Origin of the sequence: Nocardia aobensis NBRC 100429, from assembly GCF_000308375.1 — a bacterium.
GTDB lineage: Bacteria > Actinomycetota > Actinomycetes > Mycobacteriales > Mycobacteriaceae > Nocardia > Nocardia aobensis.
In genome coordinates this window covers 1-47,740 of record NZ_BAFQ01000124.1, presented here as the reverse complement: position 1 = coordinate 47,740, position 47,740 = coordinate 1, and the positions used below count along the sequence as shown (strand labels likewise).

Below are 47,740 nucleotides of genomic sequence, written 5' to 3'. Positions count from 1 at the left end.
GTACGCCGAGACTCCCGGTTACGCCGATGCCTACGCCGAGGAGCCCGCCGGAACGCCCGGCTACGCGGACGGTTCCGCCTATGCCGGTGCGGAGGCGTACGCCGAGGACGACGGCTACGACGCCGAACCCCTCGATCACGGCGCCGACGAGTACCACGCCGACTACTCCGATGCCGACTACTCCGATGCTGACTACTCCGACTACGACGACGAGTACGACGCCGACGACTATGACGACGAGGACGGCCAGACCGAGGATTCCGCGCCGCGGACCGGCCCCTTCGATTATGAAGAGGTGTCCGAGATCCTCGCCGAGATCTCCGATCAGCATCTCGATCTGGGTTCGGTGCTGCTCCCGGTCCCCGACGGCGGTCAGTTGCAGGTGGAGATGACGCCGGACGGCACGCCGCAGGCGGTCCATCTGGCGACCCCGCACGGACGTCTCACCGTGGCCGCCTACGCGGCACCGAAGTCGCCGGGGCAGTGGCGAACCGTCGCCGCGGATCTGGCGGAATCGCTGCGGGCCGACGGCGCGCAGGTCTCGGTGCAGACCGGGCCGTGGGGCCGCGAACTGCACGCGGTGACCGAGGGCGCCGATCTGCGTTTCATCGGCGTCGACGGCTATCGCTGGATGGTCCGGCTGGTGGCGGCGGGGCCGTCGGGCGCCGCCGACGAGGGCGGCCCGCTGGTCGAGGCGGCCCGCGCGATCCTCGCCGAAACCGTCGTGCGTCGCGGCGACGAGCCGATGCCGGTGCGGGAACCGCTGCCGGTGGTGCTGCCGCAGGAACTCGCCGACCAGTTGATCGCCGCGCATCAGCAGCAGGTCGAGGCGCAGCAGCAGGCGCTGGCCGCGCAGGCGGCCGCGGCCGAGGCGGCCGCGACGGGCACCTTCCCCGTGGTCACCGCCGAACAGCAGGGACCGCGCCGCGGCGCCGAAGGTTCGGCGATGCAGCAACTCGGTCGCAACTGATCGGCGCCGGGCGCCCGCGGTAGTGCGGGTGCCCGGCGGCCGTCACGCCTGCTGTCGGGGCGCGATCAGGCCGGGGATGCCCCGGGCACCGAGAATCCCCGGATCGGCGCCGAGTTCGTCGAGGGTGATGTGGTGGATGCGCGCCTGCGGGATCAGCTCGTACCACTGTTCGGCGACGGTCAGCGGATGCACCGGATCATCGATCGCGCCCACGATCGCGGTCGGAACCCGCAGTGCCGCAAGCAGTTTAGTGTCCGGCCAGGTATAGGTGGCGGCCTCTTCCAGTGCCCACGGCAGATCGGGCCAGTGGGTGCGCCACGACTGGGTCAGCGCCCGTCCCAGCCAGGCCGGGCTGCCCGCCCGCATCCGTTCGATCACCGGCTCCAGGCCGTCGGCGCGCAGCTGAGCCGCCGTGGTCGCCGCGCTCAGGGCCGCCGGGCACCCGGTGATGTCGGAGCCGGTCCACGCCGGCAGGGCCGCGACCACACCGACCGCCGATTCCGGGTGGGCGGCGGCCCATTCCACCGCGATCGCGGCGCCCAGCGAGATCCCCGCGGCGAGCACCGGCCCGGTGCGGGCCGCCTCGTCGAGCGCCGCCCGGCAGCTCGCGACCACGGCCCGCGGATCCGGTTCCACCGCGACGAACGGCAGATCGATTGCGGCACAGGCGGGTTCGAACGCGCGCCGGGCGAAGTCGGCGTCGGATCCGGTCCCCGGCAGGGCGACGACGACAGCCGGGCGCGGGCCGCCGGAACGGGGTAGCTCTGACACGGGCCGCAGCCTAGCCGGTAAGCCGGCCGAGCCCGCCTCGCGAGGCTCGGAAAACGTGTTCTCGACCACTCGAATCCGAGGGTTCGCGCGCGGATCGGCGGGGAACCCAGCAAACGGTGCGGTCAGCGCCGTCTCGGTGGTACCGGGCTCTTGTAGCGAGGGTGTCCGGGTGCATCTACAGTGGCGGTGTACGGCCCATCAGCCGGTCGTGTGGGAAACCGACGACGTGTGACCCACGCCGTCTGTAGTGCAGGAAGTGTTGCAAGATGCCTTTCACAGGCGGAAACAAGGCGGGTTCCGGTGCCACGGGCAAGGTGGGACCCGACAGCGGTTATTTCCGGCGTCTGGGGCGTCGTCTGACGGCCGATCTCGACGTCCTCGATGCGGAGGAGCTGGCGGAGACCTCCGAAGCGTCGGGCGCGTGCAGGGCGGCGGAATGCCGACGTGGCGAAGAGGTCACCATGCTGGGGCGATTGCGCAGTGTGGAGGCGTGTCCGAAGTCGGCCAGCGCTTCGGTGGAGGCCGAATTCTTCGACGGCACGGATGCGGTGACACTGGTGTGGATCGGCAGGCGCCGCATACCCGGTGTCGAATCGGGACGCCGTATCCTGGTCCGTGGTCGCATCGGTGAACGCGATGGCGACAAGGTGATGTACAACCCCTACTACGAACTCCGCGAGAATTCCTGACGTATGCCGATACCCCACAACGACGAGGGCGCCGACCCGGCCGCCGTGGCCGGACTCCGCGCGAACCCCGTTGCGGGGCGCGGCCGTCACCGCCTGCGTGAGTCCGACGGCGAATCCCCGGCCCGGCATCCGGCCGCCGGCGAGGACGGCCATGCCTACACCGGCGAGGACCGCGAGGAAGAGATCCAGCAGACGCTGCTCGAGCAACTCGGCGGTATCAGCGGACTGATCTATTCCACGCTGCCGGTGGTGGTGTTCGTCCCCGCGAACACGCTGTGGGGTCTGACGGCCGCCATCTGGACGGCGCTGGCCACCGCCGCCGGTGTCCTGGTCTGGCGGCTGATCCGCCGGTCGCCGATCCAGCCCGCGATCTCCGGATTCATCGGGGTCGCGGTCTGTGCCTTCATCGCCCACCGCACCGGCGCGGCGAAGGGATACTTCCTCTTCGGTATCTGGGCGAGCCTGGTCTACGCCGGAGTCTTCCTGGTGTCGCTGCTGGTGCGCTGGCCGCTGGCCGGGGTGATCTGGGGAGTGCTCAACGGCCACGGCCACAGCTGGCGTTCGGATCGGCGCGCGATGCGACTCTACGAGCTGGCCACGGTGGTGTGGGTGGTCGTCTTCGGCGCCCGCTATCTGGTGCAGAACCACTTCTACGACACCGACAGCACCGGCTGGCTGGCCGCCGCCCGCATCGCGATGGGCTGGCCCTTGACCGCGGTCGCCCTGCTGGTCACGGTGTGGGCGGTGCGCCGCGCCGGCCATATGCCGGTCTCCTCGGCCACCGAGTAACGCGCCGGACGTTCGACCGGCGGACCGAACCGACTCGAAGTCGGCTTGTGCCCCCGATTCTGGGGGCATACAACGATGGGGTGGGGTGAACCCACCCCTGGGGTATCTATTCCACGAACCGGATTCGGCGCACGATCGTGTTTGTCAGTAGCGATCGGCGAGAGGATCCCCGGTGGATACCGAGAACAACACGGTGACGGCACTCGGTCCGGCTAAGGGTGCGGGGGTGCGGTCACCGAGATCGGCGCCCGTGGGTTCCGACAGCCGCCGCGCCGCCGCCGAACTGGACCGCCTGATCGGGCCGGCCGCCGCGGGCGATCAGCGCGCGGTCACCGAGATCATCCGCATCGTGCATCCGCTGGTACGCCGCTATTGCGCCGCGCGCGTCGGAAGCAGTAACAATCCGCACGTCACCGCCGACGACATCGCGCAGGAGATCTGCATCGCGACCGTCACCGCGATTCCTCGCTACCGCGATCAGGGAAAGTCGTTTCTGGCCTTCGTCTACGGCATCTCCGCGAACAAGGTGGCCGACGCGTTCCGCCGCGCCCAGCAGCACCCGTCCTATCCGGTGGCCGAATTCCCCGACAGCGCCTCCACCGCACCGGGACCCGAGGAGCTGGCGCTCAATCTGGAGCGCCGCCAGGCCACGCGCGAGCTGATGAAGATCCTCGCGCCCGCCCATCGCGAGGTGCTGGTGATGCGGATCGTGCTCGGCTGGACGGCCGCGCAGACCGCCGAGGCGATCGGCACGAGTCCCGGCGTGGTCCGGGTGATGCAGCATCGCGCGCTGACCAAACTGCGCGCGCAACTCGTCCCCGAAAGCGCTTGAGCGAAGCTCAGATCGAGGTGTGCGGCTGCGCGCCGGTGGGCGCCGCGCCCGCCGGTTCCGTGGCCAGGCTGCGGCGCAGTTCGTCCTCGGCCTCCACCGTGGACACGAACAGCAGCTCGTCCTCGCCCTCCAGCGGATCGTCGGGCTGCGGGACGATCACCCGGCCGCCGCGCAGGATCGTCACCAGGGCGACGTCGCGGGGCAGCGAGAGCGTGCGGACCGCGCGACCGGCCAGCGCGGTATCGGTGGGCAGGGTGATCTCGACCAGATTCGCCTGGCCCTGACGCAGCGTCATCAGCCGGACCAGGTCGCCGACCGAGACCGCCTCCTCGGCCAGCGAGGCCAGCAGCCGCGGTGTCGAGACGGCGACGTCCACACCCCAGGAACCGTCGAACAGCCATTCGTTGCGCGGATCGTTGACGCGCGCGACCACCCGGCGCACCCCGAATTCGGTCTTGGCGAGCAGGCTGAACACGAGATTCGCCTTGTCGTCGCCGGTGGCCGCGATCACCACCTCGTAGTCCTGCAGGCCCGCTTCCTCGAGCAGTTCGAGTTCGCACGCGTCGCCGTGCATCCAGGTGGCCGAGGGCGCGACCGTCGGGTCGATATGGTCGAGCCGCCGCTCGAGCAGGGTCACCCGATGCCCGCCCCGCAGCAATTCCTGGGCGATGGAGCGGCCGACAGCGCCTGCTCCCGCGATCACTACGTTCACGACTTGTCCTCGCTCGACGGTGCGGTGGCGGCGACGGCGACGGCGACGCCGACCTTGTCGGAGACGGCGGCGATGTAGACCGCGTCGTCGGCCTGCAGCACCGTTTTGCTGGTGGGCAGCAGTGCCTGCCCGAAGCGGACCAGGAAGGCCACCCGCACCGGCACCGCATCCTCCAGATCACGCACGGTACGCCCGTACCAGTCCTCGTGCAGGACGAGTTCGGTGACCGAGCCGGTGCCGGTGGGATCGCGCCAGGTGGCGGTGGTTTCGTCGCCGGTGAGTGTGCGCAGGAACCGGTCGGTGGTCCACGGCACGGTGGCGATGGTCGGGATGCCGAGCCGCTCGTAGACCGCCGCGCGTTTGGCGTCGTAGATGCGGGCCACCACCCGTTCCACGCCGAAGGTCTCGCGGGCGACGCGCGCGGAGATGATGTTGGAGTTGTCGCCGTTGGACACCGCGGCGAACGCCCCGGCGCGCTCGATGCCCGCGCGGGTCAGCACTCCACGATCGAAGCCGACGCCGGTGACCCGCTCACCGGGAAAATCCTTGCCCAGGCGCAGGAATGCGCCCGGATCCCGGTCGATCACGGCTACCTCGTGGCCGATCCGGACCAGGGCGCGCGCCAATGCGGAGCCGACTCGGCCGCACCCCATGATCACTACGTACACCGTGTCAACCCCAATTCCGCCGAAAACCGTGGTGTGCGGTCTGGTTCCCTCTCGGGGGAACCGTACCCGTTGACGGTTCCCCGCAGCACGTTCCCCCATTCGCCGGCACCGAAACGCGAGTGAACCGCCCGCTATGCCCCTCGAGGCCGTGCCCTTATGCTGTGCCGAGTGTCCAAGTTGACGACGGCCGTCAAGCGTATGGTGGTCGGCCGCCCTTTCCGTAGCGATTCCCTGGGACATACCCTGCTGCCCAAGCGGATCGCGCTGCCCGTCTTCGCCTCCGACGCCCTGTCGTCGGTGGCGTACGCGCCCGAGGAGATCTTCCTCGTGCTCTCCACGGCCGGCCTGTCCGCCTACGTCTATACGCCGTGGATCGGGCTGGCGGTGGCGGCCGTGATGGCGGTCGTGGTCGCCAGTTATCGCCAGAACGTGCACGCCTATCCGTCCGGTGGCGGCGACTACGAGGTCGCCACCGTCAATCTCGGCCCGATGGCCGGGCTCACCGTGGGCAGCGCGCTGCTCGTCGACTATGTGCTCACCGTCGCGGTCTCCATTTCCTCGGCCGCGTCGAACATCGGTTCCGCCGTGCCGTTCGTGGCCACCCACAAGGTGCTGTTCGCGGTGGCGGCGATCGTGCTGCTGACCGCGGTGAATCTGCGCGGCGTGCGGGAATCGGGCACCGCGTTCTCGATTCCCACCTACGGCTTCATGATCGGTGTCTTCCTGATGCTGGCCTGGGGCGTGGTGCGGATCGTCGTCTTCGGCGACGATCTGCATGCCGAATCGTCCGGATTCAGCCTCAACGGCAACGAGTCGCATCTGCAGGGCATCGCCTTCGCCTTCCTGATAGCGCGGGCGTTCTCCTCCGGATGTGCGGCGCTGACCGGTGTGGAGGCGATCAGCAACGGCGTGCCGGCCTTCCGCAAACCGAAATCCCGCAACGCCGCCACCACACTGCTGATGCTCGGCGCCATCGCGATCACCCTCCTGATGGGGATCATCCTCATGGCGCGCAAACTGGGCGTCGTCTTCGCCGCGGACAAGGCGGATCTGGTGGGCGCGCCACCGGGCTACGAGCAGAAGACGCTCATCGCGCAGCTCGCCGACTCGATCTTCTCCGGCTTTCCGGCCGGCTTCTTCTACATCACCATCGTCACCGCGCTGATCCTGGTGCTGGCCGCGAACACCGCGTTCAACGGCTTCCCGGTGCTCGGCTCGATTCTCGCGCAGGACCGGTTCCTGCCCCGGCAGTTGCACACCCGCGGCGACCGGCTGGCGTTCAGCAACGGCATCCTGTTCCTGTCCGGCGCCGCGATCGCGTTCGTGGTGCTGTTCGGCGCCGAGGTGACCCGGCTGATCCAGCTCTACATCGTCGGCGTGTTCGTCTCGTTCGTGCTGAGCCAGACCGGCATGCTGCGGCACTGGACGCGGCTGCTGCGCACCGAAACCGATCCGGCGGTGCGCCGGCGGATGCTGCGCTCGCGGGTGATCAACGCGATCGGCCTGACCATGACCGGCGCCGTGCTGATCATCGTGCTCATCACGAAGTTCCTCGCCGGCGCCTGGATCGCGATCGTCACCATGGCCGCGATCTTCGGCCTGATGCGGCTGATCCGCCGCCACTACGACACGGTCGGGCGCGAACTCGAGGAACAGGAGTTCACCGGGGTGCTGCCCAGCCGCACCCATTCGATCGTGCTGGTGTCGAAACTGCATCTGCCGACGCGCCGCGCGCTCGCCTATGCCCGGGCCACCCGGCCGGACACGTTGGAGGCGGTCACCGTCAACGTCGACGAACCCGACACCCGGGCGCTGGTGCGGGAGTGGGCCGACAGCGATATTCCGGTGCCGCTCAAGGTGATCGAATCGCCCTACCGTGAAATCACCAAGCCCGTGGTGGATTACGTCAAGCGGGTGCGCAAGGATTCGCCGCGCGACGTGGTGACGGTGTTCATCCCCGAATACGTGGTCGGCCATTGGTGGGAGCAGTTGCTGCACAACCAGAGTGCGCTGCGGCTCAAGGGCCGGCTGCTGTTCGAGCCGGGTGTGATGGTGACGAGTGTGCCGTGGCAGTTGAGTTCGTCGGCCAAGGCGCGCCGTCCCGAAGTGGTCAACGCACCCGGCGCGGTTCGCCGCGGCTACGAGGATCGTTCGTGAGTGCCGGGCCGGACTGGTCCGCACGCACACTGCAGGTGCGGCTGGGGCCACCCGGCCACGGTGGTTTCTGTGTCGCCCGGCACGAGGGCCGGGTGCTGTTCGTCCGTCACGGTCTGCCCGGTGAGCTGGTGCGAGCCCGGGTGACCGAGGACCGCGGCGGCTCGTTCTGCCGCGCCGAGGCCATCGAGATCCTGGAGCCTTCCCCGGACCGTGTGGCGCCGAACTGCCCGGTCTCCGGTCCCGGCGGCGCCGGCTGCTGCGATTTCGCCTTCGCCACCCCCGAAGCCCAGCGTGGACTGAAGGCGGCGGTGGTGCGCGAGCAGTTGCAGCGCCTCGCCCACTGGGACACCGACATCGTGGTGGAACCGCTGCCGCTCGGCCTCGGCGACGAGACGCCCACGGGGGGAGCGGCTCCCGAGCGATCCGGTGAAGTGCCCGAAACCGGGTGGCGGACCCGCGTCCGGTTGGTGGTGGACGTCGAAGGCCGGGCGGGTGTGCATCGTTATCGCAGTAGTGACGTGATCGCGGATCTGCGCTGCCCGCAACCGGTTTCGGGTGCGGTGGACGGCATCGCCGAGAGCAGATGGACGCCCGGTGCGGAACTGGTGATCGCGGTGGACGCCGACGGTATGCGGCATGTGGTGGAACTCGCCCCGCCGGCCACGCCGCCGCGCCGAGGGGGCGACCGTCGTGCCACCGCCGCCCGCCGTGCCGCGGCTCATGCCCGCCGCCGCGAGCGGGTGATGTCCGGCAGCGGACGGGCCGTCCAATACGTGGCGGGCCGCCGTTGGGACGTCTCGGCGACCGGGTTCTGGCAGCCGCATCGCGATGCGGCGCAACGTTATTCCGATGTGGTGGCCGACTGGGCGGATCTCGATCCCGGCTCCACTGCCTGGGACTTGTATTGCGGCGTAGGGGTTTTCGCGGCCCGGCTGGCCGAGCAGGCGGGACCACGCGGATCGGTGTTCGGCGTCGAATCCGCCCGCTCGGCGGTCGCGGACGGCGCCGCCGCGCTGCGCGATCTCCCCGCCGTCGATCTGCATGCCGATCGGGTGGAACGCTGGATCGCCACCCAGGACCGCGCCCCGCAGGTCGTCGTCCTCGACCCGCCCCGTGCGGGCGCCGGAAAACAGGTCGTCACCCCGCTCACTGCCGCCGCGCCCGCGCGCATCGTTCATATCGGTTGCGACCCAGCCGCTTTCGCCCGCGACGTGGGTCTCTACCGCGAGGCGGGGTACCGGGTGCGTGAACTGCGCGCGTTCGACGCCTTTCCCGCAACACACCATGTGGAGTGTCTGGCGCTGCTCGAACGGGCGTAACGGCGACGTCGCTGCTCTAGGCCAAGTGCCAGGTGGCCCGCAGGTCGGCTGTGACCTCGTGTTCGCCGTATTCGACGGGGACCGGGGCGCCGGGGGCGGCCGAACGAGCGGCCACGAATCGGATGTCGCCGCGGGGTTCCGGTGTGCCCGCGGCGTTTTCGGTGATCTCGAGGACAGATCCGAGGCTGCGGCCGGCGCGTGCGGCGTAGCGGCGGGCGCGGTCGAGGGCGTCGTCCCATGCCGCCTCGCGGGCTCGGATCAGCAGGTCGGCGCGGTCGGCGACAGCCAGGTTCAACCCGCCCAGTCGCACGTCGTCGCCCCCGGCCTCGACGGCACGGGCGATGACGGCGGCGGGATCGGCCGGTGCGGTCGCATCGGGACGGGCCGTGGTACCGAGGTCGGCTGTAGACGCGGTGGGAGCGCCGGGGATGCGCAGGCTGACCGTCAGCGACGTGGTCGCGACGTAACCGGTGATCCGCGTGCCCTCGTTCTCGGTCCAGGTCGTCTCGGTCCGTACGGACAAGCCGGTGGTGGCGATATCGCTCGTTGCCACCCCGTCGGCGCGCAGTGCGCCGGTGACCGCGGCGGTGCGTTCGCCTGCCCGGCCGTAGGCGACGGCCACCGCCTCGGCGCGCGTCTCGATCGAGATCGATACCTGCATCCGGTCGGGCGTCGCGGTCGCCACACCGTGACCGAATGTGGTCACGGTGGCGTGTCGCTGCCGCGCCGAAGAGTCGGCTCGTTGCTGCTCGACGGTCATATCGTCCTTCCTGCGGGCGGGACGGGCAGTCACCCACTGTAATGCGGTTGATCTATGTCGAGCCTCACACCGAGATCGGATGTCGCAGCTCGCCGGTCGTTCCCGTCGTCGGGCCCGGATGCGGCTCCGTAGACTGTTCCAGACAGACGAGCCACGGAGAGGGAGCGAGAACGGTGGGAGTTCTTTCCCGGGTCGATACGCCCGAGGACCTGCGCCGGCTGACGGTGCCGCAGCTGCGCGAACTGGCCGAGGAGATTCGGGAGTTCCTGGTCCGCAAAGTAGCGGTCACCGGCGGCCATCTGGGTCCGAACCTGGGGGTGGTGGAATTGACCATCGCCCTGCACCGGGTCTTCGACTCCCCGGCCGATCCGATCATCTTCGACACCGGGCACCAGGCCTACGTGCACAAGATCCTCACCGGCCGCAAGGACGGATTCGATCGGCTGCGCAAACACGGCGGGCTGTCCGGATATCCGAGCCGCGCCGAGAGCGAGCACGACTGGGTGGAGTCCTCCCACGCCTCGGCCTCGCTGTCGTATGCCGACGGTCTGGCCAAGGCCTTCGCGCTGACCGGGCAGGATCGCCATGTGGTCGCCGTCGTCGGTGACGGTGCGCTCACCGGCGGTATGTGCTGGGAGGCGTTGAACAATATCGCCGCCGGTCAGGATCGGTCCCTGATCGTCGTGGTGAACGACAACGGCCGCTCGTATTCGCCGACCATCGGCGGGTTGGCCGACCGGCTGACCGCGCTGCGCATGCAACCGGCCTACGAACAGGCGCTCGACGCCACCAAACGGTTCGTCCAGGGCATTCCGCGCGTCGGCAGCTCGGCGTATTCGATGCTGCACGCGCTCAAGGCCGGCATCAAGGACGCGGTCGCTCCGCAGGAGCTGTTCAGCGATCTGGGACTCAAATACGTCGGCCCGGTGGACGGGCACGATCCGGTGGCGCTCGAGGCCGCGTTGCGGCGCGCCAAGGATTTCGGCGGTCCGGTCGTGGTGCACGCGGTGACGCTCAAGGGCCGCGGATATCAGCCCGCGGTCGACCACGTCGCCGACCAGATGCATTCCATCGGCGCCATCGACCCCGAGACCGGACAGCCGACCGGCGGCAAGACCGTCGGGTGGACGTCGGTGTTCTCCGAGGAACTGATCCGGCACGGTGAACAGCGCGACGATATCGTCGCCCTCACCGCCGCCATGTCGGGTCCGACGGGGCTGGCGCCGTTCGGTGAGCGCTTCCCCGACCGATTGTTCGATGTGGGTATCGCCGAACAGCATGCGATGACCTCCGCCGCCGGATTGGCGCTGGGCGGCCTGCATCCGGTGGTCGCGATCTATTCGACCTTCCTCAACCGCGCCTTCGATCAACTGCTGATGGATGTGGCGCTGCTGAAACTGCCGGTGACACTGGTGCTCGACCGCGCCGGTATCACCGGTGACGACGGCGCCAGCCACAACGGCATGTGGGATCTGTCGGTGCTGGGCATCGTGCCCGGTATTCGCGTCGCCGCTCCGCGCGATGCGGTGACCCTGCGCGAGGAACTGGCCGAGGCGCTGGCCGTCGCCGACGGGCCGACCGCGCTGCGTTTTCCGAAAGGCCCTGTCGTCGAGGAGGTTTCGGCGCTGGAACGGCTCGACGGCGTCGACGTGCTGCGGAGGCCGGAAGGGTCCTCGGCGCAGGCGGTGCGCGGTGACGTCCTGCTCGTGGCGGTCGGGGCGCTCGGCGCCACCGCGGTCGCCGCGGCGGATCTGCTGGCGGACCGAGGAATTTCGGTGACGGTGGTGGACCCGCGCTGGGTGCTGCCGGTCTCCGACACCGTCGTCAAACTGGCCGAGAACTATCGCATGGTGGTCACCGTGGAGGACGGTGGCCTGCACGGCGGTATCGGCTGCACCGTCTCGGCACGGCTGCGTGATTCCGGACTCGACGTGCCGACCCGCGAACTCGGCGTGCCGCAGCAGTTCCTCGAGCACAGCTCGCGTGCCCAGATCCATCAGGAGCTGGGCCTGACGGCCGAGAACATCGCCGAGCGCGTTACCCGGTGGCTGACCGGTGGCGCGGTGTAGATTCTGAAACCGGTTACAGTTTTCGTCGCCGGTAGGAGTCCGCATGTCGTTCGTGCTCGTCGAGAAGCCTCGCCCGCAGATCGCGCTGGTCACCCTGAACCGGCCCGAACGCATGAACGCCATGGCGTTCGATGTGATGATCCCGCTGCGGGAAACGCTCGAATCGGTGGCCGCCGACAACGACGTCCGCGTCGTCGTGCTCACCGGAGCGGGTCACGGCTTCTGCTCCGGCGCCGATCTGCAAGGCGCCGGCCGGGTGCCGAATATCGAGGGCCTCACCCGCACCACCGTGGCGCGGCGTTCGATGGACCTGCTCGACAACGTGATGACCACGCTGCGGCGCATGCATCAGCCGGTGATCGCGGCGATCAACGGGGCCGCGATCGGCGGTGGATTCTGCTTGAGCATGGCCACCGATATCCGCATCGCGTCGGAGCAGGCCTATTTCCGCGCCGCCGGCATCAACAACGGCCTGACCTCGGCCGAACTCGGCATCAGTTATCTGTTGCCGCGCGCGATCGGCGCCTCCCGGGCCTTTGAGATCATGCTGTCGGGCCGCGATATCGACGCCGCCGAGGCCGAGCGGATCGGTCTGGTCTCCCGCACGGTCGCCGCCGACAAACTCCTCGACACGTGTTACGAACTGGCCGAACGCATCATCGGCTACAGCCGGGTGGGCACCGAGCTCACCAAGCGCATGCTGTGGAGCGGGATGGAGGCCGGCAGCCTGGAATCACATATGCAGCACGAAGGTACGGCGCAACTGTATGTGCGGCTGACCACCGAGAACTTCGACGAGGCCATCCGCGCCCGCCGCGACCGGCGCACCCCGGTCTACGAGGACTGATCCGAGCCCGGGAACAACGCCGCGGTCAGCTCGGGAACCGCCAGTTCACGCTGCCAGGCCCGGGCGCCGCCGGCTTCGAGATATTTACCGATCGCCGCCGCCGGGTCCGACGGCGTTGTGCCGGTACGGAATTCGGGCAGGCCGTCCCAGCAGAGCCGGCGCAGCAGATCCGGGGTCAGCAGATTCTCCACCGGCACCGCGTGTCGTTCCGACAGCCCGTTCATCGCGGCCCGGGCAGCGGCCAGACGGGCGGCCGCGACCGGATCGCGGCGCTCCCAGCGATTGACCGGTGGCGGGCCGTCGAACGGTTGTGACATCGGCGGCAACTGTGAATCCGGTAGCGCGCGAGCACGTTCCACCGCGTTGAGCCATTCCCGCGAATATCGCCGCTGCCGCGGTCCGCCGAACACCGGCAGCGTGCGCAACTGCGGAACGGTCTTCGGATCCGCCTGCGCCGCGGCGATGATCGCCGAATCCGGCAGGATCCGCGCCGGCGCCACATCGCGATGGCGCGCGATACCGTCACGGGCCGTCCACAATTCGCGCACGGTCGCGAGCTGTCGCGCCCGCCGCAGTGTGTGGATGCCCGAGGTGCGCCGCCAGCGATCCGGCTTCGGCGGGGCGGGACGTGCGGTGCGCACATGGTCGAATTCCTGTGCGGCCCAGTCGGTTTTACCCTGTTCGGACAGCACGGCCGCGACCTCGTCGCGCAATTCGACCAGCAGTTCCACGTCCAGGGCCGCGTAGTTGAGCCAGTCCTGCGGCAGCGGCCGGGTCGACCAGTCGGCGGCGCCGTGCCCCTTGCGCAGTTCCCGGCCCAGCAACCGCGCCACCATGGCGGCCAAGCCGACCCGCTCGAATCCGGCCAACCGGCCACCCAGTTCGGTGTCGAACAGCCGGGCCGGTCGCAGCCCCAGTTCGGCCAGACACGGCAGGTCCTGGTCGGCGGAATGCAGCACCCATTCCAGGTCGTTGATCACCGCCGCCAACGCGTCCACCGCGGCCGGATCCGGAATCGGATCGATGAGGAAGGTTCCGCTGCCGCGCCGGCGCAACTGGATCAGATAGGCCCGGTTGGAGTAGCGGAATCCGGAGGCGCGTTCGGCGTCGACGGCCAGCGGGCCGGAACCGGCGGCCAGCGCGGCGGCCGCGTCGGCGATCTCGCGGGCGGAATCGAGAACCGGGGGGATGCCGTCGGCCGGGGCGAGCAGAGGAACCGCGCTGTCCGCGTCGTGCTGCGTGGGCTGCTGCGGTGGCTGTGATGTCCTCGCGAGGGTGTCGGACTCGTCGGCTTCGGGCATAGCCCGAACTCTACGTGTCGCTCAGAACTGGTCGTCGGCAATCTGCGGATGCGGCCGCAAATGGGTGATACCGGCCGGGGGCAGGCCCGCGGCGTAGGCGAGCACCTCACAGAACGCCTCGACGTGCGGGGCCAGCTGGGGCGAACCGACCGTCCACGAGGCACGCAACTCCAGTTGATAGGCGCGCGGAGGTCCGGCGATATCGCCGTAGCGGACCGAACTCGTCGAGGTCACCGTGCCACCCAGGGCCGTGAACTCCTCGCCGCGCGATTCCAGGGCGTCGACCAGCCAGCTCCAGGCCACCTCGGGCAGCAGCGGATCGCCGGCCAGCGCGGCATCGATATCGGCCTGGATGTAGGCCACCAACCGGAAGACCCCGTGCCAGGCCTCGTGCCCGTTCGGGTCGTGCAGCAGGATCAGGCGGCCGAAGGCGTCGTCGTCGGAATCGACCGGGATGACATTGGTGTCGGGATGTTTGACCTCGGCTCCGATGGCGTACGAATAGGGTGCCAGGCGTTGTGGGGGCCGGATCGGTGCGAGCTCGATCCGAGGATGGACGGATGCGGTGCCCATCGCATCGACCGCGGCGCGAAACTGGGCTGGTTCGCTGTCAGGGCCCGGGGTCGGTGCGGCGCCGTCGCGGAAGTCGAGCGGTGTCACGACTGTGAACGGTAGACCTCTCCGGTGTCCGGCACGCGGAGGCGCGCCGCTACGGGCGCCGTGACCGGGCGGGGACGGCCGCGCGGGTAGGCGCTCGGCGGCGGCATACGATAGCGGGGATGAGCACACCAACCCGCCGCCGCTTGCCCGATGCGCCGTTCCTCGCCGCCGCCACCGGCGCCGGACCCGGCCGCCGTCCTGTCTGGTTCATGCGGCAGGCAGGCCGGTCGCTGCCCGAGTACCGCGAACTGCGCGCGGGCATCGGGATGCTGGAGTCGTGCTTCGACCCCGAGCTGGTGTGCGAGATCACCATGCAGCCGGTCCGCCGTCACGGTGTGGACGCGGCAATCCTGTTCTCCGACATCGTCGTTCCGCTCAAGGCGGCCGGCATCGATCTCGATATCGTGCCCGGCGTGGGCCCGGTCATCGCGAATCCGGTGCGTTCGGTCGACGATGTGCGTGCGCTGCCGCGACTGCGGCGCGAGGAGGTCGGCGCGGTCACCGACGGCGTGCGCCTGTTGCTCGATGAACTCGGCGAGACACCGCTCATCGGATTCGCCGGTGCCCCTTTCACTCTCGCGTCCTATCTGGTGGAGGGCGGCCCGAGCCGCCACCACGAGCGGACCAAGGCGCTCATGCTCGGCGATCCGCAGACCTGGCACGCGCTGCTCGGTGTGCTCACCGATATCACCGTGGAATTCCTGCGCGCCCAGATCACGGCCGGCGTGGACGCGGTGCAATTGTTCGACTCGTGGGCGGGCGCGTTGTCGCTGGCGCAGTATCGGGAATTCGTTCTGCCGCATTCGGAACGGGTCTTCGCCGAGATCGGGCAAGCCGGTGTGCCGCGCATCCATTTCGGAGTCGGCACCGGTGAACTGCTGGGCGTGATGGGGGAGGCCGGAGCCGATGTCGTCGGCGTCGACTGGCGAGTGCCGCTGACCGCCGCGGCGCGCCGGGTCGGACCCGGAAAAGCGTTGCAGGGCAATCTCGATCCGGCCGTTCTGTTCGCCGGCAGCGAGGTCGTCGAACGGGAGATCCGCCGCATCGCCCACGAGGCCGACGAGGCGATCACCCTCGGTGCCACCGGCCACATCTTCAACCTGGGCCACGGCGTGCTGCCCGACACCGACCCCGGCGCGATCACCGCGGCGGTCGAGCTGATCCACAACCTGCCCACGCCGCTGTAACCGAACAAGATCGGTTCGGCGAGGTCCGGTACCACCGTGGCGGGCCGCGCCGGCCGGTGGTGAACCGCTGCCGACGTCGGGTGACGCGAGACGTGGCCGGCCGCGGTACCGCATGAGGCGGTGACCGGGCGCTCGTCTCCGGGCGGGTACCTTGCAGAGGCGCGGGCGCGGTGCGGCGCCGACGCGCTCGACGAGTGAGGAGCAGGCTATGCGGGTCGTGGTGGTCGGGGGCGGGATCAGTGGTCTCGTCGCGGCGTATCGGCTGCGGGTGGCCCTCGGCTCGGAGCTCGAACTGGTGGTGGTGGAGCGACGCGATCGGATCGGCGGCATTCTGCACACCGGTGAGCTGGCAGGCGAGCCGGTGGATCTGGGAGCGGAGGCGTTCGTGGGCCGCCGACCCGAAATCCCGGCGCTGCTAGCGGAATTGGGACTGTCCGACCAGTTGGTGCACCCGGCCGGGCGGCGTCCGTTGATCTGGTCCGGCGGCACCGCCCACCCCTTGCCGGAAGGCACGCTGATGGGCATTCCCGCCGGGCCGGATGCCGTGGCGGGCCTCGTCGACGCCGACACCCTGGAGCACATCACCACCGAGCCTGCCCGGCCGCTGCGCTGGGAACGCGGCGGTGACGTCTCGGTCGCCGAGCTGGTGGGGGATCGCTTCGGCGCGCAGGTGGTCCGGCGCAGTGTCGATCCGCTGCTGGGCGGGGTGTATGCCGGTCGTGCGGAGTCGATCGGTGTGCGAGCGGCGCTGCCGACCCTGGCCGCCGCCCTCGACGCCGGCGCCCCGAATCTCACCCGCGCCGTCGCCGCCGCCCTGCCGCCGCCGTCCACGGCCCCGGTCTTCGGCGGCCTGCGCGACGGATATCGGGTACTCCTGGACACCCTGCGCGAGGCCGCCGCGCCGAAGGTCGAAATGGACACGGCCGCAACCGGTCTGACGCGTACGGCCACGGGCTGGCGGGTCGATCCGGTCGGTGAGGCCGATGCGGTGATCCTCGCCACCCCGGCCCCTGTCACCGCGACCTTGCTGCGCGAAGTCGCTCCGGACGCCGCCGGGGTCGCCGCCACCATCGAACTGTCCTCGTCGGCGGTAGTGGCGCTGGGCCTGCCGGCCGACACCCCGCTGCCCGACAATTCCGGGATCCTGGTCGCCACCGGAGAACCGTTGCGCGCCAAAGCCTTCACGCTGTCCAGCCGCAAATGGCCGCATCTTGCGGAGCGTGATGTGGCGCTGGTGCGCGCGTCCTTCGGTCGCTTCGGTGACGACACCCCGCTGAACTGGTCGGACGAGGATCTCGTAGCGGCCGCGGTGGCCGATCTGTCCACCGTCACCGGACTGCCGATCCGCCCGGAAACCGCCCTGGTGCAGCGCTGGCGCGGCGGCCTACCGCAGTACGCGCCAGGCCACACCACTCGCATCGCGGAACTGGAGACGGCGGTCGCGGCACTGCCCGGCCTGGCGATCGCCGGTGCCTACCTGCACGGCGTCGGCGTCCCTGCCTGCGCTGCCTCGGGAACCGCTGCGGCGCAACGCGTTCTGTCGCACTGAAGGATGGCGTGCCCGCACCCTGTGGACGGGCTGTCGGGTGGCCGGTTCTGCTCGGCGGCGGATCACAACCTCGGAGCCCGGCGACGGAAGATCGGGCCCCCGCAGAAGACTCCAGGGGCTCGAACGGACGACACCGCAAGTCTTTGAGCGCGAGGTCCAGCGCTGCTCGCCGGTCGGTCGGTCGCCGACGAGTCCGGCGGGGTGGCCCTGGGGTGGTCCGTGCGACCTGACCGGGGACCCCACGACCGTTGTCGTGCCGCAGAACACGGGATGCGGCCGTTCTGCCGCACAGCGCCCAGTGGCACGATGGAGGCTATGGCGCGACTCGATTACCAAGCTCTCAATTCGACCATCCGGTATCTGATGTTCTCGGTGTTCCAGGTCAAACCCGGAGTGCTGGGCGATCAGCGCGACACCGTGGTCAAGCAGGCGCGGGAGTTCTTCGACTCGCTCGAGGAACGTGACGTCGTGGTCCGCGGCCTGTACGACGTGGCCGGCCTGCGCGCCGACGCCGATTTCATGATCTGGTGGCATGCCGAGCGGATCGAGGATCTGCAGGCCGCCTACGCCGACTTCCGCCGCACCACCGATCTGGGCCGTGCCAGCACGCCGGTGTGGAGCAACGCCGCACTGCACCGCCCCGCGGAGTTCAACAAGAGCCACATCCCGGCCTTCCTGGCCGGTGAGGAACCGGGCAACTACATCTGCGTCTACCCGTTCGTGCGCTCCTACGACTGGTACCTGCTGCCCGACGAGGAGCGTCGCCGCATGCTCGCCGACCATGGCAAGCAGGCCCGCTCCTATCCGGACGTGCGGGCCAATACGGTGGCCTCGTTCGCCCTCGGCGACTACGAGTGGATCCTCGCCTTCGAGGCGCCGGAGCTGCACCGCATCGTCGACTTGATGCGCGATCTGCGTGCCACCGACGCCCGCAACCATGTGCGCGAGGAGATTCCGTTCTTCAGCGGCCCGCGCGTGGACGTCGAACAGCTGGTCAACGCCCTGCCCTGAGCCGCGAGTCCGCCGGTGCCCCCGGAATTCGGGGCGTGCCGGAATGCGGCCGGGCCCGTAAGGTCTTCCCGTCAGCTCGGTCGCGCGCCTGCTCGGCGCGCGATCCGCAGCGGCCGGCGGATCGCATCCGGCACTCGGGCGGCGGGGTCGAACTCCAGTGCGCTCGAACCCGCGCCGTGTCGCGATCAGCCCGCCGCGTCGTCCGAGGGGTGCAGGCGCAGCGCGATCGAGTTGATGCAGTACCGCTTGTCGGTCGGGGTCGGATAACCCTCGCCCTCGAAGACGTGCCCGAGATGGCTGTGGCAGTTGGCGCACAGCACCTCGACCCGGCGCATCCCCAGCGAGTCGTCGGCCCGCAGGATCACCGCATCGGAATCGGCCGGATCGAAGAACGACGGCCACCCGCAGTGCGAATGGAACTTCTCGGTGCTGCGGAACAATTCGGCGCCGCAGGCCCGGCAGGTGTAGACGCCGGTGGTTTCGGTGTCGGTGTATTCACCGGTGAAGGCGCGTTCGGTGCCCGCTTCGCGCAGCACCGCGTACTCCTGCGGGGTCAGCCGCGTCCGCCACTGCTGCGGACTCAGCTCGATCTTGGGTGCCGGAAGCGATGAGGTCGCGGGCGAACCATCCTGTGAGCTCATGACGCGAGTCTAGTGGCGCCGCCCGACCACTACCGGGCCGCGCAGGATCATCGCAGGTCAGCGCAGTGCGCCGGCCTCGGATTGCGCAGTCGGATCCAGCGTCTCGTCGTCGGGCACCGGTTCGTGACGCTCGATGCGCGGCGCCGGCTCGGCAGGAGCGGCGGGCGTCGTGGTTGCCTCCGGCAGCAGGAACGCCGGCTCGATGCCGGAATCCAGCCGGCCCTCGCGCCGTGCCGCCAGGTACCGGTCGCCGAGGACACAGAACGTCACGATCAGCAGCAGCGCCCAGCCGAAGGTGACCCGCAGGTACTCGAGCGCCCGCCCGGTGCTCTGCCAGTGGTCCAGCAGCCATTTGTCGTAGGTCATGAACCCGAAGATCGCCAGCCAGGCAGGCCAGTTGCGCAACACCGAATTACGCAGCACCACGGTCATCAGGAACGGGAACAGCATCATCGAGTAGTACTGCTGTCCCAGACCCGACAGCAGCCAGGAGGCGATGAGGATGATGCCGGCGGTGGTGCAGACGAAGAACAGCTCGTCGTCGCGGCAGTACCGGTACAGCAGCCACAGCGAGACCAGCACCAGCACACCCAGCACGATGCGCATACCCCAGGTGAGCCACATCGGCAGGCCGTAGTACTCGGCGTTGCCCACGATCGCGCTGTTGAAGTAGTCGCGCGATTTGAGCAGATACGGCAGCGTGCGGTGGACGAAGTCCATCGGATCCTTGGTCAGCGGCCATGCGACCGCCATCAGCACCACCGGCACGCCGATCGCGGTGATGAAGACCTGCCACTGGCGACGCGCCAGCGGTATCAGCAGCATCGGCGCCAGCGTCGGTTTGACCGCGATCGTGAGTCCCATGACCAGTCCGGCCAGCAGATCGCGCCGCTGCAGCAGCAGGTAGATGAACAGCACCTCGGCCAGTAGCAGGCAGCCGTTGACATTGCCGAAACCCAGTGTGTTGATGACGGTTTCGGAGGCGAACATCAGTAACAGCAGCAGCGGCGCGGCCACCGATTTCGTCGAGTACTTGAACAGCCGCAGCAGCAGATACCAGGCCAGGATGATCGCCACCGCGTTGAGCGCGATGAAGCACCAGCGCGATTTCTCCGGGTCGATCAGCGCCAGCGGCGCGATCAGCAGGGTGCCGCTGGGCGGGTACAGGTAGTGCGGGTCGACCAGGTCGAAGTTCTCGCCGTAGATGGCGCGTCCGTTGAGGAAGGCCAGCGATGCCTTGTAGACGGGCGCGAAATCGTCGGTGATGGAGAAGTTGGTCCCTTTGACGATGACCTGATGCAGCACTGTGAGGATCGCAAACGGCCACAAAGCGAAGTTGAACACTTCGGCGGTGGTGCGAGCGGTGCGCGGCTCGAGCTGACGAAGGAACACTGGGGCACGGTACACCGGAAACCTGGGCGACGGTTGCGCGGACCCGCCGTCGGGCGCGCCGGGGACCGCTTTTGCCGGGTGTGTGCCGCGCCACTTCGTGCGCACCCGCACGATCACCTCAGGCCGGGCAGGCGGTGCCGTCGGCGGGCAGCGTGCCGTCGTTCAGGTAGCCGATGATGTTCTGCTGTGCGCAGCCCGAATGGGTGAACACCGGATGCCCCCAGCCCTGCCACTGCACGGTGGAGGTGCGCGCACCGGCGGCGCCCAGCGCGCCGGTGATCGAGGATCGCCCGTCGCCGCCGACGACGGGATCGGCGGTCGTGCCCAACACCAGCACCGGCAGGGTGAACTTGTCCGGCAGTCGCGGCGCCTGCGCCACCGGCCACGCCGAACATTCCATCAGTCCGGTCGCCGCCGTCTTACCGAAGGCGGGATATTTGGCAGCCCAGTCGATTTCGAGCTGCTTGGCACGGTCGGGGGTGGCGGGCTGCTGGTCATCGCTGCACCGGGAGACGAACTGCCCGTCGGCTCCCACCGCCGCCGCCTCCCTTGTGACCAGAGTCTGCAAAGCCCCCTGATCGCCGCGTCCGGCCGCCGACAGCGCATCGGCGAGTTCGGTGGTGTGTGCGGCCTGATCCGCGCGCGGATCGCCGAGGAACGCGGTGATCGTGGTGGTCAGCGCCGAGGCCGAGAGTGTGCCGAGCTGTCCCGCTCCCGCCCGGTTGATCAGATCGGTGATCGCGGCGCGCGGATCCGGGCCCAGTGCGCATCCGAGATCGGCGCAGCGGCGGGCGAATCCGGTCAGCGCCGCCTCCGCGCCCTTGACCTGCTGTTCGGTCCGGGTCACCGCGTCGGTGTTCGCCGGTTCTGGCGAATCGAGCACCAGCCGGGCCAGCCGGTCGCCGAATTTGGCGGCATAGCTCAGCGCCACCCGCGCCCCGTTTCCGGTGCCCAGCAGATCGATGTGGTCGACCTGCCACTGCTTGCGCAGCTGTTCGATGTCGTCGGCGGCGTGCGGGGCGTCGAAGGTGCCCTGATAGGGCTGCAGGAAGTCCTGGCAGGCGATGGTGGCGTTCTGGCTCAGTGTCGCCACCGCGTCCACCCGATCGCCGCCGCCGGGCGCGAACTGGGCGTTGTCGGCCAGTCCCTGCCGGGTGTCGTCGGGCAGGCAGTCGATGGGCTGGGAGCTGCCGGTACCGCGCCGGTCCACCCCGACCACCGGCCGGTTCGCCAGAATCGCCGCACCCGGTCCGGACACCAGGCCCGCGACGGTCGCGGTGGAGGAACGGTCACCGCCGGAGGTCACCACGAGCGGGGCCGCGTCGGCGGGCGTCTGCGGCGTGCGCGCGCGGACCGCGGCGATCCGGAAGGTGCCCAGGACGGTGCCACCGGAATCGATCGGCGCCGAGAACTCCGCACAATCGAAACTCACCCCGGCCGGGGCCGCCCCGGTCCCCAGCAGCGCGAAGGTGGGTGCCGCGCAATCGTGCCAGGCGAGATCGGTTTTGGGGGCCTGGGCCTGCGGTGGCGGCGCCGGCGCGGCGCTGGTGCTGGTGGCCGGACCCGAGCCGCCGTGCGGTTGTTCCACCGCCACGCCCGGCCGCTGCGACGGCCCGGCACCACAGGCGGTGGTCAGCAGAACCGTCAGCGACGATGCCAGCAGAGCGGCGCGAGTCCAACGCATGCGCTACAGCCTGCCAGGTCCGGTGCGCCGTTTCAGCCTTGGGTGCGGCTGCGCTCCCACCGCGTCAGCACCGTGCCGTCGTCGTCGATCAGCGCGTGGCGCAGGCTCATCGCGGTCGGCAAGGCATTGGGCGACACCGCGATTCGGCCCGCCGTACCGCCGACCAGCAGCGGCGAGACGGTCAGGCACAACTCGTCGACCGCGCTCGCGCCGATCAGTTCGCCGAACAGCGACGGCCCGCCCTCGCACAGCACCCGCAGCAGTCCGCGTTCGCCCAGCACGCGGCGGATGTCGGCGGCGGTGACGGTGCTCTGCCCGGCCTCGATCACCTCCGCGCCGGTCTCGGCGAGCAGGCGTTTGCGTTCGCCGTCGGCCGCGGCGGTGGTGAGGATCATCGGCGGGCGCTGGGTGTCGGTGAACAGCCGGCTCGCCGGGTCCAGCGCCGCGCTGGCGGTCACGACCGCGATCGGCGGCGGCGCACCGTCGCGCGCCCCGCCCAGCCCGTGGTGATGCAGGCGCATGCGGCGCCGGGAGTCGGTGCGCGCACCGCCGTAGTTCTCCACGCGCGCCGTTCCGGCGCCGACGAGGATCACGTCGGCCAGATCGCGCAGGATGGCGAAGACGGTGGCGTCGGCGGGCCGGCCCAGGGCGCCGGAGCGGTCGTCGACCGTGACCGCGCCGTCGAGGCTGGCGATGAAGTTGACCCGGATCCACGGCCGCTCCAGGGCCGTCGGATAGGTGTAGAGCTGAACCAGGTCGGTGATCTCGCCGGCACCGTCGGTGGTCAGTGCTGTGAACTGGATCGCATCGGGGACACGCTGCATAAGGTCCGATCACACCACGTCAGTACGCTACGAGCGTGCAACAACGCCTCGTCGATCGTCATCCGGAGGTTCCGGCCGATCAACTCATCGCCCAGATGGTGCCCCCGCCCACCTTCGACGAGGTGAGTTTTGCCTCCTACATCCCCGACCCCAAGGAGCCGACCCAGGCCGCGGCCGTGCGAGCGGCCGAGGAATTCGCCGCGCGGGTCGGCAAGATCCACGCCGCCGTCGGTAAGAAATCCCTGTTCGGGAAGAAGAAGCAGGTCGACGGCGCCGGGCTGTATCTCGACGGCGGATTCGGTGTCGGCAAGACGCACCTGCTGGCCTCGATCTTCCATGCCTCGCCCGGTCCGAAATCGTTCGGCACCTTCGGCGAGGTGACCAATCTGGTCGGCGCGCTGGGCTTCACGAACGCGGTGGAACGCCTGGGCGGCAACAGCGTGCTGTGCATCGACGAATTCGAACTCGACGATCCGGGCGACACCATGCTCGTGTCGCGACTGCTCACCGAATTGACCGCGCGTGGCGTGTCGGTGGCGGCGACGTCGAACACGCTGCCCGATCAGCTGGGCGAGGGCCGGTTCGCCGCGCAGGACTTCCTGCGCGAGATCCGCAAGCTGGGTTCGCTGTTCGATGCCGTCCGCGTCGACGGTCCCGACTACCGCCACCGGGATCTGCCGCCCGCGCCGGAGCCGACCGATCCGGGGCTGCTGTCCGAAAAGGCCGCGGCCACACCGGATTCCACGCTCGACGACTTCGACGCGCTGCTCGCTCACCTGAGCACGCTGCATCCGTCGAAGTACGGTTCGCTGATCGCCGGGGTGTCGTCGGTCTACATCTCGGCGGTGCACACCATCACCGATCAGGCGGTGGCGCTGCGAATGGTGGTGCTGGCCGACCGGCTCTACGACGCCGGCACGCCGGTCACCGTGTCGGGCGCGCCGCTGGACAAGATCTTCTCCGAGGAGATGCTCGGCGGCGGCTACCGCAAGAAGTACCTGCGCGCGATCTCGCGCCTGCTGGCGCTGTCGCGATTCGAGGTCCCGGCGAGCTGAGTCCGGTTCGTACGGCGTACTGTCGGGAGGCGAAGCCATCATGGACGACTGTCCAGTTTCCCTCTGAACGGAGCTGACATGGCCCATCGTTCGATTCGCCTCGCCGCCACCGTCGCCGCCGGTGCCCTGATCGCGACCGGTCCGGCGCTGGGTGTCGCGGTCGCCGCCGACCCGCCCGCGGCCCCCTCGCCGGTCTCGGTGAACACCGAGGATCGGTCACTGCATCTGGCGCGTGTGCAGAACGCCCGCGATATCGGCGGATACCGCACCACCGACGGCCACGTCGTCCGGACCGGCCTGGTGTTCCGTACCGCCGACCTGAGCAAACTGTCCGACGCGGATTCCGCCGCGCTGTCCGCGCGCGGGCTGCGGGTCGTCGACGATCTGCGCACGAGCTACGAGCGCGCGCTGGGGCCGGACCGGGTGCCGGTGGGGGCGACGCTGAACATCCGCGATGTGATCGGCCAGGCGCCGCCGCAGGTCATGGCGTCGACGCTGAGCGCCGGCAGCGACCTGTACCGCGCGTTCATCACGGCTCCCGGTGCGAGCGAGGCGTTCGCCGGAGTCCTGCACGACATCGCCGGCAGCGACGGGTCGGTGCTGTTCCACTGCTCGGCCGGTAAGGATCGCACCGGCTGGACCGCGGCCGTGCTGCTGACCATCCTCGGCGTGGACCGCGGCACGGTGAACTACGACTTCCTGCTGTCGAACTACTACCGTGACGCCGCCGACGGCGACACGATCAACGGGGTCGTGCAGTCGGCGCTGGATTCCGCCTTCGATCAGGTGGATCGCAGCTACGGCAGTTTCGACAACTACGTGCACGACGGATTGAAGCTGACCGACGGCGATATCGCGACCTTGAAGGCGAAACTGCTGTCCTGACCGGAGATTTCGGCACGCGGGTGGAATCCGGTTGCGGGACAGCCGGATTCACAACTTCCGCTGCATCACGAAGTCGTGGCACACCTGGTCGCCGACGGTGAAGGTCTTGGTGCCGATTCGCTGGAAACCGTGCTTGGCGTAGAAGCGCTGAGCACGCTCGTTGCGTTGATTCACACCCAGCCAGATCACCGGATATCCGCCGCGGCGGGCGTAATCCACCGCCGCGTTCATCAGGGCGGTCGAGACGCCACCGCCGTGGTGTCCGGGCATCACGTACATCTTGCTGATCTCGAGCGCGGGGCGTGCTTCGATCAGGGTGGCGACGGCGGAATCGACCGGTTCACCGGAGATCAGCATGGTGTAGCCCACGATGTCGCCGCCGAGGACGGCCTTGAGCACGATCCGCTGCGGATCGCTCAGATACTCGCCGAAGCGCTCGCCGGACAGCACCTCGGCGATGAAGGTGTCGATGCTCTCCTCGGTCAGCTCCGGCGGGCAGGCCAGGGGAAACGTCGCGGTGGCGACATCGCTCAATTCCTCGGCGTCCCAGAGTCCGGCGCGGTCGACGACGACTTCCTGCTCGGTCATGGGTCCAGTACAACATGTCCGGTGCGCGTCGCCGACAGGTCGCCGGGCGCCGGACGCGGCCGGAAGAAGCGCGCGGTGGCGATGAGGACCAGCGCGAACAGCAGCGGGATCACGAACCCGATCCGCAGGCTCGACGCGGCGGCGACCGCACCCACCACGCCGCCGCCGATCAATGTGCCCGCGTAGTTGAACAGATTGAGCCGGGCGATCACCGCGTCCAGTCCGTGGCCTTCCGTGAGTCGCCCGGCCTCGCTGAAGCACAGTGGCGCGATCACGGGCAGGCCGAGGCCCGCGACGAGAAATCCGACCAGTGCCGTGGCCGGTCCCGGCGCGGCCACCACGAGCGTCAGTCCGAGCACGCCGATACCCGCGGCCACCCGCACCACCGCCCGTGCGCCGTAGCGGCGCACCCACCAGTCGCCGCTGAGCCGGGTGAACAGCGAGGCACCCTGATAGGCGGCCAGTGCCAGGGCCGCCGTCGCCGACGAGGACAGCAGATCGTCGGTGAGGTAGAGCGCCGACCAGTTGCCCACGGCCAGGTCGATCGCGAACACCAGCGCCATCGCGATTCCGAGGGCGAGGTAGGCCCGCAGGGCAACGGCCGCAACGGGTTCGGGGGTACGGCCCGAATCGGTGGGCTGGGCCTCGGCCTGGGCGGCGCCGAGCAGTCGCGGCCCGAACACCAGACTCGCCACCGCGACCACCGCGGCGGCGACGGTGACCGCGTAGGGCAGCGTGATTCCCACCTTCTGGCAGCCGGAGACGAACAGGGCGCCCAGAATCGACCCGGCACTCCACGCGGCGTAGAACGACGACAGCACGAATCGCCCGTACCCGTGCTGGATGAAGACCGCCTGCATATTCGTGCCCGCGTCGACCATGCCCACGGCGACCCCGTAGCAGCCGAGGGCGATCAGATCGACCACGAGATTCGGGGCGACCGCGATCGCGAGCCCGCTCACCGCTATCAGCGTCAGCCCGGCCCGCAGCGCCACCCGGCTCGACCAGCGCACCGCCACCCGCTCGGCGAGCAGGCTGCCGCCGGCGGCCAGGCCGGAGATCATCACGACCGCGACCAGGATGACGGTGTCGGTGAGCCCGAGCCGATCCCGCTGTTGCGGCAGTTCGGTGAGAACGACCGCGAGGAAGAAGCCCTGGAGCGCGAATGCCACCGAATTGGCGGTGCGGGCGGTCCGCAGCGTGGTCGATACAGGAATGTATCCGCGGTCGAACATCTGCGCAGCCTAATGGGTGAGTGCCCGGAGGCGGTAGCGGAGCGCCCGGGCCCCGGGGCTGCCGACGGACGTTCCGGCTTCGCAACGTCGCGATTACGCCGCTGTCCGAGGGCGGGCGATTCCGCAGTTCACCGGACTCGATGATCACGTCGGGCTCCCGGTTGGATAACGAAACCGGTCACGGGGACGTGTAGCCCCCTGGCCGGTGCGGCACTCTGGATACAGCGGACCGCACGGGCCGCTGGTGCACGGGTAGGGGAGTGGTCGCGTGAGTACGACAGAACGGGCCGACACGAGGCAGCAGACGACGACGCTGGCTCCCCTGGAGCCGGTGAAACTGCCTGTGGTGGAGCCGAATCCGCGCGGACATCAGGCGGGTGACCGGTGTCGCGAACCCGGATGTGGCGATTGTCACTGGGATGTGCAGCGGCTCAAGTACTGGTTGCGCGGCAGGCTGCTGGCGGCGGGCGCCGACGATGCCGAGGTGGACAAACCGCTGGGTGCGCAGATACCGGGTCTGCTGTGGCGGCGTGGGAACCGGTTGTGCGCTATCGAGGTGCGCAGCGCGCCGGTCTCGATCGAGGACGCGCGAAAACGCACGGCCAGGTTGAAGGCGGTGGGCTGCGACGAGGTGTTGTGGTTGTGCCCGACCGGATACTGGATCGGGCAGATACCGGCGCTGGGCGTGGACGATTTCGCCGCCGCCGGCTGTGAGTACCGGGCATTGTCGGGTGGGCTGGTCGTCGATTCCGACGGTATCCTCAGCCCCAGGCAAACCCCGTGGGGAATAAGGGAATTCATCGATGGTTGGGTCGCGGGCACGTTGGCCTGCGGGTATCTGGACGAGGACACGAGAGGGTGGGCGACGGTGAGCGATTGGGAGGCCCACACCCACGCACAGGCGATGATGATCGCGCAGCAGCGGCAGGAACTGCTCGACCAGCGCACCGAATTGGCCCTGGCGCGCAGGGCGACTCGCGACAAGGCCAAACAGATGCACAAGATGATGCACCGGCTCGAACGCGCCGAAATCGTCGCCGGGGAGTTGGATGCGGTCAAACGCCGGCTGTCGGATCGCGACCGGCTGGAGGCCGGCCTGCGGGTGCGGATCGCGCGTCAGCGCGAGGCGGTGCTGCACTGGCAGCTGATGACCTGTTTCGCGATGCTGGTGATCGTGACGTTCATCGTTGCGGGATTCATGTTGAAGTAGGGCTGGTCAGGTCGCGCTCAGCCGGAACGGGGCGCGATCCCAGCGCCAGTCGTGGCGCAGGACGAGCGCGATCAGGTCCACCGGTTCCAGGCCGGTCTCGTCGGCCAGGCCGCGGAACTCGGCCCAGTGCACGGCGCCGGTGGCGATCCGGTTGCGGAGGATGTTCTCCGAGCGAGCGGACACGGTGTGCCGCAACAGATCCGGCTCCCCGAGCCGGCTGCCGGTGAACACCAGCCAACCCCAGCCGCGGGCGTGCGCTTGCGCACGGGCCGCCGCGAGCCGCACCCGGTTGGCGTGTAAACCCAACTGCCCCAACGCGACCACATCGATCAGCAGCACCCGTCCGTCGGTCAGTCGCGCGCCGACGGTGGGGCAGTAGGAGTCCGCGACTTCGTCGACGGCGAAGTCGACGGCCACGGGCCGCTCGGTGTAGCTGTCGACCTGTTCGCCGTCGTCGAGCATGCGCAGCAGCCGGGCCTGCAGCGCGGTGTCGAATGTGGTTTCGCGGCCCAGCTTCTCGGCGAACATGTGGCCGCGGGCGTCGTCGTCGGCGTCGACCGTCGTGATGGGCAGCTCGGGCAGATCGTCGGGATCGCCACTCGGCCATTCCACCCGCCGCAGCAGCGGAAGCAGTTGCCCGGCAGCGGGTTCGGCCGCTCGGGGGCGATCGAGATGCCAGCGGCCGCGCTGCTGCCATCCCGCGATGCGCTGATAGACGAAACCCGCGACCCGTTTGGCGTCGATCAGTGAATGTCCGGCCAGCCGCAGCTTCAGATACGCGAGATCCTGAGCGGCGATATCGCAATCTCCGACGTAGGTTTCGATGAGCAGCGTGCGCGTCAGCCGCTGATCGCCCCAGCCGACCGGATACTGTCCGGCGAACACGGCGGGGTCGGGGTAGCCGGTGGCCTGTACTCGACGCAGTAGCTGCCCCGCCGCCCGCGTGTAGAGCTGGCGCACCCGGTCGCGGGAGAGTTCGAAGCGGGCGCCCAGCAGCGTCAAGGTCTCCGGTCGCGCGCCGTCGAGCCCGAGGCGGCGGGTGAGCAGTTCGCCGTCACGGGGTCGTTCCTCGGCCTGCGCCGCGACCATGTCCGCCAGCGTGTCGGCCATCTGTTCGGAGGTGAAGGAGATGCCGTCGCGCAGGTCGTCGAGCAGTCCGGCCTGTATCTCCTCGATCCGGTTGGTCGTCACCACATGCCTTTCGCTGTCTCGCACGTCCATTCGAAAGCCTATGCCCTCGTGCGGGTTCCGGGCGCTCGCGCGCGGGCGTGTCCGCCGATGTGGTGACCGGATATCAGCGGCGGGCCGGTTCGATGAGGCGGCTGTTGCGATCCGCTTCAGCCGTTCGCGGCCCGCCGGCTTCGATGGCGAACACGGTGATCAGCAGCGCCACCGCCCACGCGAGTGCCGATCCGATAGCCAGGGCGTGGATGGCGCCGACGAAGCCCGGCCCGGTGGGCGATCCGGCCACCGCACCGAATATCGCGACCCCGCAAGCGGTTCCGACCTGTCGGGCGGTATTGGACACACCCGTCGCCAGTCCGGACCGGTCCGCCGGTGTGGCGCGTACAGTCGCCGCGACCACCGATGTCGTGATGAGGCCGGACCCGCAGCCGAGCACGGAGAAACTCAGCAGGAGCCCGCCGCTTCCACCGTGGCCGTCGAGTGTCAGCAGCATCGCCGAACCGCAGGCCGCGAGCGCGCAGCCGATCGCGATCGCCGGGCGCGGACCGTACCGGGCGGTCAACCGTCCCGATGCCGGTGCCAGCAGTACCAGCGGCAGGGCCAGCGGGAGCACGCTGACGCCGGCGGCGACGGGGGAGCGCCCCAGCGTGCCCTGCAGATACAGCATGCCGATGAACAGGATGCCGTTGAAGATCAGGTTCATCATCAGGGCGACGACATTGGGAGCGAGAAATTCCTTGTGCCGCAACAGGTCCACCGGCAGGAACGGATGCGTGCTGCGCCGCGCCGCGCCGTACGCGCCGGCCAGAGCGCCCACCGCCACCGCCGCCGCGGTGCCGACGACCGCGGTCCCCGCGTGGTGGCCCGCGGAAATGATGGCGAACACCAGCGCGCTCAGGCCGAGGACGAACCCGACCGGCCCCGGCACATCGATACGACCGCCACGCCGTGCTGGTGCGGCCGGTACCACGGCCCGCGCCGCGACGGTCGCCACGATCGTCAGCGGCACCGCGATCCAGAACACCGGCCGCCATCCGAAGCGGTCCACGAGTATTCCGCCGAGCAGCGGCCCCGCCGGCAGCGCCAGCGACGAGACCGCCGCCCACGTGCCCAACGCCTTCGCCTGTCGGGCTCGATCCGGGAAGACGTCCACGATGACGGCCATCGTGCTGGGCAACAGCAGCGCCCCGCCCACGCCTTGGACGACCCGCGCCGCGATCAGCACCCCGATCGCCGGAGCCAGTGCACACGCCAGCGACGCCAGCCCGAAGACCGCGAATCCTGCCAGCAGCATGCGGCGATGACCGATCCGGTCGCCGGCGGTCCCCGCCGCCAGCAGCAGTCCCGCGATCGCGATCACATATCCGTCCACCACCCATTGCAGCGAGGCGACGTCCGTGTGCAGACCACGCCCGATCGCAGGCAGAGCCACATTCACGACGGTCACGTCCAGCAACACCAGAAACATCCCGGCGCACATCACCGTGAGGATGACGGCCGGGTTGCGCACCTGTGCAGTCGAAGTCATATCCGCAGTGTGGGTGCGCAACCCTTCGGTCGGGGCCGAAGTATCGGCGGGTCAGTTCCGGCCGCGGAACCACCTGCGGCGCCGGCGACTACGGCGATAGACCACGGCGGTGACCTGCGGTCCCAGGGAGTCGGTGACGTAGAAATATTCGCCGCCGAGGTCGGCGGCGGCATAGGCGATCTCGTCGATGGAGCCGTGGATGTCGCCGGCGCCGAACCGGCTCAATGTCATCTCGACCGCTCCGACCCGGTCGAATCCCTCGGTCGGCGCCGCATCGAGTTCCTCGGCACGCGCACGCACCACCCCAATGTCGGCCGAACCGGGACCATAGTCAAGGTTGTGAGGCGGCTTCCGGCGTGGGCACGGGCGGACGGCGACAATTCGGTGCGGACCGAAGTGTTGTCACGGCAGACTCGGGTCATGACCGATCGCCGACCTCTCTACGGGTATGCCGATATCGCCGCCGTCGGCGCGCTGCTGGCCGACGCCACCCGGGCGCGCATGATGATCGGCCTGGCGGACGGTCGCGCGCTGCCCGCGTCGGTACTGGCCGCGGAATCCGGCGTCGCGGCGTCCACGGCCAGTGAGCACCTGGCCCGGTTGGTGGAGGGCGGGCTGCTCACCGTCGAGCGATCCGGCCGGCACCGGTACTACCGCATCGCGAATTCCCGGGTCGGCGCCGCGATCGAAGCGCTGGCCGTGCTGGCGCCGACGCGGCCCGTGCGCTCCCTGCGGGAATCCACCCGCGCGGCAGCGCTGCGCCGGGCCCGCAGCTGCTACGACCACCTGGCCGGGCAACTGGGTGTCGCGGTCACCGAGGCGCTGCTCGACCGGCAGGCTTTGACCCGGATCGACGGTGTCGCGGGAACCGCACGCGCACAGGGAGATCCGATCTCGGCGCCGATGACCGACCACCCGTACCGCCTGGGCCCGAATGCCGAACCCCTGTTCGCCGAGCTGGGCGTGGATCTGGACGCCGCCCGCGGCCGGCGCCGCCCGCTGCTGCGTTTCTGCGTCGACTGGAGCGAGCAACGCCATCATCTGAGCGGCGCGCTCGGCGCCGCGGTCCTGACCCGCATGGAAACCGCGGGCTGGGTGGAACGGCCCGGCGCCCGCCGCACGCTGCGGTTGACCGACAACGGAGCGCGGGTGCTGGAACGGGTGCTGGGTGTCGAACTCGCCCGCTAGCCCGGGCCGGCTTCAGCCGTGCTCGACCGCGATCTTCATCCGGTTGAGCGTGGTGGCCATGTCGTTGTGGTTGCGCCGTCCGCGCGCCCACCCGAGCGCTGTCCAGTACAGCCGCAACGGCGCGATCGCCGCCAATTCGAACGATTCGGTGACATCGGTGCCACCGTCGCGCGGTTCGAGCCGGTAACTCCACCTGTTGATACTCATCCCCCCGGGGCCGAGGACGGTGAAGGCGAATTCGCGTTCGGGCTCACACACCTCGACCCGGCAGGTGGTCCAGTACACCGGCCCTATCTGGTTGCGCCGCACATGCCCCCGGAACTTCGCCCCCACCGCGGGACCCGTTGCCCCGCCGACCCATTCGGCTTCGAACGTCTCCGGACTGAACTCGCCGATCCGGGTGACATCACTGACCAGCGCCCACACCTGCGCCGGCGACGCGGCCATGTGAACGGTTACCGAATCGCGCACGACATCTCTCCTTGCCGCTCGGCTCGTTGTTCGACCGTATCCCAGTCGAAGGGACAGCGGACGCATTCTCCCTGGTCCGGATACAAGAAAGCCCCGGTCGAAACCGGGGCTGACCTGTTCTTCGTTGGTGCGCGATACTGGGATTGAACCAGTGACCTCTTCCGTGTCAGGGAAGCGCTCTCCCGCTGAGCTAATCGCGCGTGGTTCGCCTACTAAGAGGCGGCGACGGGAATCGAACCCGTGTGCACGGCTTTGCAGGCCGTTGCCTCACCACTCGGCCACACCGCCAACCAAGGCCGGGTTGGCCTTCGAGCGGATGACGGGATTCGAACCCGCGACCCTCACCTTGGCAAGGTGATGCGCTACCAACTGCGCTACATCCGCATGCTGCGTCTCCGGGGCTTTTCGGCCCCTTCCGGCTGCGAGAGAGAACATTAGCCCACAACCCGCGCGCTCAACAAATCGCCTGGTAGATCGGGGTAAAAGTGAATAACACGGGTGTGTTTTTCCGGGGGTGTGAGTGCGCCCCATCGGGTGACGCCAGTGTGGTGGACCGAGGGCGCGGTGTCCTTCCGGCGCCGTCGTCCCCCGCCCCGAAGGGGCATCCGTTCGGTGCGGCGACTGCGGCCGCGGAGCCCAGTCGGCGCCCGCCGCGCTGCGGTAGAAGCGGAGCGTGGGTGGTACTGGACCGGGTGCTGGGTGTCGAGCTCGCCGGCTGGCCCGGACCGGCGACGGGTAGTCCGGTCGGCCTTCTCCCTGCGACCCTCTCTGCGACGCAGGCAACCGCAACTGCGTCTCCGTCGGACGCGGCCCCGCCCGATGTCTCGCGATGCTTCACGTCGATACCCGGGGCCGACCGCGCGACGATCCGGCTCACACGAGACCTTCTGCGCCCGTTCACGTTCCGTCCATCGCCGGCCGACTGAAACATCCAGGTCAGGCCCCGATTTGGTGTGACCCCAGGGATGCGTGTTAAGGTTCCTTCTCGTTCGGAACGGCACTCCAGCCGCCCCGAAATATCCCGGTCCCATAGCTCAGCGGGAGAGCGCTCGCCTCACACGCGAGAGGTCGCTGGTTCGAAACCAGCTGGGACCACTTTGTTTGTGCAGTTCAGCGCGTTTTTCTGTACTTCGTCCCTGTTTTGTGCAACATGCGTGCAATAGGACCGGGTCGCACGCCGCTATCCCTCTCCGACCAGGGTCGGAGGGGATTTTTCGTTCCGGAAGGTGGCCACGGCTGACTGCCAGTGTGCCAAGAATGGTGCCATCGCTCCGAGAACGATGATCGACCACACAAGCAGGACTGGTCCACCGACCGGTGGCTCTCCGACGCTGCCTCGCTGATCGCCTTGCCGATTGCATCACCATCGAACACCGACGTTCGATCACCACTCGTCTCTATCCTGACCGGACAGATGTCGGCGTCTCTCTCCGGGGCGTGTGTGGGTCCTGGCCTAAAGAACCTCGGTACCGTGGTCGACAGCCGGACGGGCGTCGACGTTCCGCTCGCGGGAGGCTGAGCGTGATTCCCCCTGCTGCGCTCGCTGGCGAGGGAGTGTGGGGTACCCAGTCGGTGTTGTCCGGCCTACGCTGAAAGCAGTGAGCGCGTGCTGTTCGAGTGGCGAACCTGATCCATCCCCGACTCCGTGGTGTGCGATGACGGAAAATCCTGAAGACCGCGAGGCAGAACGAGCAGAACCAGCGGCGTTGGAGTCTGAGGGCCGCGGTAGCCTTCCTCCTGGCTTTCCTCCCGGCATCCCCCCAGTGCAGAGGAGGAAACCGCCTGACTGGAAGCCGCCAGAAGGTTGGCCCGATCCGACCAGGGACCACCGTCCCCCGTCCCAGCGGGAGGACCGCTGGGGCGAGAGGAACGAGGGCAGCGAGTAGGGCTCACCCATCGATGCCGGACTTCGGGCGGCTGTGCATCGGATGCCTCACCCAGCGGTTGGATCTGTTGTCGGCGTCCGGACAGCCCCGGGCCGCACCCCATTTGTCGCTTCGAGCGATCACTCGCCGAGAGGCGCTTGTTGGACGTCGGCTCACCAACACCAATCGCCGCCAGATAGCACCTGGCGGCGTTCTGGTTTGTCCCTGTCAGGACAGGGTCAGGAGACCGCGGCGTTGATGCGGTTGGTGACCGCGCCGGTGAAGTCGGTGGGGTCGTAGGTTTCGGCGAACGGTGTTCCGCGGTCGGGCAGGACGGCGTCGAGGCTCCACAGGGGGATCGGTGCGGCGCGGCCGCGCATCCAGTCGAGCAGGTATTCGGTGACGGTGCCGGGGTAGAAGCCCCAGTCGAGTTTGTCGAGGTCGGTGAACACCAGCGTCCACCGGGCCGGGTCGGGGTCGTGGGCGTCCCACAGGCAGTAGTCGCCGCCGAAGGAGCCACCCCACTGGATCAACGTCGCCGGATCGACCGACACCCCTACCGGCACTTCGGTCGGTGGTTCGCCGAATTCGGTGTCTGCGAGGGGTTCTCGCGTGGCGAGGGTGACCTCGGCCAGATCCAGCCACGACTCGTCGGAGGGCCGGAACAGGCGCAGCGCGTTGCAAAACCGCACATCCCCGTACACCCCGAGCAGGGCCTTGAAATCGTCCGGGAGCGCGGTCACGCCGAGCCGCTGCTCCACTGGGGTCCAGTCGAAGGAGCCGCCGGCACCGGCCGGGGGCGGAAGCAGCGTGGTGAGCTCGTCGAGTGCGGTCATCGGTGCCGGTCTGTCCTTTCGCTGGCGTTCAGAAGTTCTGGACGTAGGTGGGTGGCAGGTTCCAGCCCTGGTCGCCCCATGCTTGAAGAAGGTAGTAGTCGGGGATGACTTTGTCGTCGGTGTAGATCGGCACCTTCAGGTAGGTGACGTTCTGCGCCGGCACCCCGGCCACCTGGCCTTGGACGACCTGGCCGAGGCTCGTACACGCGCATCGCGCCGGTGTTCGTCGCGCCCAGTTCCGGGGCGAGGAACTGCGGCACGTTGCCGGGGCCGCCGTATTGGTTGGGCCACAAATGCCCGCGCTGATAGGCACCGGTCGCGCCGGGCACGTTAATGGTCGGCACCCCGGTGCGGGGACTCTTGGCACCAGCGGCATCGAGGTAGCCGTAGGAGCCGGTCGGGCGGCCCAGCGGATCCAGCGGGCCCGCCACGGCGCGGGTGTTGCCGGGTCCGGCGTAGAGGGCGGGCCCGGAGTTGCTGATCGCACCAGTGCCCGTCAGGTCCGGCAGCCGGTAGATCTGCCCGTTGCCCGAATTCGAGGGCGCCGGTACGGCTTTGGCGACGTCGAGTAGGCGGGGTGCGGAGGCGAAGAATTCCTGTTGGGTGCCGGTCATGCCGGGCTGGCCGGGCGGGGTGTTGAGTCCTGGTGCCTGCATCGGTTCCGTCGGGGCCGGGGTGAAACGCGGATTCGAGGCCACGCTACCGGGCAACGGTGACGGCGCCTTCAAACTCGCCCCCGCCGCGGTGGCCGGGTTGTAGGCGGTGCCAGGCTGGATCGTGGGCGGCGACAGGATCCGCGACGGCCGCACCGGGATCGGCAACGGCTGTCCCACCACCGGCGCCGCGGGCGCGGACGGCGAGGCCTTCAGCCCCGGCGCACCCCCACCCGGCGGCAACACCGGAGGAGCCGGAACCTTCGACGCCGGAGCAGGAGCCGGCCCAGGTGCCGGGGCGGGCGCGGGTGAGCCCGGCGGCGGCGTGGGGGCCGGGTTGGGTGTGTTCGGCGGCGGTGCGCCACCCACTTGGGGTACGTCGTGGCCTTGTGAACGGCATTGCTGGGCTTGAGTTTCCAGCTGCGCGGCTTCGGCGTTGCCGCGGTCGGCCTCGGCGTTGTATGCCGCGACCGCGGCCTGATCGTTCGGATTGGGCGGGTTGGCGTTGTGGACCGCCGCCGCCTGATTGTGCGCCTCGATCTGAGCGGCCAGCGCGTCGCAGTCGACCGGATCCCCGACCGCCGACGGCGCCAGCAGCCCGGCCACGGCTGCCGCCCAGACGAGCACGATGATGAACGCGCGCGCGAAACGCACAGAGAGTAAAGACATTTGGATCCCCCCAAATTCCCCCCGAACTTCGTGGCGCCAGCCAAACACACGAGAGCACAACCGGTCAAGATCTGCACCGAATCGTTACCCGCCGCATTCCCGCGCCGGTCCGAGGCCGATCACCGTGTCAGTGTTCGCATCAGCGCGCCGTCCGTGTGCTGTCAGCCGGGCCGGACAGAGTAGGCCCATCGAACACGGCAACCCCGACCACCGGAGGGAACCGGGACTGCCACAACGGATTTTGAAGGAGCCCACCATCTCCGCCACCCTCGCCCTGACCGCCGCCGACCAGCTCACCATCCGCACCGCCGCCTACGGTGCGGTCTCCCTGCTGGCCGCCGGATCGAGCAAGCCTCACAAGGCAGCCACCGCGGGATCGAGGGCGCTGCTGTCGGCGACCGGCACGGTCGGACACGTCCTCGCGGCAAAGTCCAAGGACATCACACTGGCTGGGAAGTCGGTCGCCGAACTCGCCGACCAGGTCCTGCCCGCCCTGGCGGCCGCGGTGGCCCTGCTCGAACAGTCCGATCCCGCCGAGGCCGACAACTTCCGCACCACTGTGCAGGTCGCGAGAGGCCGCCACCGCCGACGTCCGCCCTGGCCCGGTCACCACCGAGATGATCCGAAGACATCGGATGTCCAAACGGTTCACTCCCGGGTACTGTTGAGGATCTCGTCTGTTTCCGCGAGTGGTGCACAGACGGGGGAGATCCGCGCTCTAAATCTGTGCCAGTGCAGGTTCGAGCGAAAAGGTTGGTTAGCGGAGCGCCTGTGCGCGAAACCACCTACAGCATCCGTCCTGAGATCCGATCGTATTTACAGACGTCCGGCTCCTAGGCAGACCGTGTATTTTCATCTCAACATGTTTCGCTTGCGGCAGCATTAGGCCGCCCGAAGAGCTTAGAAATGCATACAATATTCTCATTCAATTCTTTGGCGACCCACGCTGGTCCTGAAATCTTTGTCACGTTCAGCTAAAATCTTGTGGGCCAGGCTGTTTCATTCGGCCGCAGTCCGGCGCGATGTGACGTTAGCGCGTGGCTTTCTCTATCGGGTCGGGAGAGGGCTCGTGGATGTCGCCGTCGTCGCCCCAATCGCGGCAGTACGGACACCACGGTCGCAGGCGGTGGTGCAACCAGATCGAATACAGGTAGCACAGAGACAACGCATCAACCGATAGGTTCAGCAGCCGCGGCCAACCGAGCCGGAACCGTCCATAGCTGAACACAGCGGCTGCGGACAGGATCAAGATGCCTCGCAGGTTCTGCATCCGATGGTTCAGCCACAGCACCGGTTTTCGCTGCTCCGCCCGTTCGCCGGCGTTGTCGGGTACTTCCTGCATGCATCGGACGCACAGGCGTGTCGTGTTGTTGTGCAGGATTCCGATGAGAACGAAGACCCACATTGCGCTCTGGACAAGGCCGGTGATCCACCAGTCATAGCCGAGGTAGAACGGGATCTGCATGAGGACCGCGATCCCGATGGCCCACAACATGAAATGAGCGGCCCGTGTCAGCGATCGCTGGATGAACTTGTCGTCGTTGTTAAACGCGTCGTCGAGCGTCGCCATCGTTGCCCTCCGTCCGTCGTGCGTGTCTGCTGACTCCTGCGCCCGGGGCATACAGAACGGGCTGACAGAGCGATCGAACTGTACGCGGTAGGGCCGACAGCAACGAAGGTCGAAACGAATCCGAGGTCGTGGTGGGCGCCGGACGCCGTGGGACGCGGTGAGGTCTTTTGCGGCGCTTTCGGTGTCCCGTCGATGGCCGCATGGGTGTTCCGCGTTTGTAGAGTGCGTCTTCGATTGTGCTGGCGAGTGTTCGGACGACTACTGCTGCATGGGGCGACGGAGTGGCCGGGGAGATACAGCCTTTCGAAGTGGTCGTCATCGGTGCACGCGAGGCGGCCGACGGGCGAGGCCTTCTATGGTGATCAGCTTCGGGCGGAGCGTTTCCGGCATATCGTACCAGTCGGCGAGTTCGAGGGCGGTGGTTGCCGTCCCGATAGGTCTCCGACGAGTTCGTCGATGGTGTGGTTGGCGAGCCGGCGTCGGATGTTCCGGACTGGCTTCGGCTGTACTGTGTGGCTGATTTTCGCCACTATCACCTCGCTTCGAGGCTCTTGGATCGCGGTGAGGTTTCGAGTTTCTGCAGGCCCCTCAAGGGCTTGGCTTCTTACGTGGCTCGGTCCGCTACTGCACCCGCCAAGATGCAGTACGGCGGTGATCCACAAGTAAAGCGTCGAGACCTCCTTCATCACGATGGACGGACAGGACCTGTACTGCGTGCTGGATGGTCGCGTTCGTCTAGAGGGTCTATCCGCTCGAGAAAGGCGGCATGTCAACGAAATTGGGAGGGCTACTGCCCGGTGGCTGTGGACGGGATCATCCGTCGAATGGAGTTGCGCCGGATGGTGGAGGTGTGGTGGAGGGCAATCGGCGTTCAGCTGACACTCGAACTAGTGTTGTGTGAGTTTCTGTGAGGAGTCCGCAGTGCCGCATGTATTCACCTTTGCGCGTGAGCCGAGGCAGACTGTCGTGTTGCCTGACGTGCGGTGCGATGATTGCGGTCGCTGCCAAGTGCTGGGTCTGGACACTGGAATGGTGACGTGCACGACGGCGGGATGTCATCGGTGTGGGGTGAGCGTTGCGTTGTGGCAGAGGCTCGATGAGGCGGGAGTCGATCACAACCCTGCCGGCCAGGTCCGGCCAGTCCGCCAAAAGCGGCCCGTTCCGTGGATCACACCGGTAACTATCGACTCGGATGGCGGGTTGCGGCCGCACTGGCGGATGATCCATCGGGGTCGACTTGCCAACGCCCAACAGCGGTGGATGTGTCAGCACTGCGGCTTGCCAGCAGATGCCGCAGCCGCGGTGGTGTTCGTTGATGATGCGGGGTGGTGTCTGACGCCGGCGCCGTTGCACCGCGCCTGTGCGCAGGACTCGGCACTCGCGTGCCCGCACCTTGCTTTGGGGGTGGCGATCGGTGTCGTGGTCGCAGCCGATGAGGTGAGCCGCCATGGCGAGGTAGTCCCGGAGATAGGGCTCACCCAGGACTGGCGCTTATCTGCTGCGCTGTTCTGATCGAAAAGACAGGCCACGCTACACGGTGTCGTGGTCGAGATGGTCGTTACGGATCGGTGCAACCCACTCGTAGCTGCTGGGTGCAGCGCACAGCGTGTAGTGGTCCCCGCCGCGAGCGTGCCGGATATGGCTCGGGAGGGGAGAAGCGGCTGCGCGAAATGTGAGCAAGCGCCGCGCCGAGGCGTCAACCGGGAAACGTGGTCGCGTGTTTGATGCCGGTTGCGTCGGCTAGCCTGCGGAGATATTCGGGGGTGGGTGAGATCCAGGCGCTTGGCAGTGTTGGGTAGAACTGTCGGGCCGTGCCGTCGAGGACAGTTTCACCACAGATGGTGACTTGGTGGAGGAATCCGAGAATGGTGGCGGAGAGGTCCAGCCATCCGGCGATGGTTGCGGTGCGCGCCTGGAAACCCTGCTCTTGCAAAGATTTTGTGACCCGCGGTGCAGTATGGAGGCAGTCGCCATCTGAGGGGGCGTTGAGGGCGAAGGACGTGAGAATGGCTTCGAGCCTCGGATCGATCGTGTGGTGGCGCAGGTCGGTCATGCGACGCACGGGGGGTTCGCGGTGGGACAGACCGCGCCGTGGGCGAGTCTTGGCTCTGGTGTCTGCATAAGATCAAGCCTCCCGGTCAGTGTGCAGAGTTTTTGTCGGCTCGCGGAGCGGTGGCCGCCAGAGTTGATCTCGGTCAGTGGTTTCAAGTCTGGAGAGAGCCGTTGCAGCCGTCGTCCGCGGGTGCTTTCGTTGGCTCTTCGGCCGTGAGCCCCGCAGCTTGGGCATCATGGTCGCCGGCTGGCTTGCGCGAGGTGAGATATACCAGGTCGGCCGATGGCACAATCTGTGGCGGAAGGAGTTGCGGCTGGTGAATGATCGAGACGCACCGGACGGCGTGGATGTGCCCGGTGTTGAGGTGATGGGCCCGCCGGCTCCGCGTCCGTGCAGCTCGTGTCCTTACCGGCGTGATGTGCCCAGCGGGGTCTGGCATGCCGATGAGTATGACAAACTGCGCGAGTATGACTCGGTGATGTCCGAGCAACCCCCGGCGCTGTTTCAATGCCACCAAACCGACGCTGACAGCGATCTGCGTCGCTTATGCGCCGGCTGGCCGGGATGTCACGGTGACAACCTTCTCGCGCTTCGTCTGGCCCTGATTCAAAGACGAATCAGCCCAGCGACATTCGAGGCCACCATCGGCTATCACTCACCCACACCGCTGTTCGGATCCGGCACCGCGGCCGCCGAACACGGACGCCGCGACATCGACACTCCCGGCCCTTCCGCGATCGGCGCGATCGCCAAGATCATCCGACGTCGCCCCGATCTGCACTAACCACGCAACCGTGGTCGCCCCGGAGTGAAAGCTGCGAGAGGCTGCTGACGCGCTAGCAGACAAGAGATTTGAGGCAGGACGAGACACAGGGATCGCCTGTCGCATGGCCTGCGACACCGCTTCCGGCGCTGCGGCGACGCCTCGTTGGGCAGTTGCGGCCGTATGATGCGATGCCGGAGCTCGCAGCTTCGAGCGCGGCCTTGAGCGCGGCGAGGTCGCTGACGGCGAGAATGACGTTCGCCGAGCAGGTGCCAGAGTTGGCCAGGCGGCACGCGCGGCGCACCACGGGTGGTGCAGCGGCTCGTGTGCACTGTGGCACTGGCGTTGGGTGGTCGCCCCGGTGCCGCCGGTTCACCCGGCGTCTGGGCCGCCGCGGTAAGCCGAATGACACTGTTGCGGCAGATCAGAGCGCTACCCGATCCGGCTATGCCAGTCCCGACGGTGCTCGGTGTCGACGGCTTCGCGCTGCGCCGTGGCCACCACTACGGCACGATCCGACAGCCCGGAGTTCGGCTGAAGTGAAGGAATTTCAGTGGGAGCTCAAAAGGCGGAGGCCTTCTGAGGTGAGGATAGTGCTCGAGTTCGCGGCAATCAGGAGCGTGGAGGAGTTGGTTGCGGCTCTTTCGCGGAGGCTGGTCTCGGGGAGGGGTGATCTGACGGTCGTTGACCACACGGGTGTCGTTCTGTCGAGCAGGAGTGCGTTTGTCCGTGGTCTGCGATAGTCCAGGATCTGATCTCGTCTCCGTAGCTGCCGAACTCGTCATCGGCGGTGCCGGTGGTGTATGCATCGAGCGGTTCGCCATCGGCTCGAATGTCGCTGCGGTCGACCTCCACCGGCTCATAGTCTGAGGCCTGGAGCACCGGACACCATCGAAACGCGATCACCATGCACGAGTAGTGCATGGCCGAATCGCTGACGACCAACTCGCGCGCATCCAAGACCACCCAAGCGCGTTGAGGCAGCGGGTTGCCGCATACCTGGCAGCGCCATTCGGTCTGGCAGCGCAGAACGAACGGTGTGTCGAGTTCGCGCCATTGGACCTCACCGGAGCAGACCGAGGCGGTCCAGGGAATGGGCAACCCGTCCGAGCGCGGTCGGGGCAGACCGACAACCGTTGAGTCGTTCACGTCAACGAGTTCATCATGTTCGCGTTCGATGACCAAGACCGTTAGGTCCGGTGTTGTTCGGCGGCTGTGGCGAGGAGTTGGCGCGCGGCGGCTGCGTAGCGGATGGCCCCGCTCTGCTGGACTGGTCAGGGCGCTACGAGCGCCTGCGCGAAGTGCCGGCGATGAAATCGCTGTCACAAACGCGTTGCGGGGCAACAGACGTCGTCACACACTCACAGCTTTGCGGTCCTTGTTCGTCTATGCCATCTGCGTGGCGACGATTGCGGTGTGTTCGGTACCCGCGATACGCCGCCTGTCTAGGGCGTATCGTCAAGGGCGGAAGGAGTTTTCGTTGCTACATCGAAGGGCGGGGGCGTCATGAACCGTTGGATCAGGCCGGTGGGCCTTTCGTTCGGGCTCGCTGTCCTCGCCATTCTGTTCCTCATCGACAACTGGTCACCCCTGCGTGGTCTCCTCTACGTGCTCGGCTGGGGCGCCGTCACCGCGGCTGTGTTCTGGGTCGAATACAGCGATGGCCTGCGCAAGAGCCGAACCGATCGGTGACATTGCCCCGGCGTGCCAGCCCTTAGGCTGCCTGCTCCGATGGGGCTACTCGGTTGAATTCGTCTGACGACCAGGTGTTTCCGCAGTGTGCGCAGGTGACGCGAGCTTCTTCAGGATCGGAAGTCAGCGTCCGGCGTCCGCAGCCGTGACATGGGTCGCGAAGCCAGGTGACGACGCCGCTGACACCGAGAAGCCCGTTGGCTGCCCGGTCGAGGCGTTCCAGGCGGATCAGCGCGTCCGTGCCGGTGAGTGTGACTGTCGTCCGTTCAACGCTGTTGTCGTCGCGGATGGCGGTTGAGGGGAGCACGCGAAAGCCCGCGGGCGATGGTGGGCGGCGTCGACAGAACGCGAGTCATGGACATGATCCGCCGACGCCGACGCCGACACCGTGCGTCAAGGTCTCGACCGCGGGCCACCCACCTCGATCAAGAATATGCGAACAGTTCCCGCCGGCCTCGTCACGTGATCCGTGCCAACCTCCATCCCGCCTGGTCTACGGCGAGCCCTATCGTGATGCCGAGCAGCGCCGGGGGCGGCGGACAGGACCGGATACAGCAGTGCCCCGATGGTGGGCGCGTGGATGGCCACGATCGTGTCTCCTGTGGAATGGAACCTGGAAAGCCAGCGGACTCCAGCACATCTCGCCGCGCACGGGCTGATTATCCGCGCCGGCAAAATGTCGGGACTGTGGTCGACCAATTCGGCGACCAGCATCAAACTCTCCGACCTCGACGTCATCTGCACCGTGCTGGGCAGCGAGGTCGCGCGGGAACCCCTTCGAGCGAGAAATCGGCGTTGACGAGATTGGCGACGTCGAGCCGGACCTGCCGGTTCAGCGGCCGGGATTCGGAGGACAGGAAAGGTCGCCCCCGGTCCCACCATGGTTGTCGTTGTCTCGGTGCGCCAGGAAGACCCCCAACATCCAGACGGACAGGACTACCGCCATCACCGAGGCCGCCACGGCGGCCTTCTGTGCGAGATCACTCTTCCACCAGTGACTTTTGCCATCATCGTTCAATTTGAACTCCCACCCCATGATGCAGGTTCATCTCCGTGTCCAAGTGTTGCCAGCCGAATATAATTCTCCACCAGTACTTTTGAGTATCCGCGCGAGTGCCGACGTCGGCCGCTCTGGCCTCAGAAGCAATCGCCAAGGGGCGCGCCACCGACTCCGGCTCGATCACGTTCTGTGACTCGGTCGGGCGGGCGGGGCCTCGGGTAGCGGTGGAGAAGGGTGCGGGAGACGCCGAACGCGGGCCGCGACCGATTCGGTTTCTGCCCGCCGCCGAACTCGTATGAGCAGATGGCGGTTTCGACGAGGGGGAGGACAGCGACGCGACGCGGGGGTTTTGGACGTCACGGGCCTATAACGCTGATGACCGTGCGCACAGGCGCCGATCGATGGCTGGTCGTTGGTTTGGCACGAGGTTGTTGTGCGTGGAGGAGAACATGAATGGATACGTCGGACCGTGGTGCCCTGCCCGATGGCAGACGGTCATCATGTCCTGACCCCACGGTCTCCGGTCCGGTCGCGGAAGCTCTCGACGCGCTGGACCGGGCGCAGGCCGATCGCGAACTATTCGAGCTTGTTGCCGAGCACGGCGCAAGCGGGCCTGTGTGGGAAGAGCTCGTGACCGCCTTGTCCGCGTACGCGTGGAATGTCCTGGATCCGTGGATCTGCAGCAGCGACATCTACGCAAGAGTGGCCCGGAAGTTCGTCGGGCTGGACCTGTGGTCCATGGCCCAGCAGCGGCTCAGCACCGACACGTTCTGCCGTGAAGAGGTCATCGCTCAGACCATCGCCCGGACCGTCGAGAAACTGCGCAACGCGATCCGCGCCGGCAAGGGATGGGATCCGCGGAAGGGGCTGGCGCTGCGCTCGTACTTCATCAACGGATGTCTCAATGAGTTCGTCTACGTCGTACGCAAGGAGAACCAGTGGTGGACCACGCACCCGGGGGAGCCTACCAGCTCGGGCGAGTCGGCTGCGGCCGAACGTCTGCTGTGGGGATCTCGGCTCAACGTCGATCCCGCCGAGATCGTCACGAACCGGGTCGTACTGTTCCAGCATCTCGCCGGACTATCGGCAGAAGACCGAAACGTCTTGTGGGCATACATGATCGGCTACTCGTACGCCGAGATAGCGCACCTGTTCCGGAACACCACGCCGAAAACGATTGAGCGCCGACTGCACAAGATCCGCAAGCACGCTCGTCTATCCGTGAGGAACCGATGATGAACCGAGACGACAGAACCAATCCCGAAGCAGAGGAATTGGTTTCGCGGGTGCGTGCCCTGATCGAACGCTCGTCCCTGGGTGAAGAAGGCCCGCGCCGGCTGGGGGCACGGGCTCGGCACGATCAGCTTGACCGGATCCGCCAGCTGCTTCGTCGGCCCCAGGCCATCCCTGATCCCGCACTGGCCAAACCATTGGCTCACCGCATCTACACCCGCGCGCAGGGCTTGCCGCGGCGAACATCTGCGGTCCGCATCCTCGTGCCGGATCCGGCGATCCTCGTGCCGGATCCGGCGGTTCGCCCGGCCGCCCGGGTCGTGTAACTGGCCCCCCTTTGCACGACCACTCTCACCGAAACGATTCCCACACGATGATCAGGGTCGCCGACGGGCTACGCCGACTGGAATCCTGCTCTAGCTGAGGTCGACTACGTCAAAGTGGGGAGACCCCAGCAGCGTTACGAAATTCGGTAGGATGCAGCGTCCTCCCGCTTCGTTACTCTGAGCTGGGGTTTCTTCACTGCGAGGGGCGGCTTGGAGCCGTCCCGGAGTACTGATGTCCGTTAGAGGACAGGGCGTTTCATGCCCTCAGGGCCTCAGCCTGATGTCAAGACAGCCAGGTCGATCTCGGTTCCATCGACACATCCGGCATCGATACCGGCAGACTTCTGTTGATCTCGTTCGCCACCGTGTATGGCAACGACTGGTATCTGGCCCCGTTGGAGGTCCCCACAGGATCTCTCACCGTCCTGGACCGGATGCTGGTGCACGATGTCTTCGAGCGCAACCACCTCATCGAGCGTGCTGGCCGCGACGATCTGACCTGGTCGATGTTCACGCTATACAGCACTGATCCCGATCACCCGGCGGCCTCGGGCTTGCTGATGATGCCCGCTGCGCAACCCCACATCGGTCAGCCGCTGGAACACGTGGTCCTCGCCCGCGACGAGATGGCAAACCTCGCGTGGGCGGTACAGCACAGCTATACCGATGGCCGAGGGGAGCGCATCGACCGACACGACCACTGGCTTCATGTAGCACCACCACCGGCACCGGTCGGTGAACTCCCTGCCTACGGCGTGCAGACCGTCGTTCCCGACTACTGGTTTCCCCTCGTCCCGGAGATGGTACGTCCAGGAGCGATTCGATTCCGGCTGGCTGAACTGAACGCACCCGGCATCACCGCTCAACCCGAAGGACGCCTGATCTCCTCAGACCTGTGGCTCCACGAAGAAGAGGTGCCCCGTGACGGCGTCGTTGTGCTACGCAGACCAGTGTTGGCCTGCTGGTTCGACGGCTCATGGCACAGCTGGATCCGCAGACAGAAGGCACCCGGCACCGGCGAAAGTTCCAGCGGACTGGCCTTCGATATCGTCCGACCGAGCAGTCCATGGCCGCAATAACCAAACTTCCGCTACTTGCCGCCAGCGTGCTGCATCCGTGCGTGGCACCATCGAGCACCGGTGGCGGCTGCCGGTGAGCACGCGTCTCGATGCGGCAGATTTCCCTAAACCGTGTGTACGATGACATCTAAATATGTTGACTCTCAATCTATTTCAACGCTGGCGCGCCGGGCCTGGAAGCCGATACCTTGCATCCGAGGTAAACAACCTGCTCGTTCAAACCAACGTTGATGACGCTCCGCAATTACGGTCCAGCGCAGCGCACCGTGTCGCGCGCTCGGTTGTTTCGGTTCCCGGATCACGACCAGGCTGATCACCAGCGCGGCTCGCCGATCGCCAAGAAGTCCCACACCGCTGCCCAGAACGCCGCGGTGTCGGTGACCGACCATGTCCAAGCTGCTGGTATCCTGCTGGCTCTACACCTCTGCTGCGGTTGACGAAGTCGCGGAACCGAGCTATCGCGGAGCGCTCGACCGACGCGGTAGTCGGCGACCACGCGATTGTCAGGGGGGACAGGGCTCGTAGAACCGGCCGACCTGGCGGGCTGGAGGAACGGGGGAGTGGCGACCGCTGAGGCGGTAACGCAGGCGCTGTCGGGGACGACATGGAGTTGCTCCTTGATCATCACGCTGTGGGCGACGGCCCACGCCACGTAAATCCTGCCGGGACGGCCGGTCGGCGGAGCTGGTGTGGTCCCGCGTTGCCAACCAATGTTTCCTCGGCTGCAGCAGACCTGCCGCCCGCGCGATCCGCGGCGGGCAGCGCGTTCGTCAACATGAGCCGCCAAATCGGCCCCGGTAGTCGGAGTCAGCGTCAGCATTCCTGGTTGCCCTCCTCGGCACACCGATCAGCTAGGGCATGGCCCACAACGGTTTTCAGCACGCCTGGTGGCCCTCGTCGGCGCCGCAGCATTTGGCGTCGCCACCGCGCTGGGCGTGTACCCGGCGGCTGAACGCGATGCCGCGTACCCCGGGGTGAGGATGCGCTCCACCTCCGGGTACTGATGTAGTGATAGGAGGTGTTATGAACAGTGCGCAGCTGCGAGCGGCGTTGGCGGTGCTCGGCATCGATTCCGGCCACATCTCATCTCGAGCGGTGAACTCAGCGGATGTGGGTCTGCCGGATCGAGCGAGCGATGTTGGCGGGCCTGCTGTCGAGTTGCCGGAAATGCCCTACGTCAGGCCATTACCGAGAACGGGGAAGTATCGCGGATAGAAGCGCGCGGGGCGGCCGCTGTTCCGCGTGCTCCCTGGTTCGACGGTGAAGATCCGATCGAGCAAACGGTTTTCGAGGCGTTCTGGCTTGTCAGCCGTGTGAACCACATGCAGACCGAGTCCGCGAGGACCCGGCGAACACTGATATTGGAAGCGGCGCGCCGCGCCGCCGCGGCGACCAAAGATCTACTCCGGCTTTATTATTCCCTTTTGCGCAAGCGTCGGATCGAACCTGGTGATCGGGAATGGTCAGTCGTACTTCGTCATCTGGAACAGGCACGCACTGACGGCGAACGCGGCCTCTGCGGCCGACCCGGAGCCTGTCAGGCAATAACAGCACTGTGGATACCGCTGGAAGTGGGTTTCCTGGTCGAGAAGTCGACAGCGACCACGTCTTCGAGGTCATCGAGATCGAGTACGACGCACGGGCGCTCATCGCGCCGACTGGGCCACCCCTAGGGCTTGTATCGAAGTGACGTGAGGGTGGTGCCGCGTAGCGGCACCACCCTCACTCGGTAGCAGCGGAACATGTTGGCCGCGTTGGCATATGGGCGAGGTCTCCAGTAGATCGGTTTAACGACCAAGAAAAACCGGAGATCGACCGGAGACC

At 67.8% G+C, this 47,740-nt stretch carries 42 protein-coding genes and 4 tRNA genes; 23 read left to right on the top strand and 23 right to left on the bottom strand.

Annotated features, from left to right (window positions below; all coding sequences use genetic code 11):
* The coding region (locus RJ03_RS15870) for a DUF3710 domain-containing protein (protein WP_245552299.1) at positions 1–970 on the top strand (970 nt) is incomplete at its 5' end.
* 42 nt (positions 971–1,012) lie between these two features.
* Here RJ03_RS15870 and RJ03_RS15865 read toward each other — a convergent pair.
* Positions 1,013–1,741, bottom strand: coding sequence for an alpha/beta fold hydrolase (locus RJ03_RS15865; protein WP_036503018.1), 729 nt, complete (start codon positions 1,739–1,741; stop codon positions 1,013–1,015).
* Positions 1,742–2,007: 266 nt separating this feature from the next.
* Between RJ03_RS15865 and RJ03_RS15860 the strand changes: the two genes are divergently transcribed.
* The 3 genes from RJ03_RS15860 to RJ03_RS15850 all read left to right on the top strand — a co-directional run bounded on the left by RJ03_RS15860 (position 2,008) and on the right by RJ03_RS15850 (position 4,051).
* On the top strand, positions 2,008–2,430 hold the full coding sequence (locus RJ03_RS15860) for an OB-fold nucleic acid binding domain-containing protein (RefSeq protein WP_083870851.1): 423 nt from the start codon (positions 2,008–2,010) through the stop codon (positions 2,428–2,430).
* Positions 2,431–2,433: 3 nt separating this feature from the next.
* Positions 2,434–3,219 carry a DUF3159 domain-containing protein gene (locus RJ03_RS15855; protein WP_083870850.1) on the top strand — a complete coding sequence of 262 codons (786 nt, stop codon included), beginning with the start codon at positions 2,434–2,436 and terminating at the stop codon, positions 3,217–3,219.
* Positions 3,220–3,391: 172 nt separating this feature from the next.
* A complete protein-coding gene (locus tag RJ03_RS15850) occupies positions 3,392–4,051 on the top strand; it encodes a sigma-70 family RNA polymerase sigma factor (protein ID WP_306304679.1) in 660 nt (219 codons plus the stop codon).
* Between the two features lie 7 nt (positions 4,052–4,058).
* On the opposite strand, the gene RJ03_RS15845 is transcribed toward RJ03_RS15850, so the two are convergent.
* Together RJ03_RS15845 and RJ03_RS15840 are read right to left on the bottom strand one after the other, a co-directional pair.
* Positions 4,059–4,763: a potassium channel family protein gene (locus RJ03_RS15845; RefSeq protein ID WP_036503010.1), complete on the bottom strand. Its 705-nt coding sequence runs from the start codon at positions 4,761–4,763 to the stop codon at positions 4,059–4,061.
* Positions 4,760–5,431 carry a potassium channel family protein gene (locus RJ03_RS15840; protein WP_036503008.1) on the bottom strand — a complete coding sequence of 224 codons (672 nt, stop codon included), beginning with the start codon at positions 5,429–5,431 and terminating at the stop codon, positions 4,760–4,762. Before RJ03_RS15840 ends, RJ03_RS15845 begins: the two co-directional genes overlap by 4 nt.
* Positions 5,432–5,599: 168 nt before the next feature.
* Here RJ03_RS15840 and RJ03_RS15835 point away from each other — a divergent pair, with 168 nt between their 5' ends.
* Positions 5,600–7,588 (top strand): APC family permease, encoded by a 1,989-nt coding sequence (locus RJ03_RS15835; protein ID WP_036503040.1) that lies wholly within the window; start codon positions 5,600–5,602, stop codon positions 7,586–7,588.
* On the top strand, positions 7,585–8,907 hold the full coding sequence (locus RJ03_RS15830; protein WP_036503006.1) for a class I SAM-dependent RNA methyltransferase: 1,323 nt from the start codon (positions 7,585–7,587) through the stop codon (positions 8,905–8,907). Before RJ03_RS15835 ends, RJ03_RS15830 begins: the two co-directional genes overlap by 4 nt.
* Positions 8,908–8,923: 16 nt before the next feature.
* On the opposite strand, the gene RJ03_RS15825 is transcribed toward RJ03_RS15830, so the two are convergent.
* A complete protein-coding gene (locus RJ03_RS15825) occupies positions 8,924–9,667 on the bottom strand; it encodes an SIMPL domain-containing protein (RefSeq protein WP_051024734.1) in 744 nt (247 codons plus the stop codon).
* Between the two features lie 173 nt (positions 9,668–9,840).
* Between RJ03_RS15825 and dxs the strand changes: the two genes are divergently transcribed.
* Together dxs and RJ03_RS15815 are read left to right on the top strand one after the other, a co-directional pair.
* On the top strand, positions 9,841–11,736 hold the full coding sequence (dxs, locus tag RJ03_RS15820) for a 1-deoxy-D-xylulose-5-phosphate synthase (RefSeq protein ID WP_036503005.1): 1,896 nt from the start codon (positions 9,841–9,843) through the stop codon (positions 11,734–11,736).
* Positions 11,737–11,779: 43 nt separating this feature from the next.
* Positions 11,780–12,583: an enoyl-CoA hydratase gene (locus tag RJ03_RS15815; protein ID WP_036503004.1), complete on the top strand. Its 804-nt coding sequence runs from the start codon at positions 11,780–11,782 to the stop codon at positions 12,581–12,583.
* Here the strand turns inward: RJ03_RS15815 and RJ03_RS15810 are convergent.
* Complete coding sequence (locus RJ03_RS15810) at positions 12,571–13,884, bottom strand: HRDC domain-containing protein (protein WP_036503003.1); 1,314 nt, start codon at positions 13,882–13,884, stop codon at positions 12,571–12,573. The two genes, RJ03_RS15815 and RJ03_RS15810, sit on opposite strands and share 13 nt — an antisense overlap.
* Positions 13,885–13,905: 21 nt before the next feature.
* The gene (locus RJ03_RS15805; RefSeq protein WP_081879712.1) at positions 13,906–14,544 is read right to left on the bottom strand and encodes a DUF3000 domain-containing protein; all 639 of its coding nucleotides are present in this window, start codon (positions 14,542–14,544) and stop codon (positions 13,906–13,908) included.
* Between the two features lie 119 nt (positions 14,545–14,663).
* Between RJ03_RS15805 and hemE the strand changes: the two genes are divergently transcribed.
* The 3 genes from hemE (at position 14,664) to hemQ (ending at position 18,291) form a co-directional block, all read left to right on the top strand.
* Positions 14,664–15,731, top strand: a complete 1,068-nt coding sequence (hemE, locus tag RJ03_RS15800) for a uroporphyrinogen decarboxylase (RefSeq protein ID WP_051024733.1) — start codon at positions 14,664–14,666, stop codon at positions 15,729–15,731.
* Positions 15,732–15,939: 208 nt separating this feature from the next.
* Positions 15,940–17,280 carry a protoporphyrinogen oxidase gene (locus RJ03_RS15795; RefSeq protein WP_036502999.1) on the top strand — a complete coding sequence of 447 codons (1,341 nt, stop codon included), beginning with the start codon at positions 15,940–15,942 and terminating at the stop codon, positions 17,278–17,280.
* Between the two features lie 315 nt (positions 17,281–17,595).
* Positions 17,596–18,291 (top strand): hydrogen peroxide-dependent heme synthase, encoded by a 696-nt coding sequence (gene hemQ / locus RJ03_RS15790; protein ID WP_036502996.1) that lies wholly within the window; start codon positions 17,596–17,598, stop codon positions 18,289–18,291.
* Between the two features lie 185 nt (positions 18,292–18,476).
* Here hemQ and msrB read toward each other — a convergent pair whose 3' ends face one another.
* The 4 genes from msrB to RJ03_RS15770 form a co-directional block, all read right to left on the bottom strand.
* Positions 18,477–18,932, bottom strand: a complete 456-nt coding sequence (gene msrB / locus RJ03_RS15785; RefSeq protein ID WP_036502993.1) for a peptide-methionine (R)-S-oxide reductase MsrB — start codon at positions 18,930–18,932, stop codon at positions 18,477–18,479.
* A gap of 57 nt (positions 18,933–18,989) precedes the next feature.
* Entirely contained in the window at positions 18,990–20,324 is a 1,335-nt protein-coding gene (locus RJ03_RS15780; protein WP_051024732.1) for a glycosyltransferase family 87 protein, read from the bottom strand.
* 118 nt (positions 20,325–20,442) lie between these two features.
* Positions 20,443–22,008 (bottom strand): alpha/beta hydrolase, encoded by a 1,566-nt coding sequence (locus RJ03_RS15775; RefSeq protein ID WP_036502990.1) that lies wholly within the window; start codon positions 22,006–22,008, stop codon positions 20,443–20,445.
* A 32-nt stretch (positions 22,009–22,040) separates the two neighbouring features.
* Positions 22,041–22,832 (bottom strand): pyrimidine reductase family protein, encoded by a 792-nt coding sequence (locus RJ03_RS15770; RefSeq protein WP_036502987.1) that lies wholly within the window; start codon positions 22,830–22,832, stop codon positions 22,041–22,043.
* A 35-nt stretch (positions 22,833–22,867) separates the two neighbouring features.
* Here RJ03_RS15770 and zapE point away from each other — a divergent pair, with 35 nt between their 5' ends.
* Together zapE and RJ03_RS15760 are read left to right on the top strand one after the other, a co-directional pair.
* The gene (gene zapE / locus RJ03_RS15765) at positions 22,868–23,887 is read left to right on the top strand and encodes a cell division protein ZapE (protein ID WP_036502985.1); all 1,020 of its coding nucleotides are present in this window, start codon (positions 22,868–22,870) and stop codon (positions 23,885–23,887) included.
* 78 nt (positions 23,888–23,965) lie between these two features.
* Positions 23,966–24,772 carry a tyrosine-protein phosphatase gene (locus RJ03_RS15760; protein WP_036502984.1) on the top strand — a complete coding sequence of 269 codons (807 nt, stop codon included), beginning with the start codon at positions 23,966–23,968 and terminating at the stop codon, positions 24,770–24,772.
* A 48-nt stretch (positions 24,773–24,820) separates the two neighbouring features.
* Here the strand turns inward: RJ03_RS15760 and RJ03_RS15755 are convergent, their stop codons facing one another.
* Together RJ03_RS15755 and RJ03_RS15750 are read right to left on the bottom strand one after the other, a co-directional pair.
* A complete protein-coding gene (locus RJ03_RS15755; protein WP_036502983.1) occupies positions 24,821–25,360 on the bottom strand; it encodes a GNAT family N-acetyltransferase in 540 nt (179 codons plus the stop codon).
* On the bottom strand, positions 25,357–26,595 hold the full coding sequence (locus RJ03_RS15750) for an MFS transporter (RefSeq protein ID WP_051024731.1): 1,239 nt from the start codon (positions 26,593–26,595) through the stop codon (positions 25,357–25,359). The genes RJ03_RS15755 and RJ03_RS15750 overlap by 4 nt, the downstream gene beginning before the upstream one ends.
* 268 nt (positions 26,596–26,863) lie before the next feature.
* Between RJ03_RS15750 and RJ03_RS15745 the strand changes: the two genes are divergently transcribed.
* Positions 26,864–27,805, top strand: a complete 942-nt coding sequence (locus RJ03_RS15745) for a hypothetical protein (protein WP_157163433.1) — start codon at positions 26,864–26,866, stop codon at positions 27,803–27,805.
* 6 nt (positions 27,806–27,811) lie between these two features.
* On the opposite strand, the gene RJ03_RS15740 is transcribed toward RJ03_RS15745, so the two are convergent.
* The 3 genes from RJ03_RS15740 to RJ03_RS15730 form a co-directional block, all read right to left on the bottom strand.
* On the bottom strand, positions 27,812–29,026 hold the full coding sequence (locus RJ03_RS15740) for a hypothetical protein (RefSeq protein WP_245552298.1): 1,215 nt from the start codon (positions 29,024–29,026) through the stop codon (positions 27,812–27,814).
* A gap of 73 nt (positions 29,027–29,099) precedes the next feature.
* Positions 29,100–30,518: an MFS transporter gene (locus RJ03_RS15735; protein ID WP_063820385.1), complete on the bottom strand. Its 1,419-nt coding sequence runs from the start codon at positions 30,516–30,518 to the stop codon at positions 29,100–29,102.
* 51 nt (positions 30,519–30,569) lie between these two features.
* Positions 30,570–30,818: a hypothetical protein gene (locus RJ03_RS15730; protein WP_146161329.1), complete on the bottom strand. Its 249-nt coding sequence runs from the start codon at positions 30,816–30,818 to the stop codon at positions 30,570–30,572.
* A gap of 120 nt (positions 30,819–30,938) precedes the next feature.
* Here RJ03_RS15730 and RJ03_RS15725 point away from each other — a divergent pair, with 120 nt between their 5' ends.
* On the top strand, positions 30,939–31,706 hold the full coding sequence (locus RJ03_RS15725; protein ID WP_036502977.1) for an ArsR/SmtB family transcription factor: 768 nt from the start codon (positions 30,939–30,941) through the stop codon (positions 31,704–31,706).
* 12 nt (positions 31,707–31,718) lie between these two features.
* On the opposite strand, the gene RJ03_RS15720 is transcribed toward RJ03_RS15725, so the two are convergent.
* The 4 genes from RJ03_RS15720 to RJ03_RS15705 all read right to left on the bottom strand — a co-directional run bounded on the left by RJ03_RS15720 (position 31,719) and on the right by RJ03_RS15705 (position 32,561).
* The gene (locus tag RJ03_RS15720; protein WP_036502976.1) at positions 31,719–32,177 is read right to left on the bottom strand and encodes an SRPBCC family protein; all 459 of its coding nucleotides are present in this window, start codon (positions 32,175–32,177) and stop codon (positions 31,719–31,721) included.
* Between the two features lie 125 nt (positions 32,178–32,302).
* A tRNA-Val gene (locus tag RJ03_RS15715) sits at positions 32,303–32,377 on the bottom strand.
* A gap of 17 nt (positions 32,378–32,394) precedes the next feature.
* Positions 32,395–32,465, bottom strand: a tRNA-Cys gene (locus RJ03_RS15710).
* 23 nt (positions 32,466–32,488) lie between these two features.
* A tRNA-Gly gene (locus RJ03_RS15705) sits at positions 32,489–32,561 on the bottom strand.
* Between the two features lie 639 nt (positions 32,562–33,200).
* On the opposite strand from RJ03_RS15705, the gene RJ03_RS15700 reads away from it, so the two are divergent.
* Positions 33,201–33,272: transfer RNA gene (locus tag RJ03_RS15700), tRNA-Val, on the top strand.
* Between the two features lie 1,009 nt (positions 33,273–34,281).
* On the opposite strand, the gene RJ03_RS35040 is transcribed toward RJ03_RS15700, so the two are convergent.
* Positions 34,282–34,878 (bottom strand): SMI1/KNR4 family protein, encoded by a 597-nt coding sequence (locus RJ03_RS35040; protein ID WP_051024729.1) that lies wholly within the window; start codon positions 34,876–34,878, stop codon positions 34,282–34,284.
* A complete protein-coding gene (locus RJ03_RS36705; RefSeq protein WP_157163432.1) occupies positions 34,875–36,200 on the bottom strand; it encodes a hypothetical protein in 1,326 nt (441 codons plus the stop codon). Before RJ03_RS36705 ends, RJ03_RS35040 begins: the two co-directional genes overlap by 4 nt.
* Before the next feature lie 241 nt (positions 36,201–36,441).
* On the opposite strand from RJ03_RS36705, the gene RJ03_RS38120 reads away from it, so the two are divergent.
* On the top strand, positions 36,442–37,086 hold the full coding sequence (locus RJ03_RS38120; protein ID WP_218000972.1) for a hypothetical protein: 645 nt from the start codon (positions 36,442–36,444) through the stop codon (positions 37,084–37,086).
* A 144-nt stretch (positions 37,087–37,230) separates the two neighbouring features.
* Here RJ03_RS38120 and RJ03_RS15680 read toward each other — a convergent pair whose 3' ends face one another.
* Together RJ03_RS15680 and RJ03_RS15670 are read right to left on the bottom strand one after the other, a co-directional pair.
* Entirely contained in the window at positions 37,231–37,770 is a 540-nt protein-coding gene (locus RJ03_RS15680) for a hypothetical protein (protein ID WP_157163431.1), read from the bottom strand.
* Between the two features lie 1,696 nt (positions 37,771–39,466).
* Positions 39,467–39,823: a hypothetical protein gene (locus tag RJ03_RS15670; protein WP_036502965.1), complete on the bottom strand. Its 357-nt coding sequence runs from the start codon at positions 39,821–39,823 to the stop codon at positions 39,467–39,469.
* Positions 39,824–40,139: 316 nt separating this feature from the next.
* Here RJ03_RS15670 and RJ03_RS15665 point away from each other — a divergent pair, with 316 nt between their 5' ends.
* The 6 genes from RJ03_RS15665 to RJ03_RS15635 all read left to right on the top strand — a co-directional run bounded on the left by RJ03_RS15665 (position 40,140) and on the right by RJ03_RS15635 (position 45,916).
* Positions 40,140–40,607 carry a DUF6283 family protein gene (locus RJ03_RS15665; protein WP_245552297.1) on the top strand — a complete coding sequence of 156 codons (468 nt, stop codon included), beginning with the start codon at positions 40,140–40,142 and terminating at the stop codon, positions 40,605–40,607.
* 1,506 nt (positions 40,608–42,113) lie between these two features.
* On the top strand, positions 42,114–42,278 hold the full coding sequence (locus RJ03_RS15655) for a hypothetical protein (protein WP_157163430.1): 165 nt from the start codon (positions 42,114–42,116) through the stop codon (positions 42,276–42,278).
* A gap of 580 nt (positions 42,279–42,858) precedes the next feature.
* Positions 42,859–43,077, top strand: a complete 219-nt coding sequence (locus RJ03_RS38415; RefSeq protein WP_245552296.1) for a helix-turn-helix domain-containing protein — start codon at positions 42,859–42,861, stop codon at positions 43,075–43,077.
* A gap of 654 nt (positions 43,078–43,731) precedes the next feature.
* Positions 43,732–44,514 carry a sigma-70 RNA polymerase sigma factor region 4 domain-containing protein gene (locus tag RJ03_RS15645; RefSeq protein ID WP_157163429.1) on the top strand — a complete coding sequence of 261 codons (783 nt, stop codon included), beginning with the start codon at positions 43,732–43,734 and terminating at the stop codon, positions 44,512–44,514.
* Positions 44,511–44,837 (top strand): hypothetical protein, encoded by a 327-nt coding sequence (locus RJ03_RS15640; protein WP_157163428.1) that lies wholly within the window; start codon positions 44,511–44,513, stop codon positions 44,835–44,837. The genes RJ03_RS15645 and RJ03_RS15640 overlap by 4 nt, the downstream gene beginning before the upstream one ends.
* A gap of 365 nt (positions 44,838–45,202) precedes the next feature.
* Positions 45,203–45,916, top strand: coding sequence for a hypothetical protein (locus RJ03_RS15635; RefSeq protein WP_218000971.1), 714 nt, complete (start codon positions 45,203–45,205; stop codon positions 45,914–45,916).
* Positions 45,917–47,740: the final 1,824 nt, after the last annotated feature.

Bases quoted from the DNA above. Each gene is read 5' to 3' on its own strand.
- RJ03_RS15860 (WP_083870851.1), top strand. From the start codon at position 2,008: ATGCCTTTCACAGGCGGAAACAAGGCGGGTTCCGGTGCCACGGGCAAG.
- RJ03_RS15855 (WP_083870850.1), top strand. From the start codon at position 2,434: ATGCCGATACCCCACAACGACGAGGGCGCCGACCCGGCCGCCGTGGCC.
- RJ03_RS15825 (WP_051024734.1), bottom strand. From the start codon at position 9,667: ATGACCGTCGAGCAGCAACGAGCCGACTCTTCGGCGCGGCAGCGACAC.
- RJ03_RS15815 (WP_036503004.1), top strand. From the start codon at position 11,780: ATGTCGTTCGTGCTCGTCGAGAAGCCTCGCCCGCAGATCGCGCTGGTC.
- RJ03_RS15810 (WP_036503003.1), bottom strand. From the start codon at position 13,884: ATGCCCGAAGCCGACGAGTCCGACACCCTCGCGAGGACATCACAGCCA.
- hemE (WP_051024733.1), top strand. From the start codon at position 14,664: ATGAGCACACCAACCCGCCGCCGCTTGCCCGATGCGCCGTTCCTCGCC.
- RJ03_RS15795 (WP_036502999.1), top strand. From the start codon at position 15,940: ATGCGGGTCGTGGTGGTCGGGGGCGGGATCAGTGGTCTCGTCGCGGCG.
- hemQ (WP_036502996.1), top strand. From the start codon at position 17,596: ATGGCGCGACTCGATTACCAAGCTCTCAATTCGACCATCCGGTATCTG.
- msrB (WP_036502993.1), bottom strand. From the start codon at position 18,932: ATGAGCTCACAGGATGGTTCGCCCGCGACCTCATCGCTTCCGGCACCC.
- RJ03_RS15775 (WP_036502990.1), bottom strand. From the start codon at position 22,008: ATGCGTTGGACTCGCGCCGCTCTGCTGGCATCGTCGCTGACGGTTCTG.
- RJ03_RS15770 (WP_036502987.1), bottom strand. From the start codon at position 22,832: ATGCAGCGTGTCCCCGATGCGATCCAGTTCACAGCACTGACCACCGAC.
- RJ03_RS15760 (WP_036502984.1), top strand. From the start codon at position 23,966: ATGGCCCATCGTTCGATTCGCCTCGCCGCCACCGTCGCCGCCGGTGCC.
- RJ03_RS15755 (WP_036502983.1), bottom strand. From the start codon at position 25,360: ATGACCGAGCAGGAAGTCGTCGTCGACCGCGCCGGACTCTGGGACGCC.
- RJ03_RS15750 (WP_051024731.1), bottom strand. From the start codon at position 26,595: ATGTTCGACCGCGGATACATTCCTGTATCGACCACGCTGCGGACCGCC.
- RJ03_RS15740 (WP_245552298.1), bottom strand. From the start codon at position 29,026: ATGGACGTGCGAGACAGCGAAAGGCATGTGGTGACGACCAACCGGATC.
- RJ03_RS15735 (WP_063820385.1), bottom strand. From the start codon at position 30,518: ATGACTTCGACTGCACAGGTGCGCAACCCGGCCGTCATCCTCACGGTG.
- RJ03_RS15725 (WP_036502977.1), top strand. From the start codon at position 30,939: ATGACCGATCGCCGACCTCTCTACGGGTATGCCGATATCGCCGCCGTC.
- RJ03_RS35040 (WP_051024729.1), bottom strand. From the start codon at position 34,878: ATGACCGCACTCGACGAGCTCACCACGCTGCTTCCGCCCCCGGCCGGT.
- RJ03_RS36705 (WP_157163432.1), bottom strand. From the start codon at position 36,200: ATGTCTTTACTCTCTGTGCGTTTCGCGCGCGCGTTCATCATCGTGCTC.
- RJ03_RS15680 (WP_157163431.1), bottom strand. From the start codon at position 37,770: ATGGCGACGCTCGACGACGCGTTTAACAACGACGACAAGTTCATCCAG.
- RJ03_RS15670 (WP_036502965.1), bottom strand. From the start codon at position 39,823: ATGACCGACCTGCGCCACCACACGATCGATCCGAGGCTCGAAGCCATT.
- RJ03_RS38415 (WP_245552296.1), top strand. From the start codon at position 42,859: ATGGCCACGATCGTGTCTCCTGTGGAATGGAACCTGGAAAGCCAGCGG.
- RJ03_RS15645 (WP_157163429.1), top strand. From the start codon at position 43,732: ATGGATACGTCGGACCGTGGTGCCCTGCCCGATGGCAGACGGTCATCA.
- RJ03_RS15640 (WP_157163428.1), top strand. From the start codon at position 44,511: ATGATGAACCGAGACGACAGAACCAATCCCGAAGCAGAGGAATTGGTT.